The organism is Ramlibacter sp. AN1133 (assembly GCF_037890035.1).
Classification (GTDB): Bacteria; Pseudomonadota; Gammaproteobacteria; order Burkholderiales; family Burkholderiaceae_C; genus Ramlibacter.
Map to the genome: position 1 here is coordinate 393683 of NZ_JBBKTQ010000001.1, position 55566 is coordinate 449248.

Here is a 55566-nt window from a genome sequence, read left to right on the forward strand (position 1 = left end):
GTCCACGTACGCGAAGCTCACATCGCTGACGCTGTGTAGCTTCGCTGTGCCGGCAGGCCCGATTTTCCGGGCGCCCCCAACGCGGGCCCGCGCCGTGCGCCGGCCGTCGCGACGATGAGCAGTGTCTTCTTTGGCACGACGATGACGGTGCGGTGGCCGGCCGTCCGCGCTTCGCGCCCCCTGGGTTCGCGCCCGAGCGGGAACGACCGGCAGGAGCGGAGGTCCCCTGCAAGGCCCGACGTCGCGGCAGGCGGTGCGCGGTGCGGGACCGCGTTGGTGCTGCCCGAAAAATCGGGCCCGCCGCCGCAGGAGGCTACACAGCGTCAGCGATGTGAGCCTCCGTACGTTTCTGATTGGCGACTTCTGTTTGAACGGAGCGTTTGCCGCGCGCGGCAAACGCGCAGTGAGTTAAGGCGCCGCGGCGGCGGGCCCGATTTTTCGGGGAAGTCCGGCGCGCGAAGCCGCCGGACCTGCACCTTCGCGGTTCCGCACCGCGCACCACCTGCCGCGACGCACCCGGCAGTACTTAGAAGACGGCCCCCCCGGTCAGCGATCAGCGCAGCGACGTCCGCGCCAGCCGGCGCGCGTTCGCCGTCGCCTTCCGGTGCACCGGCGCCATGCCACGCGCCACCACATGGTGCACGTCCAGCAGGGGCACGCGGGCGCCCTGCAACATTGCCATCCAGGCCTTCTGCGTCGCCTCCACCATCGCCCACCCCATGGCGAACCACGATTGCCAGAAGGCATGCACCTTTTCCTGCGCCATGCCGGAGAACTCGCGCTGGTCGCGCGCATTGGGCCACGGGCCGGCGAGGGCCATGCGCGTGAGCCGGTGGGCGACCACCTGCGGCACGGCGACGGCGAGTTCGGTGGCCTGGCGGGCCAGGCGGGGAGAGGAGTGGCTTTTCATGGCCACAGTGTGTGCAAGGGCCATGCCGCACCGTGTCGGCGGAGTTCGTCAGCCGACCGGCGGGCCGGGCGGACCCTTCAGTTCCACGGTGTTGCCCTCGGGGTCGGTGAGGTACATCGAAGGACCCTGCCCTTCGGCACCGAAGCGCTGCGCCACCGGCCCGGGCTCCACGCCGTGCGCGCGCAGATGGGCACGGATCGCCTCGGCATCCCAGGGCTCGACGCGCAGGCAGAAGTGGTCCATGTTGCGGCCTTCTCGCCCCGGCGCCGCCCCGCCGGCGCGGCCGATCTCGCTGTCCACGGGGACCAGGTCGATCAGGCCGCGGCCCGCGCGCAATTGCACCAGCCGGATCTTCTCGTCGATGCGGTGCACCGGGCAGCCCAGCACCTCGCCGTAGAAACGGATCATGGCGTCCACGTCCTTCACGCGCAGGACGAGGTGGTCGATGTCGCGGATGCTGAGCATGGCAGCGGTCCTTTCAGAACAGCACGAGCTTCGCCGTCACGCGGCCCCGCTCCACGATCAGCTCACCCGCCGAGATCGGCAGCTTGAAGCGCCGCGGGCCCGCGCTGCCGGGATTGACGTACAGAACGCCATCACGTTCCTCCACGCGGGGCTTGTGCGAGTGTCCGGTGACCACGGTGGCGGCGCCGCCAGTATCCGGCGCGCGCCCCAGGTCCGCAATGTCGTGGACCACGAGGATGGTCGCGCCGCCGAACCGCAGCAGCTCTTGTTCGCGCAGGCGCTGCGCCCACGCGCCCCTGTCGTTGTTGCCGCGCACCGCGGTGAGCGGTGCAATGCGCGCCAGCTCCTGCAACACGGCCTCGCCGCAGACGTCCCCCGCGTGCACGATGTGGTCGCTGCCGCGCAGGTAGTCCAGCACTTCCGGCCGCAGCAGGTCGTGGGTGTCGGAGACGAGGCCGATGCGCAAGAAGCCTCAGGCGGCTGGCTGCACGGGGACGAGCAGGTTGGCGTCGCGTGCCAGCCGCCAGCGGCCCTGTTCCTTGCGCAGCACGGTCAGCGTGTGCCCCGCCCGCTCCATGGGCGCGCCGCCCGGCGGCGTCACCTTCACCGACAGCCGCGTCCACAGGAAGGCCCAGTCGCCCGCCACCTGCACTTCCTGGATCTCGGCGTCGCCTTCGATGCGCGGCGCCGCGGGAACGGCCTGGGAGCGTGACATGGCCGCGAATTCGTCCCTGCGCATGGGCGGACGCCCCGGCAGCAGGAAGACGACATCCTCCGTGACCAGGTCGAGCACGGTGTCGGTGTCCCCCGCTTTCGAGGCTTCCATCCACGTGCGGATCAGCTCGCGGATCTGCTGTTCGTCCTGGCTCATGGATCCTCCGGAAGGGTCGCGTCAGGCGGCGGCCGTATGCTGAGACCATGAGCACGGCCGTCCCTCGCCACATTCTGCCGGTGATCGTGCTGTCGCAGTTCGCCGCCACCTCGCTGTGGTTCGCCGTGAACGCGGTCATGCCCGACCTGCAGCACGACTGGGGGCTGCCGGCCTCGGCCCTGGGCACGCTCACCTCCGCGGTGCAACTCGGTTTCGTCGCCGGCACGCTGGCCTTCGCGCTGCTGATGCTGGCCGACCGCTTCGCGCCCGGCCGGGTGTTCCTCGCCTGCGCGCTGCTGGGCGCGCTGTGCAACGCCGGCATGCTGCTGGCCGACGGGCGGCTGGGCGTGCTGCTCGCGCTGCGCTTCGCGATCGGCTTCCTGCTGGCGGGCGTGTATCCGGTGGGCATGAAGATCGCCGCGAGCTGGTACCGCGAACGGCTGGGCGCCGTGATGGGCGTGCTGATCGGCGCGCTGGTGCTGGGCACCGCCTTGCCGCACGGGCTGCGCGCCCTGGCCGGGGACGACGGCGGGCTCGCGTTCACGCTGGGCGGGCTCGCGCCGTGGCAGCTGGTCGTCATCGCCGTGTCGGTGCTCGCGGCCGCGGGCGGGCTGGCGACCGCCCTGCTCGTGCCGCCGCATCCGCAGGTGCTGCGCGCCGCGCGCATCACGCCGCGCGCGCTGGGGCTGATCTGGTCCGACCGGCGGGTGCGTGCCTCCGTGTTCGGCTACTTCGGCCACATGTGGGAGCTGTATTCCTTCATCGTGCTGGTGCCCCTGATCCTGGCCACGCGGCTGGCCGGCCGCAGCGTGAGCGCGGGCGCGTTCTGGGCCATCGGCGCCGGCTTCGCCGGCTGCGTGGTCGGCGGATTGCTGGTGCGCCGCGTCGGCAGCGCACGCGTGGCGCAACTGCAGCTGGCGACCAGCGGGGCCTGCTGCCTCGCCGCGCCGGTGATGCTGGTGGCGCCGCTGCCGCTGTTCCTCGCCTGGATGCTGCTGTGGGGCGCGACGGTCTCCGGCGACTCGCCGCAGTTCTCCACGCTCACCGCGCAGAACGCGCCGCCGGCGGTGGTCGGCAGCGTGCTCACCTTCACCAACTGCATCGGCTTCGCGATCTCGGTGGTGAGCATCGAGCTGTTCGTGCGCGCGGCGCAGGCGTGGCCGCTGGCCGTGGTGCTGCCGGCCCTGGGCATCGGGCCGGCCGTGGGGCTCTGGATGCTGTCGCCGCTGATGCGCCGCTAGCCCGGGATTTCCGCCTCGATCAGCTGCTTGAGCAGCGCCAGCGACTCCTGCCATCCCAGGTAGCAGGCCTCGGTGGGGATCACCTCCGGGATGCCTTCCTGCACCACGTCCATCTCGGTGCCGCAGGACACTTCGCGCAGCGTGACGGTCGTGACCATCTGCCCGGGAAGGTGGGGGTCGTCGAAGGCGCTGGTGTAGCGCAGGCGCTCGTTCGGCACCAGCTCGAGGTACTGGCCGCCGAAGGAGTGGCTGTGGCCGGTCGAGAAGTTCGTGAACGACATGCGCCACTTGCCGTCGACGCGCGCATCCATCTGGTGGACCTTGCCCGTGAAGCCGTTGGGCGGCAGCCACTTGGCCATGGCATCGGGATCGAGGAAGGCGCGGTAGAGCCGCTCGGGGCGCGTACGCAGCACGCGGTGCAGTCGGACGGTGTTCGTCGCCATGGTGCCTCCATGTGTGGGGAAGGCATGCTAGCAGCGGGGCGGCGGATCAGCCACCCGCCAGGTTGCGGAACATGTAGCGCAGCAGGGCGGGCCAGAACTCGCCGCTGGCGCTGCCGCGGGCGATCGCCGTGACGTCCGAATAGCCCTTGTGCAGCAGCACGGCGAAGATGCCGATCAGGCCGAGGATCGCCAGCACCTGCAGCAGCCTCTGCCCCGCCGAGGCGAGGCGGTCCTTGGGCGGCGGGCTGCGCGTGCGCTTGCCGCTCATGGCTGCTGCGCCCGCTGGCCCAGCAGGCGCGCGCCCGCGGAGGAAACGACGATGGATGCGACGAGCAGCCACGCGGCCATGGCGCGGAAGCCGCCGAGGCGCATGGCGGTGAGCAAGGCGGCGAGGGTCAACAGCCCGACCACGACACCGAGCGCGGTGACGCGCCGCACGCTGATTCGATAGCGGCGCATCAGCGCGAAGCCCGCGAGCGCCCCGGCCGCGGTGAGGACGAAAGTGGCCCCGTGCAGCGCGCTGCGAAAGACGAAGAACTCCCTCGTGCGGCCGGGCGGCGGCCCCCCCTGGACTCCCAGCGAGACCAGAAGATCGACGGCCAGGCTCACGGCTGTCACCGTGAGCGCGAAGAGCAGCGAACGCAGGACGATGGCGCGGAAGGCGAAGAGCATGTGCGGCGCGCAGGGCTTGGGGGGGCAAGGCCGGACTGTAGCTTGCCACCCCCAACGAAAAAGGGGCACCGCCCTCGCGATGCCCCTTGCCTGCAGAGTTTTCCGCGAACGGAAGACGCTCAGTGCCCCGACGCCCCCGAGGCGCCCAGGCCGGTCTCCGAGCGCACCTGCTGCGCTTCGAACAGGCCACGCTCCTTGGCGGCCTGCGCGCTGCGGTCCAGGATGGAGAACAGCCAGATGCCGAAGAAGCCGATGGCCATCGAGAACAGCGCCGGCGAGGTGTACGGGAACCAGGCGCTGCCTTTCGGGTTGCCGAGCGTGACTTCCCACACCGACGGCGACACCACCGTGAGGCCCACCGAGGAGATCAGGCCCAGGAAGCCGCCGATCACCGCGCCCTTGGTCGTGCAATCCTTCCACAGCACCGACATGAACAGCACCGGGAAGTTGGCCGAGGCCGCGATGGCGAAGGCCAGCGACACCATGAAGGCGATGTTCTGCTTCTCGAACACGATGCCCAGCACCACCGCGACGATGCCCAGGCACACGGTCGTGATGCGCGAGACCTTCAGCTCGGAGGCGCTGTCGGCCTTGCCCTTCTTGAACACGGTGGCGTACAGGTCGTGCGACACCGCCGACGCGCCGGAGAGCGTCAGGCCGGCGACGACCGCCAGGATGGTCGCGAAGGCCACGGCGGAGATGAAGCCGTAGAACACGTCGCCGCCCACGCTCTTGGCCACCAGCACCGCCGCCATGTTGGCCGTGCCCGCGCCGCCCTTGATGATGCCCTTGGAGACATCGGCGAACTCGGGGTTGGTCAGCACCAGCGCGATGGCGCCGAAACCGATGATGAAGATCAGGACGTAGAAGTAGCCGATCCAGGTGGTGGCCCAGAACACGGACTTGCGCGCTTCCTTCGCATCCGGCACCGTGAAGAAGCGCATCAGGATGTGGGGCAGGCCCGCGGTGCCGAACATCAGCGCCATGCCGAAGCTGATGGCGGAGATCGGGTCCTTCACGAAGCCGCCGGGCCGCATGATGGAGCCGCCCACGTCGCCTGCTTCCGCGGCACTCTTGCCGGCCATCGCGGCGATCGCCGTCTTGACTTCCACGCCCTTGGCGAACAGCGCCTCGGGGGAGAAGCCGTACTGCGCCAGCACCATGAAGGCCATGAAGCTCACGCCGGCCAGCAGCAGGCAGGCCTTGATGATCTGCACCCAGGTGGTGGCCGTCATGCCGCCGAACAGCACGTACACCATCATCAGCCCGCCGACCAGCACCACCGCGATCCAGTAGTCGAGGCCGAACAGCAGCTTGATCAGCTGGCCCGCGCCGACCATCTGCGCGATCAGGTAGAACGCCACGACCACCAGCGTGCCGGAGGCCGCGAAGGCGCGGATCGGCGTCTGCTTGAAGCGGTAGCCGGCCACGTCGGCGAAGGTGAACTTGCCCAGGTTGCGCAGCCGCTCCGCCATCAGGAAGGTGATGACGGGCCAGCCCACGAGGAAGCCGATCGAGTAGATCAGGCCGTCGTAGCCGGTGGCCATCACGGCCGCGGAGATGCCGAGGAAGGACGCGGCGGACATGTAGTCGCCCGCGATCGCCAGCCCGTTCTGGAAGCCCGTGATGCCGCCGCCGGCGGTGTAGAAGTCGGCCGCCGAGCGCGTGCGCGCCGCAGCCCACTTGGTGATCCACAGCGTGGCCAGCACGAATGCGGCGAACATGCTGATGGCCGTCCAGTTGGTGGCCTGCTTGGCGGCCTGGCCGGGGCCGTCGCCCGCGGCGAGCGCGGCCAGCGGTGCGGCGAGCGCGGCCAGCGCCGCGAGGATGCGAACGGTGCGCGTCATTTCACTTCTTCCTCGAGGATGGCGCGCGTGAGCGCATCGAATTCGGAGTTGGCCCGGCGCACGTAGTAGCCGGTGATCAGCACGGTGAACACGATCACGCCCATGCCGATCGGAATGCCGAGGGTCGTGACGCCGGCGCCGATGGGCTGCGACAGGAAGGGCTTGTTCCACGCGATCAGCGCGATGTAGCCGTAGTACACGACCATCATCGCGAGCGTCAGCGTCCAGCCGAAGCCGTTGCGCTTGCGGCGCAGTTCCAGGTATTTGGGATTGGCCTTGATGCGCGCGGTCACGTCGTCGAGCCGCTGCTGCGCCTGGGCCGCGGTCGGGCGCCTGGCGCCCGCGCCGGCTGCCGCGCCGATTGCTGTCTCACTCACACTTGTCCCCTTTTGGTTGCGAACGCGCGGAGTGTGGTGAGCGACGCTGACCGCTATCTGACCGCATCCAACGTCTGACGCGAATCTGACGTCGGCCGCCGTTTGAGCCAGCGCAAACGCGAACCGCGGCGAGGCGCGATGATCGCGCTCCGTGGCCGCGTCCTTCGACTTCTCCGTTTCGCCCTTCGACTGTCTCTCCGGCGACGAACAGCGCCTGGTGCGCGACCACGTCGACATCGGCTACTGGCGCGAAGGCGCGACGCTGCTCGCGCCCGACGTGGAGCCCGCGCACCTGTTCGTGGTGATCAAGGGCCGCGTGCAGCAGTTCGACGGCGACGAGCTCGTGGCCACCTACGGCCCCGACGACTGCTTCGACGGCCGCGCCCTCGTCGCCGGCAAGGCGAGCAGCCGCTTCGTCGCGCAGGAGGAGGTGCTCGCGCACCTCATCGCGCGCCAGGCGGTGACCGAACTCATCTCGCGCAACGCCACCTTCGGCGCGCTGCTGTTCGCGGACCTCTCGCACAAGCTCAGCGCGCTGGGCGAGCGTGCCGGCGCGCAGGAGCGGCAGTCGCTCGCGCTCGGGCGCGTGGGCGAGGCCTACCTGCGGCCCGCGCACGTCGTAGACGCGGACGACGACGTGGTGTCCGTCGTGCGCGTCTTCCAGGCGCGCCACACGGGCACCGTGCTCGTGCGCGACACGCGCACCGATCCGCCGCGCACCGGCGTGTTCACCACCACGGGCCTGCAGCGCGCGGTGCTGCGCGGCGCCCCGCTCGCGCAGCTGCCCGTGCGCGAGTTCGCCACCTTCGCGCTCGTCACCGTGCGGCCGCAGGACTCGATGGTCGAGGCGCTCGCGCTGATGATCCGCCACCAGGTGCACCGGCTCGTGGTGATGGACGGCGAGCGCATCATCGGCTTCCTCGAACAGCTCGACCTGCTCAGTTTCCTGTCGAACCACTCGTACCTGATCTCGGTGCAGATCGTGCAGGCCGAGGACATCCCCGCCCTCGCGCGCGCGGCCGAACAGATCACGCGCCTGACCACGCTGCTGTGGCGCGGCGGCGCGAAGGTGGGCGCGATCGCGCGGCTGGTGGGCGAGCTCAATGCCAAGCTGTTCGAGCGCGCCTGGCAGCTCATCGCACCGCCCGACCTGTTCGCCAACAGCTGCCTGTTCGTGATGGGCAGCGAGGGCCGCGGCGAGCAGCTGCTCAAGACCGACCAGGACAACGGCCTGGTGCTGCGCGACGGCTACGAATGCCCGCACGACCTGGCCGCGATCTGCCAGCGCTTCTCGGAAGCCCTCACGGCCTTCGGCTACCCCGAGTGCCCGGGGCGGATCATGGTCAGCAACCCGCAGTGGTGCCAGCCCGCGCATGCCTTCGGCCAGACGGTGCGCCGCTGGCTGGTGATGCCCGACGCGGAAAGCCTGATGGCGCTGGCCATCTTCATCGACGCGCGCGCGGTCTGCGGCGACCCGCTCCTGCTCGCGCAGGTGCGCGCCGAGGTGGACCGGCTGCTCACCGACAGCGACGCGCTGATGGCACGCTTCGCCGCGGCGATCGACGCCTTCGAGCAGGAGAGCGGCTGGTGGAACCGCCTGTTCTTCATGGCCGACAGCAACACGATGGACCTGAAGAAGGCCGGCATCTTTCCGCTGGTGCACGGCGTGCGCAGCCTGGCGCTGGAAGCGCGGCTCGCGTGCACCAACACGGTGGAGCGCGTCGAGGCGCTGTGCGCCATGGGGCGGCTGCCGGCGAACGTCGGCGCGGAGCTGGTGGAAAGCCTCTACTTCCTCATGGGCCTGAAGCTGCAGGCCGGCCTCGACGCCGGCGACAGCGGCAACGGACGCATCATCCACGTGGAGTCGCTCTCGCCGCTGCAGCGCGACCTGCTCAAGGACGCCCTGGCCGCGGTCAAGCGCTTCAAGGCGATGCTGCGGCACCGCTACCGCCTGGACATGATGTGAGCGCATGACGACGCTGTCGCCCCTGCACTGGCTGCGCGCCCTCAAGCGCGAGTGGCTGCTCTACCACCTGGGCGACGAGCGCTTCCGCTTCATGTGGGATGCGCCGCCTCCCGGCGAATGGGTGGCGCTCGACTGCGAGACCACCGGCCTGAACGTGCACCGCGACGAGATCATCTCCGTGGGCGCCGTGCGCATCGTGGGCGACCGCATCCTCACCAGCGAGCGGCTGGAGCTGCTGGTGCGCCCGAGCAAGCGCCGCATCTCCGCCGACAGCGTGCGCGTGCACGGCCTGCGCGAGCGCGACGTGGTGGAGGGCATGGATCCGGACGAGGCGATGATGGCGCTGATGCGCTTCATCGGCAGCCGTCCGATCGTGGGCTACTACCTCGAGTTCGACCTGGCGATGATCCACCGCGCGATCTTCCCGCTGCTGGGCATGGGCCTGCCGCAGCCGAAGATCGAGGTGTCCGAGATGTTCTACGACTGGAAGCGGCGCCAGCTGCCGCCGTACTACGAACCGGCGCAGATCGACCTGCGCTTCGCCACCGTGATGCAGACGCTGGACCTGCCGATGGAGGCGGCGCACGATGCGCTCGCCGACGCGGTGATGGCGGCGCTGGCCTTCGTGAAGCTGCGGCACCTGCTGGGGGAGACCGCGTAGGCCGCGTAGGCTGGCGGTGAGCGAAAGCGGAACCCCAGCGCTGGGCGGCCGGTGACGCCGGGAAAGCTGGGGTTCGCGCTGCTCACCTTCCCCGGCCGACGGCCGGGCCAGCCTACCGGAGGCAACGACAACAGGGCTAGATCTCGCCCAGCTTGGCCGGATCCACCGGCTTGGTCCAGTGATCGTCGAAGCCCGCCGCGGCGGCGCGGGCCTTGTCCTCCTTCTGGCCCCAACCGGTCAGCGCCACCAGCCGCACCGCGTGCTCGGCGCGGCTGCGGATCCTGCGCGCCACTTCGTAGCCGTCCATGTCGGGCAGGCCGATATCGAGCAGCACCACCTCGGGCCTGAATTCCTCGAAGCGCGCCAGCGCCCCCATGCCGTCGTGCGCGGTGCGCGGGTCGTGGTCCATCAGCTCCAGCAGCTGCGACAGCGTTTCGGCCGCGTCCGCGTTGTCGTCGACGACCAGCACCCTCTTGGCGCTGCGGGCCTGCGCCGCTTCCTCGCCGGGGACGACCTCCACCACGACATCCTGCGCCGACGGCAGCGACACCGTGAAGCGGCTGCCCCGGCCGGCGCCCGCGCTCTGCGCGGTGATGCGGCCCTCGTGCATCTGCACCAGCCCCTTGACCAGGAACAGGCCGATGCCCAGGCCCTGCTGCTCCAGCGCGGCGGCGCGGGGCGCCTGCGTGAACAGCTCGAACATCCTCGGCAGCAGTTCCGGGGCGATGCCCGCCCCCGAGTCCGAGACGCTGACTTCGACGGTGCCTTCGCCGAGCTCCATGCGCACCTCGATGCGCCCCTTCTCCGGCGTGTACTTCGCCGCGTTGTTCAGGAGGTTGGCGAAGACCTGCGTCAGGCGCACGGCGTCGCCGCGCACGAGGGCGGGTTCGCCGGGCAGTTCCACCGTGAGCGAGTGCCGGCGCCGGTCGATCAGCGGCTGGCAGGTCTCCACGGCGGCGCGCAGCGCGTCGCGCAGGTCCAGCGGCTCGCGCTTGAGTTCGATTTTGCCGGAGTTGATGCGGGCCAGGTCCAGCAGGTCGTCCACCAGCCGCGTGAGATGCGTCGTCTGCCGGCGCAGGATGCTCAGGGCCTGCGGCAGCAGCTTCCGGGGCTCTTCGGCGCGCGCCAGCAGCTCGAGGCTGTTGACGATCGGCGCGAGCGGGTTGCGCAACTCGTGCGCCAGCGTGGCGAGGAACACGTCCTTGGCGGCGTCGGAGCTGCGCAAGGTGTCCAGCAGCTCCGCGTTCTGGATCGCGACGGCCGCCCGCGCGGCGAGGTCCGTGGCGTGCAGCAGGTCGCGCTCGGTGAACACGCGGCGCGAGTCGGAGGTGATGAACGACATCACGCCCAGGACCGTTCCGTGCGACAGCAGCGGAACGCCCATGTACGAGTGCAGCCCCAGCGAGCGGACGGCCTCCCGGTACGCGCCGTCGCCTATGCTCGCTTCCAGCATCTGCGGCGTGATCACCGGCACCAGCTCCGGGCGGCCGGTGCGCACGATGTTCCAGGCACCGCCCGGCGCGGCCGGGTCCGGCGGATAGCGCTCGTGCAGCTCGTGGGCGAGCCGCACCTTGGCCTCGTCGACGTGCGCGACGGCCACGCGCTCGAAGCGGTTGCCGCCTTCGAGCATGTCCACGGCACACCAGTCGGCGAAGTGGGGCACGGCGAGGCGCGCGATGCGCTGCATCGTGGCGGGGGAATCGGTCAGCGCCGCAAGCTCGGCGCTCGCCTGCGCCAGGAAGTGGAGGTCGGCCTCCTCGGCCTTGCGCTCGTCGATGTTCACGCACACGCCGGTCATCAGGTCGGGGTGGCCGGCCTCGTCGCAGAGCGTGGTTCCGTTGCCTTGCAGCCAGTGCACCGTGCCGTCGGGCCACACGACCCGGTACTGGACGGCATGGTCGCTGCACGACCGGACCGCCTCCTCGATCTGCCGGCGCAGCGGCTCGCGATCCTCCGGGTGGACCAGCGAAAGATATTCCTGCGGCAGGCCCTCCTCCGGGCGCAGTCCGTGCAGGCTGAACATTTCGGGAGACCACCAGCGCTGGCCGGCGCCCAGGTCCCATTCCCAGGCGGCCATGCGCCCTGCCCGCAGCGCCAGCTGCAGGCGCTTTTCGAGGCGGCGACGGTCGCGGCCGAGCAAACGGCTGAGGGAATCGAACATGGAGGCCCATTCTTCGCAGCCTCAGCCGGCCTGCCTTGTCCGACAGGGTCGACAAAATGCCGAGGCGTTCGGCGCAGAGCCAAGGGGCCTGCCCGGCCGTGCGCGACCCCGTGTGCGGCCGGCAGGCTCAGCCGCTGCGGCGCACTTCCATCAGCCCGTGCTGCGTCGCGTGCTCGTACACCTTCGCATCGCGCGTGGCCATGTGCAGCAGGATCTGCGGCGCCTGCCACATCAGCAGGCGGTGGAACACCACGCCGGTGGCGACCATCAGCCCGCCCGTCCAGCGGGCGCCGAGCAGCGCCAGGGCGATGCCGAGGCCGATCAGCGGCATCAGCAGCACGACCAGCAGCAGCCGCTGCGCGACGAAGCGGCGCGCCAGCTTGGGATCGACGATCACGCGCAGGCGCCCGGCGGGCAGGCCCGCGCGGAATTCCTCGAACGCCACGTATTCGGCGAAGTCCGTTGGGTCACCCGCGGCCAAGCTACATCCCCAAGGTTTCGGTGAAATTCTCGGCGTCGGCGCTCTGCTGCAGGGCCCACATGTCGGCATAGCGGCCGCCGAGGGCCAGCAGTTCCTGGTGGGTGCCGCGTTCGACGATGCGGCCGCCGTCCATCACCAGGATCTCGTGCGCATCGACCACCGTGGAGAGGCGGTGCGCGATCACCAGCGTGGTCTTGTTCTGCGCCGCGCTCCTGAGCTCCGCCTGGATCGCCCGTTCGTTGGCGCTGTCCAGCGCCGAGGTGGCTTCGTCGAAGATCAGGATCGGCGGGTCCTTCAGCAGCGTGCGGGCGATCGCCACGCGCTGCTTCTCCCCGCCCGAGAGCTTCAGGCCGCGCTCGCCCACCATGGTCTGGTAGCCCCTGGGCGTGGAGGCGATGAAGTCGTGGATGCGCGCGGCGCGCGCGGCCTCCTCCACCTCCGCGCGGCTGGCGCCGGGGCGGCCGTAGGCGATGTTGTATTCCACCGTGTCGTTGAACAGCACCGTGTCCTGCGGAACGATGCCGATCGCCTGCCGCACGCTGGCCTGCGTGACCTCGCGGATGTCGTGGCCGGCGATGGTGATGCGGCCCTGCTGCACGTCGTAGAAGCGGTACAGCAGGCGGGCCAGCGTCGACTTGCCGGCGCCCGACGGGCCGACCACCGCCACCGTCTTGCCGGCGGGGATCTCGAAGGAGACGTCGCGCAGGATGGGGCGGGCGGGGTCGTAGTGGAAGCCGACGTGCTCGAAGCGGACGGTCCATTGCGAGGCCGAAGCGCCCCCGCCCCAGCCCTCCCCCGCAGGGGGAGGGAGCAAGGCGGGGAGCGGCTGCGCGCCCGGCCGGTCGGCCACCTCGCGTTCGCGCTCCATCAGCACGAACATCTTGTCCAGGTCGGTCAGGCTCTGCTTGATCTCGCGGTACAGCACGCCCAGGAAGTTCAGCGGGATGTACAGCTGGATCATGAAGCCGTTGACCATGACCAGGTCGCCCAGCGTCATGCGGCCGTCGACCACGCCCAGCGTCGCGCGCCACAGCATCGCCACCAGGCCGACGCCGATGATCATCTGCTGGCCCGTGTTCAGCAGCGACAGCGTGGTCTGGCTCTTCAGCCGCGCGCGGCGCAGGCGCTCCAGGCTCTGGTCGTAGCGCTTCGCCTCGAAGTCCTCGTTGTTGAAGTACTTGACCGTCTCGTAGTTCAGCAGCGAGTCGACCGCCTTGGTGTGCGCGGCCGAATCGAACTCGTTGGCCTCGCGGCGGAACTGCGTGCGCCACTCGGTCACGGTCACGGTGAAGGCGATGTAGACGACCAGCGCCGTGGCCGTGATCCAGGCGAACCAGGCGTCGAACTTCACGGCGAGGATGCCCAGCACCAGCGCCACCTCGATCAGGGTGGGCACGATGCTGTAGAGGGAGTACGAGATCAGCGACTCGATGCCGCGCACGCCGCGCTCGATGTCGCGCGTCATCCCGCCGGTCTGGCGTTCCAGGTGGAAGCGCAGCGACAGGGCATGCAGGTGCCGGAAGGTCTCCAGCGCGATGCTGCGGGCCGCGCCCTGCGTGGCCTTGGCGAACACCAGTTCGCGCAGTTCGGTGAACAGCGAGGTGGACAGGCGCAGCAGCCCGTAGGTCACCAGCAGCCCCACCGGCACCACCAGCATCGCGCCGGCGCTGCCCGGCTTGACGTTCATGGCGTCCACCAGTTCCTTGAGCAGCATCGGCACGCCGACGTTGGCGACCTTGGCGCAGATCACGAAGGCCAGCGCCGCGAACACGCGCCACTTGTACTGCCACAGGTAGGGGAACAGGCGCCGCAGGGTGGCCCAGTCGGAGCGGCCCGGCCGCGGCGCATTGGCCGCGGCCGTGGGAGGGGGGAGGGAGGAAGACAATTCGCCGCCGCGGCGCATGGGGGACAATCCGTTCAAACGTATCCGACAGATTGTGCCCATGTCCGCAAAACCAAGTGACGCCCTGCCCCCGCACGGCCCGGCCACCCCCCCGAGCGACAAGGAACTGGTGCTCAAGGTGATCCCCATGCCGGCGGACACCAACGGCAACGGCGACATCTTCGGCGGCTGGGTCATGGCCCAGGTCGACCTCGCCGGCTCCATCCTGCCGGCGCGCATCATCCGCGGCCGCATGGCCACCGTCGCGGTCAAGGAATTCGTGTTCAAGCAGCCCGTGCGCGTGGGCGACATCCTGAGCCTGTATTCCTCGGTGACGCGCATCGGCCGCACCTCGGTGACGGTGGACGTCGAGGTCTTCGCCGAACGCTTCCAGCGCCAGGGCGCCTTCGTGAAGGTGACGGAAGCGCTGGTGACCTACGTGGCCATCGACGACAACGGCAAGCCCAAGCCGATCGTCCGCTAGGGTTCAGAACTTGCCGTGCCGCCCCTCGCCGGCGGCGAAGCGGGCGGCGCCCTCCAGGCCCTCCGCCATGCGTTCGCGGCTGCGCTCCCATTCGCAGCGCAGCGCCTCGGGCAAGGTCTTGCCCCATTGTTCGTACGCGTTCATGCGGTCGGCGCGCATCGTCTCCTGCGGAAACGCCGCCAGTTGCCGCGCCAGCGCGATCGCTTCCTCGCGCGCGGCACCCCGCGGCACCACGCGGTTCGCGAGCCCGATGCGCAGCGCCTCCGCGGCATCCACCTTGCGGCCGGTGAGGATCAGGTCCATGGCGTGCCCCATGCCGACCAGCCGCGGCAGCCGCACGGTGCCGCCGTCGATCAGCGGCACGCCGAAGCGGCGGCAATAGACGCCGAAATACGCGTCCTCCTCCATCACCCGCAGGTCGCACCACAGGGCGAGCTCCATGCCGCCGGCGACGGCGGCGCCGGCCACGGCGGCGATGACGGGCTTGGACAGCAGCAGGCGCGTGGGCCCCATGGGGCCGGCCTGGCGCGGCGCGGCGGGGTCGAAAGCGAGTTGCGCCACCAGTTCGCCGGCGCCACCCTGCTGCGCGGCGCGCGCTCCATGCTGCAGGTCCCAGCCGGCGCAGAAGTGCCCGTGGGCGCCATGGAACACGGCGACGCGCGCCGCGGGATCCTCCTCGAAGGCGAGGAAGGCCTCGTGCAGCCGGCGCGCGGTGTCGGCATCGACGGCATTGCGCACCTGCGGCCGCTCGAGCGTGACGACCGTGACGCGGTCGAGTGTCTCCACATGTACGGCAGGGACGTCCATGACATCCGATTAGACCGCAGCCACCGTGCGTCCGCCACCGGGCCTCCTTGGGGCGAACCCTGTGTGCCGCATCGGGGCCCGCCGCTATAAAACATTTCCGTCGCAACGCTTCGGCGGAAAGGAGCAGCGCAGGTGCAGTTCCTCCAGCTGGCCATCGGCGGCATCGCCCAGGGCTGCATCTATGGCCTGATCGCGCTCGGCTTCGTCCTGATCTACAAGGCGACGGAAACGGTCAGCTTCGCGCAGGGCGAGCTGATGATGCTCGGCGCCTTCCTCGGCCTGGCCGCCATGGGCAGCCTGGGCCTGCCGTTCTGGGCCGCGGTGCCGAGCGCCATCGCCGTGATGGCCCTGTTCGGCCTGCTGCTGGAGCTGGTGGTGATCCGGCCCATCCTCGGCCAGCCCGCGTTTTCCATCGTGATGCTCACGATCGGCATCGGCTACGTGGCGCGCGGCCTGGTCACGATGCTCCCCGGCATCGGCACCGAGACGCACACGATGCCCGTCCCCTACAAGGACCAGATCTGGAAGCTCGGCGGCCTGGTGCTGAACGTCGAACAGATGGTGGTGATCGCGGCCACCGCGGTTCTGTGCGCCCTGCTCTATGCCGTGTTCCGCTACAGCAAGGTCGGCATCGCGATGCAGGCCGCGTCGCAGAACCAGCTCGCCGCGTACTACATGGGCATTCCCGTGAAGCGGCTCAACACCCTCGCCTGGGCGCTGGCGGCGGGCGTGGCGGCCGTCGCGGGCCTGCTGCTCGCGCCCATCACCTTCGTGCACGCGAACATGGGCTTCATCGGCCTGAAGGCCTTCCCCGCCGCCGTGGTGGGCGGCTTCGGCAGCCTGCCCGGCGCGATCGCCGGCGGCCTGGTGATCGGCGTGGTGGAGTCGCTCTCGGGCTTCTACCTGCCGGAGGGCTTCAAGGACACGGCGCCCTACATCGTGGTGCTGGTGGTGCTGGTGGTGCTGCCGAACGGGCTGTTCGGCGAGAAGCTGCGAAAGAAGGTATGAAGGACTTGCGGGACAGGTCCGCAGCGATGCGCTGCACCGTCCCCGACGGACCATGAGATTCCTCTTCAAGACCGGCTACGAGCAGGACATCCGCCTGGCCAGGCATGGCGGCCACGTGTTCTGGTACGGGCTGCTGCTGGTGCTGCTCGCCGCCGCGCCGCTGCTGCTGCCCGAGTACCTGCTGGCGCAGCTCACCTTCATCCTGATCTACGGCATCGTGGGCCTGGGCCTCATGCTGCTGGCCGGCTTCACGGGGCTGTTCTCGATCGGCCACGCGGCCTTCTTCGGTGTCGGCGCCTATGCGCAGGCGGTGCTCACGGGCATGGGCTGGCCGTTCCCGCTGTCGCTGCTGGTGGGCGCGACGCTCTCGGCGGCGGTGGGCGTGGTGGTGGGCCTGCCCGCGCTGCGCGTCAAGGGGATCTACCTCGGGATCGCGACGCTGTCCTTCGGCTTCATCGTGCAGGAGGTGTTCGCCCGCTGGGAGAGCGTGACCGGCGGCAACGTCGGCAAGTCCGTGGGCGCGGTGAAGATGTTCGGCTGGACGGCCGACAGCGCGCCTTCCTTCTACTTCGTCTGCCTGGTGCTCGCGGTGGCGGCGACGCTGGCCTGCGCCAACCTGCTGCGCTCGCCCACCGGGCGCGCCTTCGTCGCCATCCGCGATTCGGAGATCTCGGCGCAGAGCATGGGCATCCATCTCGCCCGCTACAAGACCCTGAGCTTCGCCATCTCCGCCGCGCTTGCCGGCGTGGGCGGCGCGCTCTATGCGCACCAGATCCGCTTCCTCTCGCCGGACCAGTTCGACATCGTGCAGTCGATCGACCTGCTGCTCATGGTGGTGATCGGCGGCCTCGGTTCGCTGCACGGGGCCTTCCTCGGCGCGATGTTCCTCATCGGCCTGCCGCAGGCGATCAGCGCGGTGAAGGACATCCTGCCCGAGGCGGTGGGCCAGGCGCCGGGCCTCAAGGCCGTCGTGTACGGGGGCGTGCTGATCGCATTCGTTCTGTTCGAGCCGCTCGGCGTGTACGGCCGCTGGGTCAAGGTGCGCACCTACCTGCAGCTGTTCCCCTTCTACCGCCGGGGCATGTTCCGGCGCCAGAAGACCTTCCAGAAATCGGAGCGGCTGCGGTGATGGCCCACCCCCGAAGCGGCCTGCGGCCGCCTCCCCCTCAAGGGGGCGCCACCAGCGGCCCGGCAAAGCCGGTTCCGCGGTGGCACGCGAATCCGGGGTCGAAATGACGGACGTGCTGCTTTCCGCCCGCAACATCGGCGTGCGCTTCGGCGGCGTGCTGGCCGTCAACGACGTCAGCTTCGACGTGCAGCGCGGCGAGGTACTGACGCTGATCGGGCCGAACGGTGCCGGCAAGACGACGGTGTTCAACCTGATCAGCCGCATCCACGACCCGAGCACCGGCACCATCTCCTTCGAGGGCAAGCCGCTCACCCGGCAGCCGCCGCACCGCATCGCCGCACTCGGCATCGCCCGCACCTTCCAGAACATCGAGCTGTTCGAGCACGCCTCCGTGCTGCACAACCTGCTGGTGGGCCGCCACACGCACCGCCGCACCGGCGTGTTCCACGACCTGTTCTTCACGCCCGGCGCGCGCGCGGCGGAAATCGATGCGCGCGAGAAGGTGGAACGCGTGATCGACCTGCTGGAGCTGCAGCACCACCGCGACGCCATGGTGGCCGGCCTGCCCTACGGCGTGCGCAAGGTGGTGGAACTGGCGCGGGCGCTGTGCACCGAGCCCAAGCTGCTGCTGCTCGACGAACCCTCCTCCGGACTGAACGTGGAGGAGACGGAGGACATGGCCTTCTGGATCCAGGACATCCGCGCCGAACTGGGCGTCACGGTGCTGATGGTCGAACACGACATGACCCTCGTCTCGCGCGTGAGCGACCGCGTGGTCGCCATGAACCAGGGCGAGGTGGTGGCCATCGGCACGCCCGCGCAGGTGCAGCGCGATGCGCGCGTCGTCGAGGCCTATCTCGGTTCGACCGACGCCGTGGCCGACCTGCGCAGGGAGGGGGTGCGATGACCTCGAACCCGCCCGCGGTGAGCGACCTGCCGGTGCTGCGCCTGTCGAACGTGGAGAGCGCCTACGGACCGATCAAGGCCATCCGCGGGGTGAGCCTGCAGGTGCGCCGCGGCGAGATCGCCACCGTGCTCGGGGCCAACGGCGCCGGCAAGACGACGATCCTGAAGACGATCTCCGGCATCCTCGATCCGCGCAAGGGCAGCATCACCTTCAAGGGCGAGGACATCACCGCGCGCGACCCGGCGGCCATCGTGCAGGAGGGCCTGTGCCACGTGCCGGAGGGGCGCGAGGTGTTCCCGCTGCTGTCGGTGCGCGACAACCTGCTGATGGGCGCCTACACGCGCAAGGACAGGGACGGCGTGGCGCGCGACCTCGAAGGCGTCTACGGCTACTTCCCCGTGCTGAGGGACCGCGCCACGCAGCACGCCGGACTCCTTTCCGGCGGCCAGCAGCAGATGCTCGCGATCTCGCGCGCGCTGATGGCGGCGCCGCACCTGATCCTGCTGGACGAACCGAGCCTGGGGCTCTCGCCCAAGCTCACGAAGGAGATCTTCGAGATCGTGGTGCGCATCAACCGCGAGCGCGGCACCACCATCCTGCTGGTGGAGCAGAACGCCAACATGGCGCTGGGCACCGCCGACTACGGCTACGTGCTGGAGAACGGCCGCATCGTGATGGAAGACACCTGCGCGCGCCTGCGAGAGAAGGAGGACATCCGCGAGTTCTACCTCGGCCTGAAGGAAGCCGGCGTGCGCGGCGAGCGGCGCTGGAAGAAGAAGAAGAACTGGCGCTGACGATGAAGAAGCTCTGGGACCTCTCGGCGATCCGCCCCGTGGCCGCCAGCGTGCTGGACGGCGACACCATCCCGGCGCTGTTCTGGAACGCGGTGGCGCGGCGCGGACCCCAGGTGTGGATGCGCCAGAAGGAACTGGGCATCTGGCGCAGCTGGAGCTGGGAGCGCACGGGGCAAGCGGTGCGCGAGATCGCCGGCGGGCTCGTCGCGCTCGGCTTCCAGCCGCGCGACACGGCCTCCATCCTCTCCAACACCGTCGTCGAATGGGTGCTTGCCGACCTCGCGGTGCTTTCGTGCGGCGGCGTCGCCAACGGCATCTACCCCACCGACGCGCCGGCGCAGGTGCACTACCTGTGCGAGGACTCGGGCACCAGCATCCTGTTCGTGGAGGACGACGAGCAGCTGGACAAGGCCCTGGAGGTGCGCGAGCGCCTGCCGCGGCTGCGCCGCATCGTGGTGTTCGACATGGAGGGCCTGCGCGACCTGCACGACCCCATGGTGATCAGCCTGGACGAACTGCGCCACCTGGGGCGCGAGCACAACGCGCGCCATCCGGACGCGGTGGACGAGCGCCTGCGCGCGGTGCGCCCGCAAGACCTCGCCATCCTGGTCTACACCTCCGGCACCACCGGCAAGCCCAAGGGCGCGATGCACTCGCACGCCGGCCTGGTCTACACCGTGCGCGGCTACAACACGCTGATCGCCCGCACCGAAGCCGACGAGTGCATGTGCTTCCTGCCCCTGTGCCACATCGCCGAGCGGCTGGGCGGCGAGTACTTCTCGCTCTACACCGGCGCGAAGCTCAATTTCGTGGAGAACCCCGAGACGGTGCCGGAGAACGTGCGCGAGATCCAGCCCACCGTGCTCACGGCGGTGCCGCGCGTGTGGGAGAAGTTCTATTCCGGCGTGACGATCGCCCTGAAGGAAGCGGGGCGGCTGCAGCAGGCGGCCTATGCCTGGGCGATCGGCGTCGGGGCGCGCGTGGCGCAGAAGGTGCTGGCGGGCGAACGCGTAGCGCCGTGGCTGAAGCTGCGCTTCGCAGCGGCCGACCTGCTGGTGCTGGCCAACGTGCGCAAGATGATCGGCATCTCCCGGGCGCGCTTCCTCGTGACGGGCGCCGCCCCGATCTCGCCGGAACTGGTGCGCTGGTACCTCGCGCTGGGCGTGCCGATGCTGGAAGTCTGGGGCATGACGGAGACCTGCGGCGCGGCCACCGGCATTCCGCCCACGCGGATCAAGCCGGGCTCGATCGGCCCGGCGGCCTCGTACAACGAGGTGCGCATCGCTCCCGCCACGGGGGAGATCCAGGTCAAGGGACCGAACGTGTTCGTGGGCTACCTGAACCAGCCGGAGAAGACGGCGGAGACCTTCACCGAGGACGGCTGGCTGCGCACCGGCGACGTCGGCGCCGTCGACGCGGACGGGTTCTTCCGCATCACCGACCGCATGAAGGACATCATCATCACCGCCGGCGGCAAGAACGTCACGCCCAGCGAGTTCGAGAACGAGCTGAAGTTCTCGCCCTACATCACCGATGCGGTGGTGATCGGCGACCGCCGGCCCTATCTCACGGCGATCGTCATGATCGACCTGGAGAACGTCGAGAAGTACGCACAGGACCACGACGTGCCCTTCTCCAACTACGCCAGCCTCACCCGCGCGCCCGAGGTGCAGGCGCTGATCCAGTCCGAGATCGACCGCATCAACCGCAAGTTCGCGCGGGTGGAGCAGGTCAAGCGCTTCTTCCTGCTGGACACCCAGCTGTCCGCCGAGGACGAGGAGCTCACGCCCACCATGAAGCTCAAACGCAGGCTCGTGCAGCAGAAGTACGCGCCGCAGATCGAAGCCATGTACGCCTGAAGGAGAAGAGAGATGAAATTCGCATCCGCCCTGGCGCTCGCCGCCGCACTCACCTGCAGCGGGGCGCTCGCGCAGCAGCAGGGGGTCTCGAAGAACGAGATCCTGATCGGCACCATCCAGGACCTCTCGGGGCCGATCGCGGCCTTCGGCAAGCAGGCCCGCATGGGCATGCAGCTGCGCGTCGACGAGATCAACGAACAGGGCGGCATCCAGGGCCGCAAGCTCAAGCTCGCCGTGGAAGACTCGGCCTACGACCCGAAGAAGGCCGTGCTGGCGGCGCAGAAGCTGGTGAACCAGGACAAGGTGTTCCTGATCGCCGGCCACATCGGCACGGCGCAGAACATGGCGGCGATGCCGGTGCAGTTCGAGAAGAACATCGTCAACTTCATGCCGATCACCGCGGCGCGCGAGATGTACGAGCCGCTGCACAGGCTGAAGTACTCGTTCGCGGCCACCTACTACGACCAGATCCGCACCGCGCTGCCCAAGCTGGCGAAGGAGAAGAACGCCAAGAAGGTCTGCACGCTGTACCAGGACGACGACTTCGGCCTGGAGGTGCAGCGCGGCGCCGAGGCCGGACTGAAGTCCATCGGCATGGACGTCGCCGAAAAGACGACCTACAAGCGCGGCGCGACCGACTTCTCCTCGCAGGTGGCCAAGCTCAAGTCCTCGGGCTGCGAGGTCGTGGTGCTGGGCACCATCATCCGCGAGACCATCGGCGCGATCGCCGAGGCGCGCAAGACCGGGTACAACCCGACCTTCCTCGGCTCCAGCGCGGCCTACACGGACCTGATCCACAAGCTGGGGGGCAAGGCCGTGGACGGCTTCTACGCCACGATGACGGTGCAGCACCCCTACCTCGACGAAGCCTCGCAGCCGATCCGCTTCTGGGCCAACAAGTACAGGACGAAGTTCAACGAGGATCCGACCGTCTTTTCCGTCTACGGCTACATCATTATCGACCAGTTCGCCAAGGCGGCGCAGAAGGCCGGGCCCGGCCTCACGACCGACAGCTTCATCAAGGCGATGGACAGCATGACCTTCGAGCCGGACATCTTCGGCAGCCCGGTCTCCACCTACACGGCCACCAAGCGCCTGGGCAACCAGCTCTCGCGCCTGTCGCAGATCCAGGACGGCCGCTGGAAGGTCGTGTCCGACTACGTGCGGCCTTGATGCCTTAACCCTCTCCCCTCCGAGATGGGTTGATCTGCAAGCGGCAACCTGCTTGGTGAGCTGTGCCGGGTGCACATCGCGCCACTCGGGCCGGACCAGCCCGTGTCTGTGTCCGTCTCACCGACTGTCCCCCGGCGCCCTCGATTGTTGATAAGCTCGACTGGATGAGCGCGCCGAACCCACTGAAGAGCCCGGAACTGGAGTTCAAGTCGCTGCTGCTGCTCGTGCTCGTGGCGACGGTGCTGTTCCTGCTGATCATCTGGCCCTTCTTCGGCGCCGTGTGCTGGGCGGTCTTCATCTCGATCGTGTTCTGGCCGATGCAGCAGCGCTTCGTGCAGGGCAGCCACGGCCGCCGCAACATGGCGGCGCTCGGATCGCTGACGGTGACCCTGCTGATCGTGATCCTGCCGCTGGCGATGATCATCGCCTCGATCACGTCCGAAGCCTCGGTGCTGGTCGAGAAGATGCGCTCCGGCGAGATCCAGCTGGCGCAGTATTTCCAGCGCATGCTCGACGCCCTGCCCGACTGGGCGCGCTCCATGCTGCGGCGCTTCGGCATGGGCGATCTCGCGCCGCTGCAGCAGAAGCTGCTCGCCACGCTCAGCACCAGCGGCCAGGTCCTGACCAGCCGCGTGGTGGGCATCGGCCAGGTCACGCTGGACTTCATCGTGGCCTTCTTCGTCATGCTGTACATGCTGTTCTTCCTGTTCCGCGACGGCGAGCAGCTCACGCAGTCGATCGCGCGCGCGATCCCGCTGCACCCGCAGCACACGCGGCGCCTGCTGACGCAGTTCGCGACGGTGGTGCGCGCGACGGTGAAGGGCAACATCGTCGTGGCGCTCGTTCAAGGCGCGCTGGGCAGCCTCGCGTTCTGGGTGCTGGGGCTGCCCGGGGCGATGCTGTGGGGCGCCGTGATGGCGCTGCTGTCGCTGCTGCCCGCCGTCGGCGCCGCGATGGTGTGGGCGCCGATCGCGCTCTACTACATCTTCACCGGCGCGCTGTTCAAGGGCGTCGGCCTCGCGATCTGGGGCGCCTTCGTGATCGGCCTGGTCGACAACGTGCTGCGCCCCATCCTGGTGGGCAAGGACACGCGGATGCCGGATTACCTGGTGCTGGTGACCACGCTGGGCGGCATCGTGGTCTTCGGCCTGAACGGCTTCGTGATCGGCCCGGTGATCGCGGCGGTGTTCCTGGTGAGCTGGGAGATGCTGGCCTCGGCGCGCCAGCAGACGACGATCCCGCCGCAGTGAGGCGGCGACGCAGCGCCGGGGTTGCGCTGCGCTCCACCTACCGACGCGCCGGCGTGGGGGTTCAGGAGATGATGTACGCGCCGGCGCCGCTGGCGAGCAGCTTGCCGTCCGGGCCCAGGAATTCCATGCGCGTGCTGGCCACGCGGGAGCCGAGGCGCAGCACCTCGGCCTGCAGCACGAAGTGCTCGCCGATGGCGGGACGCAGGTAGTCGATCCGCAGGTCGATCGTGCCCAGCTTGCCGAAGCGCTGCAGCCGCACCGACGGCGGCTCGTCCATGTGGCGCGCGCCGACGGCGGCCATGACGGCCAGCCCGCCCATCGCGTCGAGCCCCGCGCTGATCACGCCGCCATGCACGCGGTTGAACAGGTAGTGCCCCACCAGCTCCGGCTTCATCGCGATGCGGCCCGTGACGCGGTCGGGCAGCATCGACACGACCTGCAAGCCGAGCACGCGGTTGAACACGATCTTCTCCTCGAAGATCGTGCGCAGGCCGGTGACGAAGTCCTCCTCGAACTCCAGCGGGGGAACGGCGGGCGGGTGGCGGGTCATGGGGCCCATTGTCGCGCAGCACGGGCGACGGGCGCGGCGGGGTCTTGCGGCTTCATGCCGCCTCGAAGGTGACCAGCACCTGCGCGGTCGCGACCTGCTGGCCCGGCTGCACGTGCAGGCTGCGCACCGTGCCGTCGCGCGCCGCGCCCAGCGCGTGTTCCAGCTTCATCGATTCGACGACGACCAGCGTCTCGCCCTTGCGCACGGCGCTGCCCGGCGTCGCGTGCACGGCGATCACCTTGCCGTTGAAGGGCACGCGCAGCTCGTTGACGGCAGCCGCAGCGGCGGCGCCCACCGGCGGGTCGTAGGAGGCGTCTTCCAGCACCAGGTCCACGGTGCCGGCCTGCACGTGCCAGCGGCCCGGCCCCAACGGCGCGAGCTGCGCCACGGGCGGCGTCGTACCCGCGGCCTCGCAGACCGGCAGGTCCAGCAGGTCGCCGTGGTGCCGCACGCGCGAGGGCCGCGGGAAGGGCGAAGCGAGCGCGCTCGCCGCACCCTGCGGCAGCAGCAGCGCGAGCGCCGCCTCGGGCACGGCGTGGAATTCCTCCGCCGCCAGTTCGCCGCGGATCGCGTCGCCATGCCGCGCGAGGAAGTCGACGTGCGCATGGCCCGCCGCGAACTCGGGATGCCGCAGGCAGGCCGCCAGCAGGCGCCGGTTGGTGGGCACGCCCAGCACCTTGAGCGCTTCCAGCGCGCTGAGCAGCCGCGCGATGGCCTGGGCGCGCGTCGCGCCGTGCGCGACCAGCTTGCCCAGCAGCGAGTCGTACCAGGGCGTGATTTCCACCCCCTCGAACAGCGCGTGGTCGAAGCGCAGGCGGGCACCGGCGCCGCGCGCCTCGCTGGCCGCGGGCGCCCGGAACAGCTGCACGCGGCCGGTCTGCGGCAGGAAGGCCTCGTCCTCGGCGCACAGGCGCACCTCGATCGCGTGCCCCTGCAGGTTCAGGTGTTCCTGCCGGTACGGCAGCCGCTCGCCGCTGGCGATGCGCAGCTGCCATTCGACCAGGTCGAGGCCGCTCACCATCTCGGTGACCGCATGCTCCACCTGCAGCCGCGTGTTCATCTCCATCAGCCAGAAGCGGCCGTGCTCGTCGACGAGGAACTCCACGGTGCCCACGCCGGTGTAGCCGGCCGCGCGCGCGAGTTCGACCGCGTGCGTTCCCATGCGTTCGCGCAGCGACGCATCGACCGCGGGGCTGGGCGCTTCCTCGATCAGCTTCTGGTGGCGGCGCTGCACCGAGCAGTCGCGCTCGCCCAGGTGCAGGCAACGGCCGTGCATGTCCGCGATCACCTGGATCTCCACGTGGCGCGGGCGCGGCAGCGCGCGCTCCAGCAGCAGTTCGCCGTTGCCGAAGGCCGATTGCGCCTCGGAGCGCGCGGCCTGCAAGGCGGCGGGGAGCTGCGCCATGTCGGTGACCAGCCGCATGCCGCGGCCGCCGCCGCCGGCGCTGGCCTTGACCATCACCGGAAAGCCGATGTCGCGCGCGGCGGCGAGCAGGCGCTCGTCGGACTGGTCTTCGCCGTGGTAGCCGGGCAGGCAGGGAATGCCGCGCGCGTAAGCCATTTCCTTCGCGCGGGCCTTGCTGCCCAGGGCGCGCATCGCGTCCGGGCCCGGCCCGATCCAGGTCAGGCCGGCATCGGCCACCGCCTGCGCGAAGTCGGCGTTCTCGCTCAGGAAGCCGTAGCCGGGGTGCACGGCGTCGGCACCGGAGGACCGTGCCGCGGCCAGCAGCTTGTCGATGCGCAGGTACGAATCCGCCGCGGTGCTGCCCCCGAGCGGGCGCGCCTCGGTGGCTTCGCGCACGTGCAGCGCATCGCGATCGGGGTCGGACCAGACGGCGACCGTCTCCAGCCCGAGCCGGTGCGCGGTGCGGAAGATGCGGCAGGCGATCGCACCGCGATTGGCAACGAGGATGCGGCGCAGCTTCATTCCGGTGCGGGGCGCCGCTTGGCAATGCCCATCAGCCTGGCCAGGATGCCCAGCATCACTTCGTCGGCACCGCCGCCGATGGAGGCCAGGCGCCCGTCGCGGTACATGCGCGAGACCTTGTTCTCCCACGTGTAGCCCATGCCGCCCCAGAACTGCAGGCAGGTGTCGGGCACCAGGCGGTTCAGTCGCCCGGCCTTGAGCTTCGCCATCGAGGCGAGCTCCAGCACGTCCTGGCCCTGCACGTACAGGTCGCAGGCCCGGTAGGTGAGCGCGCGCAGCGCCTCCACCTCGGTCTTGAGTTCCGCCAGCTTGAACTGCACCCACTGCTGGTCGGCCAGCGTGGCGCCGAACAGCTTGCGCTCCTGCGCCCATTCGATCGTCCACTGGATGCAGTTGGACAGCGACACCAGGCAGCTCGCCGCCGCCCACAGGCGCTCCTCCTGGAACTGCTGCATCTGGTAGATGAAGCCCTGCCCCTCCTCGCCGATGCGGTAACGCTGCGGCACGCGCACCTCGTCGAAGTAGATCAGGCCGGTGTCGCTGCTGTTCATGCCGATCTTGCGGATCTTGCGCGCCACCTCGATGCCGGGGCGCAGCTTGCCGCCTTCCCGCATCGGCACGATCACCAGGCTCTTGTTCCTGTGCACCGGCCCTTCGCCGGTGTTCACCAGCATGCACATCCAGTCGGCCTGCAGGCTGTTGGTGATCCACATCTTCTGGCCGGTGATCACATAGTCGTCGCCGTCCTTGCGCGCCCGGCTCTTGATGCCCGAGACGTCGCTGCCCGCGCCCGGCTCGCTCACGCCGATGCAGGCCACCATGTCGCCCGCGATGGCGGGCGCGAGGAACTCGCGCCGCAGTGCGTCGCTGCCGAAGCGCGCCAGCGCCGGCGTGGCCATGTCGGTCTGCACGCCGATGGCCATGGGCACGCCGCCGCATTCGACGTGGCCGAGGGCCTCGGCCATCGCCATCGAGTACGAATAGTCCAGGCCGGCGCCGCCGTAGTCCTCCGGCTTGGTCAGCCCCAGCAGCCCGAGTTGCCCCAGGCGCTTGAACACCTCGTGGGCCGGGAAGATCTCCGCCGCCTCCCATTCGTCGACGTGCGGGTTGATCTCCTCGGTGATGAAGCGCTTCAGGGTCTTCTGGATCTCGAGGTGTTCGTGGCTGTAGTGCATGGCGGCCTCCTCACATGCGGGCGACGCCGAACTGGATCGGCCGCAGCTGCCTCGCCTGCGCCTCGGCGATCGTGTCCAGGCAGAACGCCAGCACCGCGCGCGTGTCGCGCGGATCGATGATGCCGTCGTCCAGCAGCAGGCCCGAGGTGTGGAAGGCGTCCGCCTGCGCCTCGAACATCTCCACGATGCGGTCGTACTGGGCCTGGGCCTGCGCGCGGTCGGGCGTGGCGCCCTTGCGCGCGAGCGCTGCCTCGCCCACGATCTGCATGGTGCGCGCGGCCTGCTCGCCGCCCATCACCGCCGTGCGTGCGCTGGGCCAGCTGAAAAGGAAGCGCGGCTGGTACGCCCGGCCGCACATGCCGTAGTTGCCCGCGCCGACGGAGGCGCCGACCTGGAGGGTCAGCTGCGGCACCGTCGCATTCGTCACGGCCTGGATCATCTTGCTGCCATGCTTGATCATGCCGTCCTGCTCGCTCTGGCGGCCGACGATGTAGCCGGTGGTGTTCTGCAGGTAGACGATGGGGTGGCCGAGCTGGCACATCCACTGGATGAAGTGCGTGGCCTTGTTGGCGCCCGCCACGTCGATCGGGCCGTTGTTGCCGATGAAGCCCACGGCATGACCGGCGATGCTGCCCTGGGCGCAGACGGTGGCGGGGCCGTAGAGGGACTTGAATTCCAGCAGGCCGCCCTGGTCGACGAGACGGACCATGATTTCGCGCAGGTCGACGGGTTCGCGGAGGTTGGAGGGCATGAGGCAGAGGAGTTCCTCGCGGGCACCGGCACCCTCACCCCCGCCCTCCCGCGCAAGCGGGAGAGCGAGCGAACTCCTGGCTTCCTTGCTCTCCCGCTCGCGGGAGAGGCTCGGGGTGAGGGCCAGGTGTCCCAGCACCTCGCGCGCGATGCCCAGCGCATGCCGGTCGTCCTCCGCCAGGTACTCGCCGAGCCCCGACACCTGCGTGTGCATCTCCGCGCCCCCGAGTTCCTCCTCGGTGGCCTCCTCGCCGGTGGCGGCCTTCAGCAGCGGCGGACCCGCCAGGAAGGCGCGCGAGCGGCCGCGCACCATGATCACGATGTCCGACAGGCCCGGCATGTAGGCGCCGCCCGCCGTGCCCGAGCCGTGCTGCACGGTGATGACCGGGATGCCCGCGGCGGACAGCAGGGCGAGGTTGCGGAACAGCGCCCCGCCCTGCACGAAGGTCTCGACGCGGTAGCGCATCAGGTTGGCGCCCGCGCTTTCCACCAGGTGCACGAAGGGCAGCTTGTTCGCCAGCGCGATCTCCTGCACGCGCAGGATCTTCTCCAGGCCCATGGGCTGGATCGCGCCGGCGTCGATGCCCGAGTCGCTCGCCACCACCATGCAGCGCACGCCGGAGACGAAGCCGATGCCCGCGATCATCCCGCCGCCGGGCACCGACGCCGCGGGATCCTGCTGGTCCCGCAGGTAGCCCGCGAGGCTGCACAGGGGCAGGAAGGGCTGGCCCGGATCGAGCAGCAGGCCCACGCGCTCGCGCGGCAGCAACTGGCCGCGGCGGTCGAACACGGCGCGCGCTTCGGCCGACTTGTCGGCGGTGCGCTGCTCCAGGGCACGCCAGCGCGCGATGCGTTCCAGCATCGCCTCGCGCCGCTGCCGCGCCGGGGCCGATTGCGCATCCCAGGCGGAGCGGAAGCCAGCGCTCAATTCAGTGCCCCCACGCTTGTCACTTCGTGTACTGCGCTGCCCCCCGAGGGGGCTTTCGCGCCTTCGGGCGGCCGTGCGGCGCTCATTCCGCCCCTTCTTCCAGGTCCGGCTGCTGCGCGAACACGCGCGGCGGCTGGTAGCGATGGAAGCCGTCGAAGGGCCGCACGGCCTCGCGCTGCTGCACCTCGGCCGGCGCGGCGGCCTGGCCCCAGCCCATGCGCACCTGCGGCCGCGCGCCGTCGATGCGCAGCACCGTGCCGCTGATGAAGGACGCCGCCGGCGAGAGCAGGAACACGATGCCCGCCGCCGCTTCCGCCTCGGTGCCGAAGCGGCCCGCCGGCACCGTGGCGTGCATCGCGCGCAGCCGCGGCCCCTGGTCGGGCGGGTAATGGTCCATGCCGCTGGAGGCGATGTAGCCGGGCGCCACCGCATTCACGCGCACGCCGTACCGCGCCCATTCCAGCGCCGTGGTCTCGGTGAAGCTCACCATGCCGGCGCGCGCCGCGCCGCTGTGCGCCATGCCGGGCATCGAACCCCAGATGTCCGCGACCATGTTCACGATCGCGCCACCGTGCGCCTGCATGGACTGCACAAAGCACTCGCGCGCCATGAAGAAGCCGCCGGTGAGGTTGGTGGCCACCACCGCCTCCCAGCCCCTGGCGGTGATGCTCTCGGCCGGGCTGATGAACTGCCCGCCGGCGTTGTTGACGAGCCCGTGGATGCGGCCGTGGGCCACCACGATGGCCTGCACCACGTCCTGCACCTGCGTTTCCTCGCGGATGTCGCAGCGGTGGAAGGTGCAGCGGCCGCCGTCGGCGACGATCTCGCTGGCCACGTATTGCAGCTTCTCCAGCCTTCGGCCCAGCAGGACGACCTGCGCGCCGAGGGAGGCGAGTTCGTGCGCCGTGCAGCGCCCGATGCCCGAGCCGCCGCCGGTGACCACGACGACCTGGCCCGCGAACAGGCCCGGGCGGAAGACCGAGCGGTAGTGCGCCGTCATGGCGGGCGATGATGGCAGAGCGGCCGCGCCCGGGCAAGCACGAACATGTCAGCGGGCGTGGCGCGCACCAGGCTCAGCGCAGCTTCAGCTCGAAGCGCACCGTCGGCACGGACCAGTCCGAGAAGTCGGGCCCCAGGGCGATCTCCCCGCCATCGTGCAGCACGCACTCGTCGCGCCGCAGGGTCAGTGCCGTCGGCGCGCCCTGGAAGCGCACGCAGGTGCCGTTGCTGCTCAGGTCCACCAGCACGAAGCCGTGGTTGTGCCAGTCGATGCGCGCATGCAGGCGCGACACGCGGGGATCCGGCACCAGGAACTCCGCCTCGCGCGCCCGCCCGAGGTGCACCGGCAGCTGGTCGCCGGTGAAGATGCGCGCGTTGTCGTGGTACTCCAGCTCGATCGCGCCACCGGCGAAGCGCGGCCGCGCCGGCCGCGCCGGACTCTCGAACGCGGGGATCGTCATCATGTCGGTCGACGCGTCCTCTTCCCAGTCGATGCGGAACAGGGGGATCTCCTGCTCGCGCCCGCGGATCGGCACGATGCCCAGCGGATGGAAGCGGGTGCCGGGAGGCGGCGAACGCACCTGGTCCACGACCCCCTCGGTGGCGAGGATCTGGCGCGCTCCCGAGAGGTCCGACAGGCGCGCGGCCACGTTCACGGCGTCGCCGAAGCAGTCCCCGGCCACTTCGACCACCTCGCCGCAGGCCAGGCCCACCTGCAGCTGCAGGCGATGCACGGGGCCGTGGCGCGTGCTGCGGCGGGCGTGCTCGCGCTGCATCTGCACCCCGGCCTCGATCGCGTCCGCGCCGGCGGGGAAGATGGCCAGCACGCCGTCGCCGAGCGTCTTCACGACGCGGCCGCCGTGGGCCCGGCAGACCTCGCCGATCCAGTCGGTCAGCGCCGTGATGGTGCGGGTCGCCGCCTCGTTGCCGAACTTCTCGAACACCGCCGTGCTGCCGGTCAGGTCGGCGAACATGACGGTGGGGGTGGCGGCCATGAAAACAGTCTAACCGGGTGCCCTCCCCACGGAACGCAGGCACTGCGCCAGGTACGGCCCGGTGATGCTGGCGCGCGACTGTGCGACCGCCTCCGGCGTCCCGGCGGCCACCACCTGGCCGCCTTGCACGCCGGCGCCCGGCCCCATGTCGACCACCCAGTCGGCCTGGGCCACCACCCGCATCTCGTGTTCCACCACGACGACGGTGTTGCCCTCGTCGACCAGGCGCTGCAGCTGCAGCATCAGGCGGTCGACGTCGCAGGCATGCAGGCCGGTGGTGGGTTCGTCCAGCACGTAGAGGGTGTCGCCGCGGTGCGTGCGCTGCAGCTCGGTGGCCAGCTTGATGCGCTGCGCCTCGCCGCCCGAGAGCTCGGTCGCGGGCTGGCCCAGGCGCAGGTAGCCCAGGCCGATCTCCAGCAGCACCTGCAGGGGCCGCGCCACCTGCGCTTCGTCGGCGAAGAAGCCGGCGGCTTCTTCCACCGTCATCGCGAGCACTTCGGCGATGCTGCGGCCGTTCCAGCGGATTTCCAGCGTCTGCGCGTTGTAGCGGGCGCCGTGGCACTCCGGGCAGGGCGCGTACACGCTGGGCATGAACAGCAGTTCCACCGAGACGAAGCCCTCGCCCTCGCAGGTGGCGCAGCGGCCCTTGGGCAGGTTGAAGGAGAAGCGGCCCGGATCGTAGCGGCGCTTGCGGGCGGCCGGCGTGGCCGCGAACAGCTTGCGCACGGCGTCGAACAGGCCGGTGTAGGTGGCGAGGTTGGAGCGCGGCGTGCGGCCGATCGGCTTCTGGTCCACCTGCACCAGGCGCCGGATCGCGGCGATGTCGCCGGCCAGCCGCCCCGACCACGTGCCGTCGCGCGCCTCGGGCGCCATTTCGTCGTCGGCTTCCTCCTCCGCCGCGCCGAGGGAGCTGCCCAGGTGCTGCGCCACCAGGTCCAGCAGCGCGCGCGTGACCAGGGTGGACTTGCCGGAGCCGGACACGCCGGTCACGGCGGTGAGGCAGCCTAGCGGGATCTCCGCCTGCAGGTCCTGCAGGTTGTTGCGCGTCACGCCCTCCAGCCGCAGCCAGCCGCGCGGCGACCGCGCCGCGTTGCGCGGCAGCTTCACCTCGCCGAACAGGTGCGCCCGCGTCTGCGATTCCTCCACCCCCGCCAGCCCCTGTGGCGGTCCGCTGTAGAGGACGCGGCCGCCGCGTTCCCCCGCCGCGGGACCGACGTCCACCAGCCAGTCGGCGCGCCGCATCAGCGACAGGTCGTGCTCCACCACGTAGACCGAGTTGCCGCTGGCCTTCAGGCGCTGCAGGGCGCGCAGCAGGGCCTCGCCGTCGGCGGGATGCAGGCCCGCCGAGGGTTCGTCGAGCACGTAGATCACGCCGAACAGCTGCGAGGAAAGCTGGGTCGCCAGCCGCAGCCGCTGCAGCTCGCCGGGCGAGAGCGTCGGCGTGCTGCGCTCCAGCGACAGGTAGCCCAGCCCCAGCTCCTGCAGCACGCGCATGCGCCCCACCAGGTCCTGCGCCAGGCGTTCGGCGGCGATGCGCTTTTCCTCCGACACGCCCGAGGTCAGGCGCACGTCGGGCGCGCCGGCGTGCGCGGAGCCGCCGTGCGCGACGCGGGCTTGCGTGGCCCGGCGCGAAGCGGCGCGCGAGAGCCGGTCGCCTTCCGGCGTCACGTCCTGCAGCCGGCCCTCGGCGGCCGGCGCGAGGATGCGGGCGACGTCGTCTATCGTCAGCTGCGACAGCGCGCCGATGTCATGGCCGGCGAAAGTGACGGACAGCGCTTCGGGCTTGAGGCGCTTGCCCTCGCACACCGGGCAGGGCGTGCTCACCATGAACTGCATGACGCGCTTGCGCATCATCGCGCTCTGCGTGCTGGCGAAGGTGTGCAGCACGTAGCTGCGCGCGCTGGTGAAGGTTCCCATGTACGCGGGCTCCACCTTGCTGCGCAACGCAGCCCTGGTTTCCTTGGGCGTGAACCCCGGGTACACCGGCACCGTCGGCGTTTCGTCGGTGAACAGGATCCAGTCGCGCAGCTTGCGCGGCAGCTCGCGCCAGGGCTTGTCCACGTCGTGCCCCAGCGAGACGAGGATGTCGCGCAGGTTCTGGCCGTGCCAGGCGGGCGGCCAGGCGGCGATGGCGCGCTCGCGGATGGTGAGCGCATCGTCGGGCACCATCGAGGCTTCGGTCGCGTCGTAGACGCGGCCCTGGCCGTGGCAGTGCGGGCAGGCGCCCTGCGGCGTGTTGGGCGAGAAGTCCTCCGCGTAGAGCATGGGCTGCCCCGGCGGGTAGTGGCCGACGCGCGAATAGAGCATGCGCAGCACGCTGGAGAGCGTGGTCACGCTGCCGACGGAGGAGCGCGTGCTGGGCGTGCCGCGCTGCTGCTGCAGGGCGACGGCCGGCGGCAGGCCGTCGATCGAATCGACATCGGGCACGCCGGCCTGGTCGATCAGGCGCCGCGCGTACGGCGACACCGATTCCAGGTAGCGGCGCTGCGCCTCGGCATAGATGGTGCCGAACGCGAGCGAGGACTTGCCCGACCCCGAGACGCCGCTGAAGACCACCAGCGCATCGCGCGGCACGTCGACGTCCACGTCCTTCAGGTTGTGCTCGCGCGCGCCGCGCACCCGCACGAAGCCGCGCGGTGCGGCGGGCGATGCCTCGCGGGCGTCTTCGGCGGGCTCCGGGGTCTGTCGTTCTTTTCCCATCGAGCTGCCAAGGTAGGGGGTGCGCCGGGGACCTGCCGTGGGGAGGCGCCGGAAACTCCTGTAGGACCGGCCCCGGGCGACATTCCGCCACGAAGGTGGGGGGAAATGGCGCCCCAAGGTTGGGGATTCCCCCCCATTCCCCACCACCGGCAGGACGGTCGCTCGGCCGGTGTTTCCGGGTGTGACAGAGGCAACCGGCACCAAAGTGCCGAAGTGGCCCGCCCCTTGCTAAATCCCAGCTGCCATGGAACCCCTGCGCCGCCTCCAACGCCTGACCTGCCAGCTGCTGCTGGTGTGGTTCGCGCTGTCGGTCGGCGTCGCGGTGGCGTCCCCCGTGCTCCAGCCGCACAGCGTGGACGTGGTCTGCTCCGGCTCGGGCGCCCTGATGCCGATGCCGACGGACGACGGCAGCACGCCTTCCGCCGGCCACGACCACGACTGCCGCCTGTGCGTGGTGGTCGGCGCGCCGCCCGTTCCCCTGGTGATCGCCGCGCACGCAGCGCCGGTCGACACGCCCATCCTGCAACTGCCGGTCCCGGTTCCCAGCCAGGCACCGGTGCCCTTCCAGCAGCGCGGCCCTCCCCTTCTCTGACGCGATCAGGAACTTGAACCGCCGGCGGCGCCCCGTGCCCGCGGCGCCCATCGTCAGAGCAAGAGAGAACCGTTCATGCGCAAGAACCGCATGGCCCTGGCACTCGCCATGGCCTTCCCGATCCTCGCTGGCGCCCAGGAGGCGCCCAGCAAATCCCTCGGCGTGGTCACCATCACCGGTGGCCAGCCGACCTCGCTGCCCACGCAGATCCCCACCACCATGGAAGGGGTCACGCGCGAGCAGATCGAGCAGACCATCAATGCCACCGACAGCGAAGACGCGCTGAAGTACCTGCCCAGCCTGCTGGTGCGCAAGCGCTACATCGGTGACTACAACCACGCCATCCTCTCCAGCCGCGCCTCCGGCACCGGCAACAGCGCGCGTTCCGCGGTCTATGCCGACGGCATCCTGCTGTCCAACTACCTGGGCAACGGCGTCGGCGGCCTGAGCTTCCCGCCCCGCTGGGGCCTGGTGACGCCGGAGGAGATCGAGCGCGTCGACGTGATGTACGGCCCGTTCTCGGCCGCCTACCCCGGCAACTCCGTGGGTGCGGTGGTGGAGTACACGACCCGCATGCCGACCAGGTTCGAGGCCCATGGCAAGGCCGGCTTCCAGCTGCAGCCCTTCCAGCTTTACAACACCGACGAGACCTTCCGCTCCTGGGAGGCCAGCGCCTCCGCCGGCAACCGTGCCGGCGACTGGGCCTGGTGGTTCAACGTCAACCACACCGACAGCGAAAGCCAGCCGCTGACCTTCGCCACCCGCCTCGTGAGCCAGGGCACGCCCGGCGCCGCCGGCACGCCGGTGACGGGCGCCGTGCTCGATCGCAACAACGCCAACCAGCCCTGGTACGTGCTGGGCACGCAGACGCAGTACCACACGAAGCAGGACCACCTGAAGGCCAAGGTCGCGTACGACCTCACCGGCACGATCCGCGCGGCGTACACGCTGGGCGTGTGGCAGAACAAGTCCAGCGGCGACTCGCAGACCTACCTGCGCAATGGCGCCGGCCAGCCGGTGGCCAGCGGCGTGGTCAACATCGACGGCCGCAGCTTCCCCGCCCTCACCGGCGGCGACTTCCCGCTCACCCAGGAGAGCCTGACGCACTTCATGCACGGCCTCTCGGTCAAGAGCAACACGCAAGGCACCTTCGACTGGGAAATCGCCGCCAGCCTGTACGACTACGAAAAGGACACCAAGCGGCAGAACGGCGCGGCCAACGTGTCGCCCGGCGCGCGCACCGGCGGCGCGGGGACGATCGCCGACGGCAGCGGCACCGGCTGGAACACGCTGGGCGTGAAGGGCACGTGGCGGCCCTTCGGCCTCAAGGGCGCGCACATCGTCGATGCCGGACTGCAGCAGGACAGCTATCGGCTGGACTACGTCACCAACAGCACCACCAACTGGATCGATGCCCCGGCCGGCTCGCTGGTGAGCGACGTCGGCGGGCGGGCGCGCCTGCGCAGCGCGTGGGCCCAGGACGCGTGGGCCTTCGCCCCGGCGTGGAAGACCGTGCTGGGCGGCCGCTTCGAGCACTGGCAGGCCTTTGAGGGGCGCACCCGCATCCCCGGCGCCGGCGTCAACACCGACTGGCCCGGACGCTCCGAGAACCACTTCTCGCCCAAGGCGGCGCTGTCGTGGCAGTGGGACCGCGAGACGGTGCTCAAGGCCTCCGCCGGCCGCGCGATCCGCTTTCCCACCGTGCAGGAACTGTACGGCGCGACCTCCACCGCGAACGCCCGCTTCATCAACGACCCGAACCTGCGTCCCGAACGTTCGTGGACCATGGAACTGAGCGGCGAGCGCCCGTTCGGCGACGTGCTCGCGCGCCTGACCTTCTTCGCCGAGCGCACGCAGGACGCCCTGTTCTCGCAGACCATCTTCGATCCGGCGGCGAACCAGAACGTCACCCGCGTGCAGAACGTGGGCCGCATCGGCACCAAGGGGCTGGAGCTGGTGGCCAGCGGCAGCGACCTGTTCACGCCCGGCCTGGACCTGCAGGGCAGCGTGACCTACGCGCACTCCGTCATCCAGCAGAACGCGGGCTTCGTCGCCACGCCCGGCGACACGATCGGCAAGCGCCAGCCCAACATCCCGCGCTGGCGCGCCACCGCGCTCGCGGCCTACCACTGGAACCCGCAGCTGACCACCAGCATCGGCGCGCGCTACAGCGGCACGCAGTTCCGCACGCTGAACAACGCCGACGTCAACGGCAGCACCTACCAGGGCGTGAGCAAGTTCTTCGTGGTGGACCTGCGCGCGCAGTACCAGGTGACGAAGACGACCTCGGTGGCCTTCGGCATCGACAACGTCAACAACGACAAGTACTGGAACTTCCACCCGTACCCGCAGCGCACGTACACGGCGGAAGTGAAGGTCGACCTGTAAGGAGACGAGCGCCATGAGCACGCCCCACGTCACCCCCGCGCAGGCGGCGACCGTCGTCGCCCGCCGCCGCAGCCTGTTCCTGCGCGTCCACTTCTGGGCCGCGCTCATCGCCTCGCCGTTCGCGATCCTCGCCGCGCTGACCGGCCTGCTGTACGTGTTCACCCCGCAGGTGGAGGCGGTGCTGCACGGCCACCTCGACCGCGTGGTGCCGGCCGGCCAGGCGCGGCCGCTCGACGACATCGTGCGGGCCGCCGGGGCGGTGGCGCCGGCGGGGCAGCACCTGAAGAACGTGGTCGTGCCGGGTCGCGACGATGCCTCCGTGCAGGTGGTGTTCAGCCCGGCGCGCCACGCGCTGGCGGCGGCGGCCGGCGGCGAGCACGCCGGACACGGCGCACCGGCCGCGGCCGCCGTGGCAGCCCCGATGCCGGCCCGCGCCGGCCACGGGGACCACGCCGGACATGCGGGCCATGGGGCCCACGGCGTTTCCCCCGACAGCATCCCCGCGCCCGTCGCCAACGTCACCTCCACCGCCACCGCCGGCGACCGCCTGCCGCGCGGCACGATCGTCTACGTCGATCCCTACACGGCCAGGGTCCTCGGCAGCCAGGGCGAGATGGAGCGCTTTGGCATGTGGTCCAAGCGCCTGCACTCCTCGCTGCTGCAGGGCGACGGCTGGCGCTGGATGATCGAACTCTCCGCGAGCTGGCTGATGGTCATGCTGCTCACCGGCATCTGGCTGTGGTGGCCCCGGGGCCAGGCGCGCGCCCTGCCCGATGGCAGCGCCCGCGGCCGCAGCGCCTGGAAGCAGTGGCACGGCTTCCTCGGCGTGGCGCTCTCGGTGATGAGCCTCGCGATCCTGAGCACGGGCCTCACCTGGAGCAAGCATGCCGGCGACCAGATCCGCAGCTTCCGCGACGCGATCGGCCAGGCGCCGCCCGCGCCGCCCAAGGGCCTGCAGTCCGTCGCCACGGGCCAGGAGCCGCTCGCCTGGGACGCGATCCTGCAGGCCGCGCGGCGGACTGCGCCGGGCGTCACCCTGCTGCTGACCCCGCCGCGCAACGCGCAAGGCGTGTGGCGCATCGCCAGCTCCGAGCAGACCGAGCCGGGCAGGAAAGTCAACCTGGTGCTCGATGCCTACAGCGGCCGTGCCCTGTTCCAGGCCGGCTGGGAGCAGCAGACCGCCTTCGGCAAGGCCACGGCGATCGGCATTCCCTTCCATCGCGGCGAGTTCGGCGTGTGGAACCAGGTCTTGCTGTTCCTGTTCGGCGCCGGCGTGCTGTTCTCGCTGGCTTCGGGCTGGGTGATGTTCGTGCTGCGCCGCCGCCAGGGCAGCGCCGTGCTGCCGCGGCTGCTGCCCGGCGCCTGGACCTCGCTGCCGCTGGGCGGCTGGATCGCCGGTGCGGTGCTGCTGGCGGCCATGCCGCTGTTCGCGCTGTCGGCGGCCGGGATCGTCCTGCTGGAGATCGCGCTGGTGTGGCGCGAGCGCACGGCGCGCATGGTTCTTGCGCAGGGTTGAACACCATGAAGACGCAACGCAACCTCCTCGTCGCCGGCAGCGTGCTCGTGCTGCACGTCGGCGCCGTGTGGGCCCTGCAAAGCGGCCTGGTGCGGCGCGCGGTCGACAGCGTGGTGCCGGAGACGATCATGGCGGTGCTGATCGAGCCCGAGCCCCCGCAGGTGGTGACACCCCCCAAAGCGGTGGAGACGCCCCTGCCGCCCCCGGTGGCCCACAAGGTGGCGAAGCACGAGCCGCCGCCGCCCGCCCCGCTGCCCGCGCCGCAACCGGTGGCCAAGCCGACCCCGGCGCCGGCGCCGGAAGCGCCGCTGGCCGCCCCCACCCAGGTGGCGCTGGCGCCGATCACGCAGCCGGTCGCCGAGGCCGCGCCGCCGGCGCCGCCCGCACCCGTGGTGGTGGCCAAGGCCGCACCCGCCGCGCCCGTGCCCGTCGAACTGCCATCGACGGATGCCGAGTACCTGCAGAACCCCAAGCCGGCCTACCCCGCGATCAGCCGCAAGCTGCGCGAGCAGGGCAAGGTCGTCGTCGACGTCCTGATCGCCGCCGACGGCAGCGCGCAGCAGGCGAAGGTGCAGGCGTCCAGCGGCTTCGACCGCCTCGACGCCGCCGCCCTCGCGACCGTGCAGCGCTGGCGCTACGTGCCCGGCAAGAAGGGCGGCGTGGCGACGGCCATGTGGTTCAGCGTTCCCATCAATTTCGTTCTGGAGTGATCGCCATGCATCCCCATTTCGGCCTCGCCAACGTCTGGTCCCAGGGCGACCTCGTCACCCGGGGCGTGTTCCTGCTGCTCGGGGGCATGTCGCTCGCCTCGTGGGCGGTCATCGTCGTGAAGTCGCTCGACCAGCGCCGCTGCGCCAAGCAGGCGAAGGCCGTCGACAGCTTCTGGAGCGCGCCCGACTTCGCCACCGGCCTGGCGGACCTGGGCCCCGACGAGGACAACCCCTTCCGCACGCTGGCGCTGGAAGGCCGCGACGCCTCCGCGCACATCGTGCCCAAGGACGGCGGCCCGCGCCTGCAGGACGGCATGGACGCGAGCGACTGGGTCACGCGGTCCCTGCGCAACGCGATCGACGACTGCACCGCGCAACTGCAGGCGGGCCTGGCGATCCTCGCCTCGGTCGGCTCCACCGCGCCCTTCGTGGGCCTGTTCGGCACCGTCTGGGGCATCTACCACGCACTGATGTCGATCGGCGTGGCCGGCCAGGCGACCATCGACAAGGTCGCCGGCCCCATCGGCGAGGCGCTGATCATGACGGCGCTGGGCCTGGCGGTCGCGATCCCCGCGGTGCTGGGCTACAACGCCCTGGTGCGCGGCAACAAGCGCGTGCTGCACAAGCTCAATCGCTTCGCCCACGACCTGCATGCGTACTTCGTGACCGGCGCGCGCGTCGCCGCGAGCGAGCGCCGCGTCGTCCACCTGAAGAAGGCCTGAGGAGCACGCCATGTCCTTCGGCACCCAGGACGACACCTCCGAGGTGATGAACGAGATCAACATGACCCCGCTGGTGGACGTCATGCTGGTGCTGCTGATCGTCTTCATCATCACGGTGCCCGTCATGAAGCACGCGGTCGACATCGACCTGCCGCGCGCGCAGAACCACGCGCAGGAGACGAAGCCGCACACCGTGCGCCTGAGCGTCGATGCGCAGGGCACCTACTACTGGAAAGAGGCGAAGCTGGACGACTCGGAACTCGAGTCGGTGCTCGCCATCGAGGCCTCGAAGAATCCGCAGCCCGAGCTGCACATCCGCGGCGACAAGTCCGTGCGCTACGAGAAGGTCGCCCGGGCGATGGCGGCCGCGCAGCGCGCGGGACTGCGCAAGATTGGCTTCATTACCGAACCGGGAGCGACCCGATGAATCCCCTGACCCATCCCACCCGCCGGTCCGTGCTGCTGGGCGGCCTGGCCCTGCTGGCCGGCTGCGACCACCAGCCGCGCGCCAGCTTCAAGGGCGTCGACCTGAGCGACGCCACCTACAAGGGCGAGTTCCGCCTGAAGGACGCGCAGGGCCGCGAGCGCACCATCGCCGACTACCGCGGCCGCGTCGTGCTGCTGCACTTCGGCTTCACGCAGTGCCCGGACGCCTGCCCCACCGCGCTGGCCCGCGCGGCGCAGGTCCGCCACATCCTGGGCAAGGACGGCGACCTGCTGCAGGTGCTGTTCGTGACGCTGGACCCGGAGCGCGACACGCCGGAAATGCTCAAGGCCTACACCGCGGCCTTCGACCCCACCTTCGTCTCGCTGTCGGGCGATGCGCAGACCACCAAGGCGACGGCCGCCAACTTCAAGGTGTTCTTCCGCAAGGTGCCCACGGGCTCCTCGTACACGCTGGACCACTCGCTGCTGTCCTATGGCTTCGACCCCAACGGCCTGCTGCGCGTGGCGCTGCGCCACAACATGCCGGCGGAAGACTGCGCGCACGACGTGCGCCAGTTGCTCGGCTGAGGGAATGGCGATGCGAAAAACCCTTCTCGCGCTGGTCGGCCTCCTCGCGGCCGCTCCGTGCTTCGCGGATGTGACCGTGGAGGACGCGTGGATCCGCGCCACCGTGCCGGGCCAGAAGTCCAGCGGCGCCTTCATGCAGCTGACCTCCACGACCGACGTCACGCTGGTCGGTGCGCGCTCGCCCGCGGCCGGCGTGGTGGAGATCCACGAGATGGCCATGGACGAGAACATGACCATGCGGATGCGCGCGGTCAAGGGCATCGAGCTGCCCGCGGGCAAGGCCGTGGCGCTCAAGCCCGGTGGCTACCACGTGATGCTGCTGGACCTGAAGGACACCGTGCGGGTGGGGCAGAAGGTGCGCGTCACGCTGCTGCTGAAGGACCGCAAGGGCGAGCTCGACGACATCGACGTGGAGATTCCCGTCAAGCCGTTGAATGCCAGGCTCCAGTAGATCGGTGGCACGGGGCGGGAGCGCGGAGGGCAGGCCGGTGGTGAGCCGCGTCAGCGCGCGAACCCCAGCGCTTCGCGCATCGCTGGGGTTCGCAAGGCTCACCGCCAGCCTACGAGTCCGCTGCATCCAGCCGCCGCGCCCGCTCCTCCATCAGCTGTCGCTCCCGCGCATTCCCCGCGAGCGCGGCAGCCTCGCGGAACGCCACGCGCGCCTCTTCGTGACGCCCCAGCTTCTCCAGCAGATCGCCATGCACGCCCGGCAACCACTGGTAGCGCCGCAGCGCCGGATCGGCGCGCAGCCGCTCGACGATCGCCAGCGCCGCCGCCGGCCCCTCGGCCTGCGCGATGGCGACCGCGCGATTGAGCTCCACCACCGGCGAGGGCGCGACTTCGGCCAGCGTGCCGTAGAGGGCGGCGATGCGCGCCCAGTCGGTCTCGGCGCTGGAGGGCGCACGCGCGTGGCAGGCCGCGATCGCCGCCTGCAGCGCGTACACGCCGCGCGCGCCGCCCAGGCCTTCCGCGCGCTGCAGTGCCTCCAGCCCGCGCCGCACCAGCAGCGGATCCCAGCGGCGCCGGTCCTGGTCGGCCAGCAGGATCGGCCGGCCCTGCGCGTCGGTGCGCGCGGCCATGCGCGAGGCCTGCAGTTCCATGAGCGCCAGCAGGCCGTGCACCTCGGGCTCGCGCGCTGCGATGCCGGCCAGCATGCGGCCCAGGCGCAGCGCCTCCTGCGCGAGCTCGGGCCGCATCCAGTCGCTGCCGGCCGTCGCGGTGTAGCCCTCGTTGAAGACCAGGTACACCACTTCCAGCACCGAGGCCAGGCGCGGCGCCAGCTCCGCGCCGCGCGGCACTTCGTAGGGCACCTTCTCGCTGGCGAGCGTGCGCTTGGCGCGCACGATGCGCTGCGCGATGGTGGGCTCCGGCACCAGGTAGGCGCGCGCGATCTCGTGCGTGGTGAGCCCGCCCAGCAGGCGCAGCGTGAGCGCCACCCGCGCCTCCTGCGGCAGCACCGGGTGGCAGGCCGTGAAGATCAGCCGCAGCAGGTCGTCGCCGATGTCGTCCTGCCGCGCGGCATCGAGCGCGTCGACGAAGTCGGGCACGACCAGCGCCTCCTGCGCCTGCAGGTCCTGGCCGACTTCCTCCAGCTTCTCGCCCTGCATCTTCGCGCGGCGCAGGTGGTCGAGCGCGCGGCGCTTGGCGGTGGTCATCAGCCACGCCGCGGGATTGTCGGGAATGCCCTCGCGCGGCCAGTGCTCCAGGGCGGCGACCAGCGCGTCCTGCGCCAGTTCCTCGGCCACGCCGACGTCGCGCACCATGCGCGCGACGACGGCGGTGATGCGTGCCGCATCGAGCCGCCAGACCGCGGCGATCGCCTGGTGCGTGGCCGAGTGCATGCGAGCAGCCCGGACCCTAGGCCTGCGGCGGCGCCGCGTTCGGGTCCATCCACACCAGCTCCCACACGTGGCCGTCCGGGTCCTCGAAGCCATGGCCGTACATGAACCCGTGATCCTGCGGCGCGTTGGGCGCGGTGCCGCCGGCGGCGAGCGCCTTGCGCACCAGCGCGTCGACCTCGTCGCGGCTCGCGCACGACAGGCACACGATCACCTCGGTGGTCTCGCGCGCGTTGGCGACGGGCTTCTTGGTGAAGGTCTGGAAGAAGGGCTCCACCAGCAGCATCGCGTAGATCGTCTCGGAGACGACCATGCAGGCGCCCTGCTCGTTGGTGAACTGCGGGTTGAAGGAGAAGCCGAGCGCGGCGAAGAAGGCCTTGGAGCGCTCCATGTCGCGGATCGGCAGGTTGACGAAGATCTGGCGGGCGGCGGTCATGGCGGGGGCTCCGGTTCAGCGCATCCCGATGTCGCGGAAGCGCGCGGTGGTCTTCTCCTCGACGAGGCCCTCGAAGTCCGCCAGCTCGTACAGCTGCCGCACCTCGATGTGGCAGGGAATGCCTTCGCCCACCGGGTTGGGGAAGCGGCGCGACCACTCGATGGCCTCGTCGCGGGTGCGGGTCTGGACCAGCGTGTAGCCGGCGATCAGTTCCTTGGTCTCGGCGAACGGGCCGTCCACGATGCTGCGCCGGCCGCCGTCGTACTGCACGCGCCAGCCCTTGGCCGTGGGTTGCAGGCCCGAGGCGTCCAGCAGTGCGCCGGCGCGCGCGAGTTCCTCGTGGTAGCTCGCCATCGCCTGGAAGACCTTCTCGCTGTCTTCCGGAAAGCGCCCGGCTTCGCTGTCGGGGGTGGCCTTGACGATGAACATGAAACGCATGGCGGGTCTCCTGGTGGCAGGCCGGGGATCGGCCTTCATTTCCACGACGACGCAGGTTGTCGAATTTCGACATCCGCCGGTCGGGAAAAACCCGCAGCGGCCCCAAAGGCTCTCGCAACCTGCGCGTACAACAGTCACAATTTGCAACGAGGAGGGAGTTCCATCATGGTTTATGCACGCACGCTTGTTTTCACCGTCCTGGCCTGCTGCCTGAGCGCCGCATTCGCCCAGGGCACGACGAGCGCACCCGCGGCCAACGCCGCGTCCGCACCCGCACCCGCCGCCGCCGCGGCGCCGCGCCCCACCGAGAACACGGCGGAGCTCGACGAGGTGTCGCGCCTCATGCGCGCCGGCAAGCTGCAGGAAGCACTGGTGCTCGCGGACGCCGTCGTCCAATCCTACGAGGACCGCTATCGCCGCGGCAAGATCCAGGTGTTCGCCTCGCGCAGCCCCGCCGAGGCGCAGGCCTACCTGAACGAGATGGGCCGCAAGCCGACGCCGGGCAAGGAGGCCATGGAAGCCGGCGTGTATCCGTCCACCTGGGGCGACGCCTACTACCTCAAGAGTTTCATCCTGACCGAGATGAAGCGCTTCCCCGACGCCCGCAAGGCGATCGAGGCGGCGGTGGCGCTCGCGCCGCACAACGCGGCGTACCGCGCGGAACTCGGCCAGCTGGTGCTGAAGGAAAAGAACTTCGACCAGGCGGCCAAGGAGTTCAAGCGTGCCGAGACGGACGCGCGCGAGTTCTCGCCCACCAGCGTGCGCAATCGCGAACTGGCGCGGGCGCTGCGCGGGCAGGCCTTCGTGCTGGTGGAGAAGAAGGACCTGGACGGCGCGGAGAAGATCTACAACGAGTGCCTCAAGCTCGACGCCAACGACCCCGTCGCCAAGGCCGAACTGCGCTACATCGCGCAGAAGCGCGCGCAGCAGCAGTCCGGTGCCGGCAAGTGATGCTCGCGAGCCCGGGTTCCTACAGGTAGCAGGGCGCCGTCTCCCGCACTTCCACCGTCGCCCATTCGGCGGCGGGGCAGCGGCGGGCGATGGCGAGCGCCTCCTCGCGGGTGGCGCAATCGAGCAGGAAGAAGCCGCCGATCATTTCCTTGGCTTCGGCAAAGGGGCCGTCGAGCACCTGCGCCTGGCCGCCGCGCACCCGCACGCGCGCGGCCTTTTCCTGCGACGCGAGCGATTCCACGGCGAGCAGCTTGTCCTGGCGCCTGAGCGTCTCGGCGAAATCGACCATGCGCTGGAACACCGCCTCGCCTTCGGCGCGGGTGCGCGTGCCGCGCTGGGCGGGGTCTTCGAGGATCACGAGCATGTAGGCCATGCGCGGGATGATAGGCGGGGCGCCGGCGCGCGTCACGCGCGCTCGCGCGTGAGCAGGCGCCCCAGCACCCACAGCGCCGCGGCCACGTAGACCAGGCCCGCGGGCACCCACATCACCAGGCCACCGAGCTGCTGGTCCTGCGCCGGATCGAGGCCGAGCGCGAGCGTCGTCGCGACATACGGTGCGTACCAGGGCTGCGGAGCGAGGCTCAGCAAGGCGCCGAGCGCGCCGGTGTGCATCATCGTCGCGAAGAGCGACGCGGCCGAGTGCCCCGCGCCGTAGCGGCCGCGCGGGTCGTGCCCCAGCACCGACCACCAGAAGAAGAGCGCCGTGCCGAGGAAGGACGCATGCTGCGCGATATGCCAGCCTTCGTGCGCCAGCGCCGCGTCGAAGGCCGACGGCAGGTGCCAGGCCCACAGCGCGATCGCATGCAGCGCGAACGCAGCGAGCGGATCGGTGAGCGCCGACCACGCGCCCGACCAGCCGCGCGTGGCGAACAGCCGGCCGGCCGCGCGCCGCTGCGCCGGTGCCAGCGCCCAGGTCCAGGCCGCCAGCGGCCGGCCCAGCACCAGCAGGGGCGCGGCCAGCACCATCAGCAGCTCGTGCTGCACCATGTGCACGGAGAACAGCTGGCCGCCGAAGGCATCGATCGGCGAGACCAGCGCCGCGGCGAGCGTGATCCATCCGAGCGCGAAGCAGCCGGCCTCTTGCGCGCCGACGCCGCGCGCCCCGCCCGCATGGCGCCACAGCCGCCGCAGGCCGATGCCATAGGCGACGGCGGAGAGCGCCAGCAGCGCGAGCAGCCAGGGCGCGAAGTTCCAGCTCCACGGCGCTGCGCCCGCCGCGGCGGTCGTCGTGTGCGCAAGGGCCGCGAGCGGCAGCGCCGCCGCCAGCGCGATCAGGGCCCGCACGGCGTGAGCACCCACGTGGTGGACCACATCGCGAGGATCACCAGCGCCGCCAGCGCGCCGACCGCGGCCGCCATGTTGGCCAGGAAGCGGTGGCGGCCGTGATGTTCGTCGCTGTCCATCGAGGCCGGCTCGGGCCGGCGCAGCGAGGACTCGCCGAAGGCCAGCACCGCCAGCACCACCACCACCGCCAGGGCGACGGCGGCGAACAGGTGCAGCTGCAGCCGCGTCTGCGCGCTGCACGACGGCGTGACCATCGCGTACATGACGCTCTGCGTCCCCAGCGCCACCGACGGCGCGATGACGAGGGCGGCCCAGCTCCTGATGCTCATGACGCGCGGGCCCCCCAGTAAATGACGAAGTAGATCGGCAGCCAGGCCACGACCACGAAGTACCAGTAGAACGAGTTCTCGCTCACGTCCACGTAGCGCTTGCCGTCGAGCGGCCCGGTGAAGAACAGCACCGTGAGCACCGCCGTGTCCAGCAGGTCGGTGACGATGTGCGTCGTATGCAGGCCGAGCAGCAGCCACACGACCGAGCCGTACGCGCTGCTGTCCCAGCGCACGTTCAGCGTGGCGAACTCGAAGCCGCGGATGACGGTGAAGGCGATGCCGAACAGCGTGCTCACCACCAGCCACCGCCGCACGCCGCGCAGGTCCAGTTTCTCGGCCGCGCGCTTGGCCCGGTGCGCGGGGACGAAGCTGGCCAGCATCACGACGGTGTTGAGGGTGCCCCAGCGCAGGTCCGGCGGCAGTGCGCTCAGCGGCCAGGTCTCCTGGTGGCTGCGCAGGTAGAAGTAGGCCATGATCGAAAGCGCGAAGACCGTGCTCTCGATCGCCATCACGCCCAGCGTGCCCCACCACATCAGGCTGCGGTGGGAGAAGACGACGGTGGGCAGTTCCGCGACGTCCAGCGCCCGCCCCTTGGCCACGGCTTCGTTCATGCGTTCTCCGCGACGAGGGAGGGATCCAGTTTTTCCAGCGCCAGCTCCTCTTCCGCCTCGCGCCGGTTCGGCCAGAACCACCAGACCAGCGCGATCACCACCGGCACGGACCCCCACAGCACCGCCCAGGGCGTGAAGATGGAGCCGATGAAGAGCACCGTCGTCGCCAGCGCAGCGAGGAAGGGCGAGGCACTGGATTCGGGGTACATCATGCGGCTGTCCGGCTTCGCGTCGGCGACCGTGGTGCACAGCACTTCGCGCACGTCGGCGGCGAGGCCGCAGACGTGGTCCGGCTGCCCCTCGGGCACGCCCTGCCACACCGGATCGCGCCCGTACACCACGGGGGTGGCGACGAAGCTGCACACGCGCGGCGGCGACTCGGTCGCCCATTCCAGGGTGCCGCCGCCCCAAGGGTCGGGCCCGGCGGGCACGCCGTGGCGCGCGCTGCGCACGGCGTTCACCAGGGTGAGGAAGATCCCCAGCGCCAGCGTGACGGCGCCGAGCGTGGACAGCAGGTTCAGCGTGCCCCAGCCCATTTCCACCGGATAGGTGTACACGCGGCGCGGCATGCCGTTCATCCCGAGCAAGTGCATGGGAAAGAAGGCCACGTTGAAGCCGACGAACATCAGCCAGAAGCTCCAGCGCCCGAGCTGCTCGGACATCAGCCGCCCCGTGAACTTGGGATACCAGTAGTACAGCGCGCCGAACAGCGGGAACACCGCGCCTCCGAGCAGCACGTAGTGCAGGTGCGCGACGACGAAGTACGAGTCGTGCACCTGCGAGTCGAGCGACACCGAGGCGAGCATCAGGCCCGTCATGCCGCCGATCACCAGGATCACGAAGAAGGACAGCACGTAGTACAGGGGCACCTTGAAGTTCAGCCGGCCAGTCCACAGCGTGGCGATCCAGCAGTAGATCTGCACCGCCGTCGGGATGGCGATCAGCATGCTGGCCGCGGTGAAGAAGGTCTTGCCCAGCTCCGGCACGTTGGTGGCGAACATGTGGTGCACCCACAGGCCGAAGGAGAGGAAGCCGGTGGCGATGACCGACAGCACCATCGCCGTGTAGCCGAACATCGGCCGGCGCGCGAAGGTCGGGATCATCGCGGACATGAAGCCCAGCCCCGGGATGAAGATCATGTAGACCTCGGGGTGGCCGAAGAACCAGAACAGGTGCTGCCACAGCAGCACGTCGCCGCCCTCGCCCGGGTTGTAGAAGTGGGTGGCGACCAGCCGGTCCAGGATCAGCAGCGTGCTGGCCAGCGCCACCGCCGGCATCGCGAACAGGATCATGAAGGCCACCACCAGCATCGCCCACACGTAGAGCGGGATGCGGTTCAAGGTCATGCCCGGCGCCCGCAGCTTGAACACGGTGCAGATGATGATGATCGCGTCCAGCAGCGCCGACACCTCCGTGAAGGTGATCATCTGGGCCCAGATGTCGTTGCGCTTGCCGGCGCCGTATTCGGGCCCGGCCAGCGGCACGTAGGAGAACCAGCCCGCATCCGGCCCCGAGTTGACGAGGAACGCCGCGTACAGCATCACGCCGCCGAACAGGAAGATCCAGTACGAGTACGCGGTCATGCGCGGGAACGCCGTCGCGCGCGCGCCGATCATCAGCGGCACGAGGTAGATCGCCACCGCCTGCATCACCGGCACGGCGAACAGGAACATCATGGTGGACCCGTGCATGGTGAAGACCTGGTTGTACAGGTCGGGGCCCAGCAGGGTGTTGCCGGGGCGCGCGAGCTGCAGCCGCATCGCCGCCGCCAGCAGGCCGCCCAGCGCGAAGAACACCAGGCAGGTGACCAGGAAGCGCTTGCCGATGGTCTTGTGGTTGATGGCGCAGAACCAGCCGAAGAAGCCCGGCGGGTCCTGCCAGGTCTCGTCCAGCACGCGCGCCACCACCTCGCCGCCGGCCAGGCCGTCCTTGGTCCTGCCCTTGTGCGGATGCGGCTTCTCGCCGAGCGGTCCCTGCCTCATTGCAATGTTCCGAGATAGCTGACGATGGCGGCGAGGTCCTCGCCGGACATGGGGTTGGCCGGCATGTTCACGCCGGGCTTGTGCCGCTGCGGATCGGCGATCCAGCTCGCCAGGTTGCCGGGGTCGTTGGGCAGCGTCCCCGCCGCCAGGGTGCGGCGGCTGGCCAGGTGCGTGAGGTCCGGGGCCTTCCGGCCCTGTGCCAGCGTGCCCTGGATGGCGTGGCACATGGCGCAGCTGACCGACTGGAACAGCTGCTTGCCGCGCTGCGCCTGGGCCTGCATGGGTTCGGGCGCGGGCGCGAGCTGCTGCCTGCGCCAGCGCTCGTAGTCCTCGGGCGCCTGCGCGTGCACCTCGAAGGCCATGAACGCATGCTGGAAGCCGCAGAACTCGGCGCACTGGCCGCGATAGATGCCGGGCTGGTCGGCGCGGAAGGCGAGCGTGGCGGTGCGCCCGGGGACCAGGTCGCGCTTGCCCGTGAGGCTGGGGATCCACAGGCTGTGGATCACGTCGCTCGCATTGAGCTGCACCACGACCGGCCGGCCCACCGGCACGTGGATCTCGTTGGCCGTCTCGAAGGTCTCCGACACCGGGCCGTCGATGTACTTCACCGACCACCACCACTGGTGCCCCGTCACCTGGATGTGGACGGCGTCCTGCAGCGGCAGGCGCGCCAGCGCGCGGTCGGTGAAGACGCTCGCGGCCAGCAGGACGAACAGCCCGAGGATGGTGATCGCGACCGCGGTCGTCACGGCGCGGCCCAGCCGCGGCTCGGGCACGTTGACGGTGCCCAGGTCCGGCGCCTGGGGCGCTTCGATCCGCGGTGCGCGCCGCAGCGCCAGGAACAGGGCCGCCAGGAGCGCGGCGAAGACGATGCCGCAGATCGCCAGGAAGATGTTCCACAGCCAGGCCACGTGCGCGGCCTGCGGCCCCCACGCGCTCAGCATGTCATGCACGCCGGGATTCATTGGTCAACCTCCCCCAGGCTTGTCCGCTGCGCGGCCTTCGCCTCCCCCCTCCGCAAGCGGAGGGGGCCCGCGCCTTCGGGCGGCCGTGCGGCGCTCATCTCGGCTCCAGCGCCTGTTCGGCTTCGGACGTGCCCTTCTGGATCGCGGGCTGCGGCGAGCGGAAGTTCTCCGGCTTGCCGGAATAGAGCGAGTCGGTGCGCGAGGGCGCCACGTCCGACCGCACGCCGCCGCCCATGGAGCGCACGTAGGCCACGATCTTCCACACCTGGTCCTCGGGGATGTGGCCGCCGAAGGAGGGCATGCCGTTGGGCCGGCCCTGCACGATGCTGGCGAAGATGCTCTGCGGGTCGCTGCCGTAGACCCACTGGCTGTCCATCAGCGCGGGGCCGATGTTGCCCCCGCCGTTGGCGTGGCACGCGGAGCAGTTGTACCAGCGGTACAGGCGCTTGCCCTCGTTGAGCGCGAAGGCGTTGTCGTCGTACATGCTGATGTTGCGCTCCGCCAGCTTCACCATGCCGCCGAGCGCCATCCCGGGCTGGTTGCTGCTGCGCCGCACCGCCGTCTCGCCGCCGGTGGCGTTGCGGACTTCGGCGCGGAAGTGGCGCTCCTCGCGTTCGCAGGCCGCGAGCGCGGTTGCGGCCAGCAGCAGGCAGGCCAGTCGGGCCTTCATGGCGCGGCCTCCGGCAGGCGCGGCACGCCGTAGTCGGCCAGGATGCGGTCGATCTCCGGCTGCCGGCGCGCGATGAAGTCGTCGAGCCGGTCGCGCAGCGCGCGGTCGCCGCGGCGCACGCCCATCGCGATGGCGAACACGAAGGGTTGGTCCTTGAGCGCCTCGGGGGGCGGCACGTAGTGCATGCGCAGCGGCACGGGCGCGTGCTGCGCGTAGTAGCCCGCCTGCGGGCCCCACACGAAGGCGGCGTCGAGCTCGCCGCGCGAGAGCGCCTGCACGATGCGCGCGGCGGCGGGCTGCTCGCCGGGGACGGGATAGCCGACGATGTTGTCCACGGCGCCCGAGAGCGCGAGCGCGTGGCCCGGCGGCGTGGTGGCGAGATCTTCTCCGACCAGCTGCACGCCCACGCGCCACGCGCGCAGGCGCGGATCGGCGAAGGTGGTGGGCGAGACCAGGTGCGTCTCGGGCTCGACCAGCACGTAGCTGGAACGGTAGTAGGGCCGCGTGTTGAGCGTGCGCCCGAAGTCCGCGGGCACGCCCACGATCAGGTCGCACAGGCCGGCGCCCATCGTCTTGCGCACGAAGCCGCGCCGGTCTGGCAACCACGCGTAGGCGAGTGGCACGCCGAAGTCGCTGGCCACCAGTTGTGCGATGCGGTTCTCGAAACCGCTGCCGTCCCGGTGCGAGTACGGCAGGTTGTCGGGGTCGGCGCACACCCGCAGCGCTTGCCGCTGCGGCTCCTGCGTCGGCAGCGCTTGCCGCTGCGGCTCCTGCGTCGGCAAGCCCTGGCGCGGCGATTCCTGCGCGGCGGCGGTGGCCGCGACGAGCACCAGCGCCATTGCAGGGGCGCGTCTCACTTGCCGCCTCCCGCGAGCGAGAACACGTACAGGTGCCCGCCCTTGCGCGTGACCGCCGGCAGGTCGCGCATGGCGTTGGCGAAGCCGCCGGCCGCCGTCGCGTCGCGGGCGTCGAGGCCGGCCGACACGATGGCACCGGGCCAGCCGCCCACGCCCGCCAGGACGGCCACGTACTCCTGCCCGTCCCCGCCGCGGAAGGCGATCGGCTGGCCGATGATCCCCGACTCGGTCTGGTATTGCCACAGCAGCTTGCCGCTGCGCGCATCGACCGCCTTGAACCAGCCGTCCATGGTGCCGTAGAAGGCGACGTCGCCGGCAGTCACCAGCGCACCGCCCCACACCGGAAACTTCTCGCGGATCTCCCAGGCCTTGCGCCGGGCCACGGGGTCCCAGGCGGTGAACACGCCGCGGTGGCCGCCGGGCCCGGCGTAGATCCTGGCTTCGACGCCGACGAAGGGCGTGCCGGCGATGTAGCTCACCTCGGACGTGATCGCGTCCTGGCACAGGTTCTGGTGCGGGATGTACAGCAGCCTGGTGCGCGGCGACCAGGCCGTAGGCTGCCAGTCCTTGCCGCCGGGTGCGCCGGGGCAGATGCTGCGCACCGTCTCGCCGGCGCGCGGATCCTTGGCCGGGTTGTACTTCAGCGCGCCGGTCTGCAGGTCCACGCCGGTGGACGTGGTGGTGTGCACGAAGGGCGTGGCCGAGAGCACCTGCCCGCTCGCGCGGTCGATCACGTACAGGTAGCCGTTGCGGTCGGCGCGCAGCAGCACCTTGCGCGTGGCGCCGCCGATGGCCAGGTCGACCAGCACGCTCTCGTTCACGCCGTCGTAGTCGTGCAGGTCGTGCGGGCTGCTCTGGTAGTACCAGACGGCCTCGCCGGTGTCGGGGCGGCGCGCGAACAGGCCGGCGGTCCACTTGTTGTCGCCGGGGCGCTGCCCGGGATTCCAGGGGCCGGGGTTGGCCGTGCCGTGGTAGATCAGGTCCAGTTGCGGGTCGTAGGAAATGAAGCCCCAGACCGTGCCGCCGCCGATCTTCCACGCCTCGCCGGGCCAGGTCTTCACGCCGAGGTCCTGGCCCTGGTCCGACGGGTACCAGGGCTTGAAGGCGGGGCCGATCAGCACGTCCTTGTCGGGGCCGGTGCTGTAGGCGCGCCAGGCAATCCTGCCGGTGGCGGCATCGAGCGCCGTGATCCAGCCGCGCACGCCGAACTCGCCGCCGCTGTTGCCCACGAACACCTTGCCCTTGGCGACCATGGGCGCGCCGGTCATGCTTTCGCCGAGCTTGATCTCGCCGAGCCTGGTGCGCCACAGCTCCCTGCCCGTCTTCACGTCGAGCGCGATGGTCTGGTTGTCCAGCGTGTTGAAGAAGAAGCGTCCGTCGGCGTAGGCACCGCCGCGGTTGACGGTGTCGCAGCAGGCGACCCCCTGCGCGCTCGGGTCCGGCCTGGGGTCGAAGGTCCACTTCGCGGTGAACGGTGCCTTCGAAATGTCGAAGGCGAAGACGGTGTTGGGGAACGGCCCCACCACGATCAGCGTGTTCTCGGCCACGATGGGCGCCGCCTCGTGCCCGCGGTCGAGATTGGTGGGGAAATGGAAGGCCAGCTTCAGCTGCGCGGCGTTCGCCGTGGTGACCTGGGCCAGGCCGCTGTAGCGGTTGAGCCCCGGGTCCTTGCCGGCGACGCGCCATTCACCGTCGTCGCGCTCCTGCGCGAGGGCCGCGGATGCGAACACGACGGCCACGAAAGCCCACAAGGTACGCCGCAACTTCATCTCCACGCATGAAGGAAGCCCCTTGTTCCTGCCGCGCCGCGCGCGCACTCCCGCTGCTGTTATCGGCCACGCATGGCCCTGCTTTTCTGCGGCGCAGTTTACACAGCGCGCACCGTTTTGGGGGCGCTGGCCCAGCTATGTCCGAAAACGTACAGAGCGTCAGTCGACGAAGAAGTCGGGCACGAACTTCGTGGTGCCGGGCGTCACGGAATAACGGTCGAGGTCGGCCTGCCCGTGCGCGGCCAGCAGTTCGTCGTCGATGTGGAAGTTGCCGCTGTTGCGCGCCTCGCGCGCGTCGGAGGTGAGCACCAGGTACGCGGCGTCCGCGAGGATCTCGGGCTTGCGGCAGGCGCCGATGTCGACGCCGGGGATCATCTGCAGCGCGGCGGTCGCGATGGCCGTGCGCGGCCACAGGCTGTTGACCGCGATCCCGTACTTGCGGAACTCGCCCGCATGGCCGAGCGTGCACATGCTCATGCCGTACTTGGCCATCGTGTAGGCGGTGTGCGGCGCGAACCAGTGCGTCTTCATGGACAGCGGCGGCGACATCGTGAGCACGTGCGCGTTGCGGCCCGCGGCGGCCGACTTCTTCAGTTCCGGCAGGCAGGCCTGCGTGCACAGGAAGGTGCCGCGCGCGTTGATCCCGTTCATGAGGTCGTAGCGCTTGATGGGCGTGTGCTCGGTGTCGGTGAGGCTGATCGCGCTGGCGTTGTTGACCAGGATGTCGATGCCGCCGAAGGCGGCTACCGCGCGTTGCACGGCTTCGAGCACCTGCGCTTCCTCGCGGATATCGACCGGCAGCGGCAGCGGGTGGCCGCCGGCGGCGCGGATCTCCTCCGCGGCGCTGTGGATCGTGCCGGGAAGCTTCGGGTTCGGCTCCGTGGTCTTGGCGGCGATCACGATGTTGGCGCCGTCGGCCGCCGCGCGCTTCGCGATGGCCAGGCCGATGCCGCGCGAGGCACCAGTGATGAAGAGGGTCTTGCCTTCGAGGTTCATACGCACTCCGTGGGTTGGCGCGGCTGCCCCGTTGGATCAGAGCCCGGAGAAATCCGGTTTGCGCTTTTCCATGAACGCCGTGAAGGCCTCCCTGGCCGCCGGCGCCACCAGCATGCGGCGGAAGCTCTCGCCTTCGTCGGCCATCTGCTGCACCACCGCCGGCTGCTGGCCCTTCTTCATCAGGCGCTTGGTTTCCACCAGCGACGCCAGCGGCTTGGCCGCGAGCTTGCGCGCCTGCGCCTGCGCATAGCCGTTGGCCTCCGTGGGCGGCAGCACGCGGTTCACGAGGCCGACCTCCAGCGCCGCTTCGGCCATGAAGGGTTCACCCAGCAACAGCGCCTCGGCGGCGCGGTGGTAGCCGAGGAGCTGCGGCGCCAGCAGGCTGGACGCCGCCTCCGGGCACAGGCCGAGGTTCACGAAGGGCATCGAGAACGCCGCGTTGTCGCCCGCGTAGACCAGGTCGCAGTGGAACAGCATCGTGGTGCCCACGCCCACGGCCGGGCCGCACACCGCCGCCAGCAGGGGCTTGGGGAAGGTGGCGATGCCGTGCAGGAAGCGGAACACGGGCGACTCCGCCCCAGCGGGCGGCTGGTTCAGGAAGTCGCCGATGTCGTTGCCGGCGCAAAAGACGGTCTCGTATCCCTGCACCAGCACCACGCGCACCGCCGCGTCCTCCCTGGCGCGCGCGATCGCCTCCGCGAGCGCAGCGTACATCGCGCCCGTGAGCGAGTTCTTGCGCGCCAGCCGGTTGAGCGTGAGCGTCATCACGCCGCCCTCGGCGTGCACCAGCACTTCGTCGTCGTTCGTCGTCATTGCAATGCTTCTTTCACGAAATCGAGCCGGTCCTGGCCCCAGAACATCTCGCCGCCGACGAAGAAGGTGGGCGCGCCGAACACGCCGCGCGCCACGGCCTCCTGCGTGGCCGCCTTCAGGTCGTCCTTGACGGCCGGGTCGCCGGCCAGCGCCAGCATCTGCTCCGGCTCGAAGCCGGCGCGCTGCAGCACGCTCGTGACCACGGCCGGATCGTTCATGTCCTGGCCATCGACCCACATGGCGCGATAGACCGCATCGACGAAGGGCACCATGCGCTGCGGCTGGCGCAGCTGCAGGCCCAGCACCATGCGCATCAGCGCCAGCGTGTTGATCGGGAAGTGCGGGTTGTGGCGGAACGGCACGCCGTAGCGGCGGGCGAAGCGCTGCAGGTCGTCCTGCATGTACTGGCCCTTGGCCGGCACCTCCATCGGCGAGCGGTTGCCGGTGGCCTGGAACACGCCGCCCAGCAGCATGGGCCGGTATTCGATCTCGCTGTGCGCCTCCTGCACGATCTGCGGCAGCTGCGTCCAGGCCAGGTACGCCGCGGGGCTGCCGACATCGAAGTAGAACTCGACGGCTTTCGTCATGGCAGGTCTCCTTCTCAGAATTTCTCGATCCACGGCCGCAGGTCGAGCTCGTGGGTCCAGGCGTCGCGCGGCTGCAGGTGCAGCATCCAGTAGTTCTCCGCGATGTGCTCGGGGTTCAGGATGCCGTCCTGGTCCTTCAGCGCGTAGCGCTCGGGGAAGTTCTCGCGGATGAACTCGGTGTCGATCGCGCCGTCGATCACGACGTGCGCGACGTGGATGCCGCGCGGGCCGAGCTCGCGCGCCATGCTCTGCGCCAGCGCGCGCAGCGCGTGCTTGGCGCCGGCGAAGGCGGCGAAGTTGGCGGAGCCGCGCAGCGAGGCCGTGGCGCCGGTGAACAGGATCGTGCCCTTGCCGCGCGGCGCCATGCAGCGCGCCGCCTTGCGCGCGTTGAGGAAGCCGGCGAAGCAGGCCATCTCCCAGATCTTGAAGTACTTGCGCGCCGTCTCCTCCAGGATGCTGGAGGGAACGTTGGCGCCGATGTTGAAGACCATCGCCTCGATCGGGCCGATGCGCGCCTCGATGTCGTCGTACAGCGCCGCGACCTCGTCCTCGTTGCGCGCGTCGCAGGCGAAGCCGTGCGCCTCGCCGCCCTCGGCGCGGATCTGCTCGAGCAGCGGCTGCAGCTTGTCCACGCTGCGGCGGGTGGCACAGACGGTGCAGCCGCCGCGCGCGAAACGGCGCGCGAT

At 70.3% G+C, this 55566-nt stretch carries 56 protein-coding genes (1 of these 56 running past the window's edge); 20 read left to right on the top strand and 36 right to left on the bottom strand.

The window, feature by feature from the left end:
* Positions 1-553: 553 nt before the first annotated feature.
* From WG923_RS01820 to WG923_RS01835, 4 genes are read right to left on the bottom strand one after another with little or no spacing between them, the layout of a single operon-like run.
* Positions 554-910: a polyhydroxyalkanoate granule-associated phasin gene (locus WG923_RS01820; RefSeq protein WP_340349197.1), complete on the bottom strand. Its 357-nt coding sequence runs from the start codon at positions 908-910 to the stop codon at positions 554-556.
* Positions 911-958: 48 nt separating this feature from the next.
* Complete coding sequence (locus WG923_RS01825; protein ID WP_340349198.1) at positions 959-1375, bottom strand: VOC family protein; 417 nt, start codon at positions 1373-1375, stop codon at positions 959-961.
* A 13-nt stretch (positions 1376-1388) separates the two neighbouring features.
* Complete coding sequence (locus tag WG923_RS01830; RefSeq protein WP_340349199.1) at positions 1389-1841, bottom strand: metallophosphoesterase family protein; 453 nt, start codon at positions 1839-1841, stop codon at positions 1389-1391.
* A gap of 6 nt (positions 1842-1847) precedes the next feature.
* Positions 1848-2246 (bottom strand): YybH family protein, encoded by a 399-nt coding sequence (locus WG923_RS01835; RefSeq protein WP_340349200.1) that lies wholly within the window; start codon positions 2244-2246, stop codon positions 1848-1850.
* A 47-nt stretch (positions 2247-2293) separates the two neighbouring features.
* Between WG923_RS01835 and WG923_RS01840 the strand changes: the two genes are divergently transcribed.
* Positions 2294-3487 (top strand): MFS transporter, encoded by a 1194-nt coding sequence (locus WG923_RS01840; RefSeq protein ID WP_340349201.1) that lies wholly within the window; start codon positions 2294-2296, stop codon positions 3485-3487.
* On the opposite strand, the gene WG923_RS01845 is transcribed toward WG923_RS01840, so the two are convergent.
* The 5 genes from WG923_RS01845 to WG923_RS01865 all read right to left on the bottom strand — a co-directional run bounded on the left by WG923_RS01845 (position 3484) and on the right by WG923_RS01865 (position 6742).
* Positions 3484-3930 carry an SRPBCC family protein gene (locus WG923_RS01845; protein WP_340349202.1) on the bottom strand — a complete coding sequence of 149 codons (447 nt, stop codon included), beginning with the start codon at positions 3928-3930 and terminating at the stop codon, positions 3484-3486. The genes WG923_RS01840 and WG923_RS01845 overlap by 4 nt on opposite strands.
* Positions 3931-3976: 46 nt before the next feature.
* Positions 3977-4198, bottom strand: a complete 222-nt coding sequence (locus WG923_RS01850; RefSeq protein WP_340349203.1) for a hypothetical protein — start codon at positions 4196-4198, stop codon at positions 3977-3979.
* Positions 4195-4602: a hypothetical protein gene (locus tag WG923_RS01855; protein WP_340349204.1), complete on the bottom strand. Its 408-nt coding sequence runs from the start codon at positions 4600-4602 to the stop codon at positions 4195-4197. Before WG923_RS01855 ends, WG923_RS01850 begins: the two co-directional genes overlap by 4 nt.
* A gap of 119 nt (positions 4603-4721) precedes the next feature.
* Positions 4722-6449 carry a cation acetate symporter gene (locus tag WG923_RS01860; RefSeq protein WP_340349205.1) on the bottom strand — a complete coding sequence of 576 codons (1728 nt, stop codon included), beginning with the start codon at positions 6447-6449 and terminating at the stop codon, positions 4722-4724.
* Positions 6446-6742: a DUF485 domain-containing protein gene (locus WG923_RS01865; RefSeq protein WP_340349336.1), complete on the bottom strand. Its 297-nt coding sequence runs from the start codon at positions 6740-6742 to the stop codon at positions 6446-6448. Before WG923_RS01865 ends, WG923_RS01860 begins: the two co-directional genes overlap by 4 nt.
* A 235-nt stretch (positions 6743-6977) precedes the next feature.
* Between WG923_RS01865 and WG923_RS01870 the strand changes: the two genes are divergently transcribed.
* Both WG923_RS01870 and WG923_RS01875 read left to right on the top strand, forming a co-directional pair.
* Positions 6978-8792, top strand: a complete 1815-nt coding sequence (locus WG923_RS01870) for a DUF294 nucleotidyltransferase-like domain-containing protein (protein WP_340349206.1) — start codon at positions 6978-6980, stop codon at positions 8790-8792.
* A gap of 4 nt (positions 8793-8796) precedes the next feature.
* Positions 8797-9453 (top strand): 3'-5' exonuclease, encoded by a 657-nt coding sequence (locus tag WG923_RS01875; RefSeq protein WP_340349207.1) that lies wholly within the window; start codon positions 8797-8799, stop codon positions 9451-9453.
* A gap of 136 nt (positions 9454-9589) precedes the next feature.
* Here the strand turns inward: WG923_RS01875 and WG923_RS01880 are convergent, their stop codons facing one another.
* The 3 genes from WG923_RS01880 to WG923_RS01890 all read right to left on the bottom strand — a co-directional run bounded on the left by WG923_RS01880 (position 9590) and on the right by WG923_RS01890 (position 13998).
* Complete coding sequence (locus tag WG923_RS01880) at positions 9590-11614, bottom strand: ATP-binding protein (RefSeq protein ID WP_340349208.1); 2025 nt, start codon at positions 11612-11614, stop codon at positions 9590-9592.
* Between the two features lie 127 nt (positions 11615-11741).
* Positions 11742-12095: a hypothetical protein gene (locus WG923_RS01885; protein WP_340349209.1), complete on the bottom strand. Its 354-nt coding sequence runs from the start codon at positions 12093-12095 to the stop codon at positions 11742-11744.
* A gap of 1 nt (position 12096) precedes the next feature.
* On the bottom strand, positions 12097-13998 hold the full coding sequence (locus WG923_RS01890) for an ABCB family ABC transporter ATP-binding protein/permease (RefSeq protein ID WP_340349210.1): 1902 nt from the start codon (positions 13996-13998) through the stop codon (positions 12097-12099).
* Positions 13999-14038: 40 nt separating this feature from the next.
* On the opposite strand from WG923_RS01890, the gene WG923_RS01895 reads away from it, so the two are divergent.
* On the top strand, positions 14039-14461 hold the full coding sequence (locus WG923_RS01895) for an acyl-CoA thioesterase (RefSeq protein WP_340349211.1): 423 nt from the start codon (positions 14039-14041) through the stop codon (positions 14459-14461).
* 3 nt (positions 14462-14464) lie between these two features.
* Here WG923_RS01895 and WG923_RS01900 read toward each other — a convergent pair whose 3' ends face one another.
* A complete protein-coding gene (locus tag WG923_RS01900; RefSeq protein WP_340349212.1) occupies positions 14465-15268 on the bottom strand; it encodes a crotonase/enoyl-CoA hydratase family protein in 804 nt (267 codons plus the stop codon).
* 132 nt (positions 15269-15400) lie between these two features.
* On the opposite strand from WG923_RS01900, the gene WG923_RS01905 reads away from it, so the two are divergent.
* The 7 genes from WG923_RS01905 (at position 15401) to WG923_RS01935 (ending at position 23388) form a co-directional block, all read left to right on the top strand.
* Entirely contained in the window at positions 15401-16276 is an 876-nt protein-coding gene (locus WG923_RS01905) for a branched-chain amino acid ABC transporter permease (RefSeq protein ID WP_340349213.1), read from the top strand.
* Positions 16277-16328: 52 nt separating this feature from the next.
* Positions 16329-17405, top strand: a complete 1077-nt coding sequence (locus tag WG923_RS01910) for a branched-chain amino acid ABC transporter permease (RefSeq protein WP_340349214.1) — start codon at positions 16329-16331, stop codon at positions 17403-17405.
* A 103-nt stretch (positions 17406-17508) separates the two neighbouring features.
* Complete coding sequence (locus WG923_RS01915) at positions 17509-18312, top strand: ABC transporter ATP-binding protein (protein WP_340349215.1); 804 nt, start codon at positions 17509-17511, stop codon at positions 18310-18312.
* Entirely contained in the window at positions 18309-19106 is a 798-nt protein-coding gene (locus WG923_RS01920; RefSeq protein ID WP_340349216.1) for an ABC transporter ATP-binding protein, read from the top strand. The genes WG923_RS01915 and WG923_RS01920 overlap by 4 nt, the downstream gene beginning before the upstream one ends.
* 2 nt (positions 19107-19108) lie before the next feature.
* Entirely contained in the window at positions 19109-20965 is a 1857-nt protein-coding gene (locus WG923_RS01925) for an AMP-dependent synthetase/ligase (RefSeq protein ID WP_340349217.1), read from the top strand.
* A 12-nt stretch (positions 20966-20977) separates the two neighbouring features.
* Complete coding sequence (locus WG923_RS01930) at positions 20978-22138, top strand: ABC transporter substrate-binding protein (protein ID WP_340349218.1); 1161 nt, start codon at positions 20978-20980, stop codon at positions 22136-22138.
* A gap of 164 nt (positions 22139-22302) precedes the next feature.
* Positions 22303-23388 (top strand): AI-2E family transporter, encoded by a 1086-nt coding sequence (locus tag WG923_RS01935; protein WP_340349219.1) that lies wholly within the window; start codon positions 22303-22305, stop codon positions 23386-23388.
* Between the two features lie 61 nt (positions 23389-23449).
* Here the strand turns inward: WG923_RS01935 and WG923_RS01940 are convergent, their stop codons facing one another.
* The 7 genes from WG923_RS01940 to WG923_RS01970 form a co-directional block, all read right to left on the bottom strand.
* Entirely contained in the window at positions 23450-23938 is a 489-nt protein-coding gene (locus WG923_RS01940; RefSeq protein WP_340349220.1) for a thioesterase family protein, read from the bottom strand.
* A 52-nt stretch (positions 23939-23990) separates the two neighbouring features.
* Positions 23991-25859: an ATP-binding protein gene (locus WG923_RS01945; RefSeq protein WP_340349337.1), complete on the bottom strand. Its 1869-nt coding sequence runs from the start codon at positions 25857-25859 to the stop codon at positions 23991-23993.
* Positions 25860-25861: 2 nt separating this feature from the next.
* The gene (locus WG923_RS01950) at positions 25862-27040 is read right to left on the bottom strand and encodes an acyl-CoA dehydrogenase family protein (RefSeq protein WP_340349221.1); all 1179 of its coding nucleotides are present in this window, start codon (positions 27038-27040) and stop codon (positions 25862-25864) included.
* A gap of 10 nt (positions 27041-27050) precedes the next feature.
* A complete protein-coding gene (locus WG923_RS01955) occupies positions 27051-28652 on the bottom strand; it encodes an acyl-CoA carboxylase subunit beta (protein ID WP_340349338.1) in 1602 nt (533 codons plus the stop codon).
* A gap of 148 nt (positions 28653-28800) precedes the next feature.
* Positions 28801-29718, bottom strand: coding sequence for an SDR family oxidoreductase (locus WG923_RS01960; RefSeq protein WP_340349222.1), 918 nt, complete (start codon positions 29716-29718; stop codon positions 28801-28803).
* Between the two features lie 73 nt (positions 29719-29791).
* Positions 29792-30712 carry an adenylate/guanylate cyclase domain-containing protein gene (locus WG923_RS01965; RefSeq protein WP_340349223.1) on the bottom strand — a complete coding sequence of 307 codons (921 nt, stop codon included), beginning with the start codon at positions 30710-30712 and terminating at the stop codon, positions 29792-29794.
* 9 nt (positions 30713-30721) lie between these two features.
* Complete coding sequence (locus WG923_RS01970) at positions 30722-33412, bottom strand: excinuclease ABC subunit UvrA (protein WP_340349224.1); 2691 nt, start codon at positions 33410-33412, stop codon at positions 30722-30724.
* Positions 33413-33656: 244 nt separating this feature from the next.
* On the opposite strand from WG923_RS01970, the gene WG923_RS01975 reads away from it, so the two are divergent.
* From WG923_RS01975 to WG923_RS02010, 8 genes are all read left to right on the top strand, one after another.
* Positions 33657-34004, top strand: coding sequence for a DUF2946 family protein (locus WG923_RS01975; protein ID WP_340349225.1), 348 nt, complete (start codon positions 33657-33659; stop codon positions 34002-34004).
* Positions 34005-34079: 75 nt separating this feature from the next.
* Positions 34080-36392, top strand: a complete 2313-nt coding sequence (locus tag WG923_RS01980) for a TonB-dependent receptor (RefSeq protein WP_340349226.1) — start codon at positions 34080-34082, stop codon at positions 36390-36392.
* A 13-nt stretch (positions 36393-36405) separates the two neighbouring features.
* Positions 36406-37908, top strand: a complete 1503-nt coding sequence (locus tag WG923_RS01985; RefSeq protein WP_340349227.1) for a PepSY-associated TM helix domain-containing protein — start codon at positions 36406-36408, stop codon at positions 37906-37908.
* 5 nt (positions 37909-37913) lie between these two features.
* Positions 37914-38618 carry an energy transducer TonB gene (locus WG923_RS01990; protein ID WP_340349228.1) on the top strand — a complete coding sequence of 235 codons (705 nt, stop codon included), beginning with the start codon at positions 37914-37916 and terminating at the stop codon, positions 38616-38618.
* 5 nt (positions 38619-38623) lie between these two features.
* Positions 38624-39340, top strand: a complete 717-nt coding sequence (locus WG923_RS01995) for a MotA/TolQ/ExbB proton channel family protein (RefSeq protein WP_340349229.1) — start codon at positions 38624-38626, stop codon at positions 39338-39340.
* Between the two features lie 10 nt (positions 39341-39350).
* Positions 39351-39767 (top strand): ExbD/TolR family protein, encoded by a 417-nt coding sequence (locus WG923_RS02000; protein ID WP_340349230.1) that lies wholly within the window; start codon positions 39351-39353, stop codon positions 39765-39767.
* The gene (locus tag WG923_RS02005; protein ID WP_340349231.1) at positions 39764-40354 is read left to right on the top strand and encodes an SCO family protein; all 591 of its coding nucleotides are present in this window, start codon (positions 39764-39766) and stop codon (positions 40352-40354) included. Before WG923_RS02000 ends, WG923_RS02005 begins: the two co-directional genes overlap by 4 nt.
* A gap of 10 nt (positions 40355-40364) precedes the next feature.
* On the top strand, positions 40365-40805 hold the full coding sequence (locus tag WG923_RS02010) for a copper chaperone PCu(A)C (protein WP_340349232.1): 441 nt from the start codon (positions 40365-40367) through the stop codon (positions 40803-40805).
* A gap of 109 nt (positions 40806-40914) precedes the next feature.
* Here the strand turns inward: WG923_RS02010 and WG923_RS02015 are convergent, their stop codons facing one another.
* The 3 genes from WG923_RS02015 to WG923_RS02025 are packed head-to-tail and all read right to left on the bottom strand — an operon-like array spanning position 40915 to position 43066.
* Positions 40915-42195 carry an RNA polymerase sigma factor gene (locus WG923_RS02015; protein WP_340349233.1) on the bottom strand — a complete coding sequence of 427 codons (1281 nt, stop codon included), beginning with the start codon at positions 42193-42195 and terminating at the stop codon, positions 40915-40917.
* Between the two features lie 16 nt (positions 42196-42211).
* Positions 42212-42628, bottom strand: coding sequence for a VOC family protein (locus tag WG923_RS02020; protein WP_340349234.1), 417 nt, complete (start codon positions 42626-42628; stop codon positions 42212-42214).
* A 15-nt stretch (positions 42629-42643) separates the two neighbouring features.
* Positions 42644-43066, bottom strand: a complete 423-nt coding sequence (locus tag WG923_RS02025; protein ID WP_340349235.1) for a YciI family protein — start codon at positions 43064-43066, stop codon at positions 42644-42646.
* 165 nt (positions 43067-43231) lie between these two features.
* Here WG923_RS02025 and WG923_RS02030 point away from each other — a divergent pair, with 165 nt between their 5' ends.
* Positions 43232-44017: a tetratricopeptide repeat protein gene (locus tag WG923_RS02030; protein ID WP_340349236.1), complete on the top strand. Its 786-nt coding sequence runs from the start codon at positions 43232-43234 to the stop codon at positions 44015-44017.
* Between the two features lie 19 nt (positions 44018-44036).
* Here WG923_RS02030 and WG923_RS02035 read toward each other — a convergent pair whose 3' ends face one another.
* The 13 genes from WG923_RS02035 to WG923_RS02095 form a co-directional block, all read right to left on the bottom strand.
* Positions 44037-44390: a YciI family protein gene (locus WG923_RS02035; RefSeq protein ID WP_340349237.1), complete on the bottom strand. Its 354-nt coding sequence runs from the start codon at positions 44388-44390 to the stop codon at positions 44037-44039.
* Between the two features lie 32 nt (positions 44391-44422).
* Complete coding sequence (locus WG923_RS02040; protein WP_340349238.1) at positions 44423-45316, bottom strand: cytochrome c oxidase assembly protein; 894 nt, start codon at positions 45314-45316, stop codon at positions 44423-44425.
* The gene (locus WG923_RS02045) at positions 45289-45630 is read right to left on the bottom strand and encodes a hypothetical protein (protein ID WP_340349239.1); all 342 of its coding nucleotides are present in this window, start codon (positions 45628-45630) and stop codon (positions 45289-45291) included. The genes WG923_RS02040 and WG923_RS02045 overlap by 28 nt, the downstream gene beginning before the upstream one ends.
* Complete coding sequence (locus WG923_RS02050) at positions 45627-46241, bottom strand: cytochrome c oxidase subunit 3 (RefSeq protein ID WP_340349240.1); 615 nt, start codon at positions 46239-46241, stop codon at positions 45627-45629. The genes WG923_RS02045 and WG923_RS02050 overlap by 4 nt, the downstream gene beginning before the upstream one ends.
* Complete coding sequence (gene ctaD / locus WG923_RS02055) at positions 46238-48223, bottom strand: cytochrome c oxidase subunit I (RefSeq protein WP_340349241.1); 1986 nt, start codon at positions 48221-48223, stop codon at positions 46238-46240. Before ctaD ends, WG923_RS02050 begins: the two co-directional genes overlap by 4 nt.
* The gene (gene coxB, locus WG923_RS02060; RefSeq protein WP_340349339.1) at positions 48220-49167 is read right to left on the bottom strand and encodes a cytochrome c oxidase subunit II; all 948 of its coding nucleotides are present in this window, start codon (positions 49165-49167) and stop codon (positions 48220-48222) included. The genes ctaD and coxB overlap by 4 nt, the downstream gene beginning before the upstream one ends.
* A 115-nt stretch (positions 49168-49282) precedes the next feature.
* On the bottom strand, positions 49283-49858 hold the full coding sequence (locus WG923_RS02065) for a c-type cytochrome (protein ID WP_340349242.1): 576 nt from the start codon (positions 49856-49858) through the stop codon (positions 49283-49285).
* Positions 49855-50715 (bottom strand): quinoprotein dehydrogenase-associated putative ABC transporter substrate-binding protein, encoded by an 861-nt coding sequence (locus WG923_RS02070; RefSeq protein ID WP_340349243.1) that lies wholly within the window; start codon positions 50713-50715, stop codon positions 49855-49857. The genes WG923_RS02065 and WG923_RS02070 overlap by 4 nt, the downstream gene beginning before the upstream one ends.
* On the bottom strand, positions 50712-52484 hold the full coding sequence (locus tag WG923_RS02075) for a PQQ-dependent dehydrogenase, methanol/ethanol family (protein ID WP_340349244.1): 1773 nt from the start codon (positions 52482-52484) through the stop codon (positions 50712-50714). Before WG923_RS02075 ends, WG923_RS02070 begins: the two co-directional genes overlap by 4 nt.
* A gap of 159 nt (positions 52485-52643) precedes the next feature.
* Positions 52644-53480, bottom strand: a complete 837-nt coding sequence (locus tag WG923_RS02080; protein WP_340349245.1) for an SDR family oxidoreductase — start codon at positions 53478-53480, stop codon at positions 52644-52646.
* Positions 53481-53516: 36 nt separating this feature from the next.
* Positions 53517-54293 (bottom strand): enoyl-CoA hydratase, encoded by a 777-nt coding sequence (locus WG923_RS02085; RefSeq protein WP_340349246.1) that lies wholly within the window; start codon positions 54291-54293, stop codon positions 53517-53519.
* On the bottom strand, positions 54290-54880 hold the full coding sequence (locus WG923_RS02090; protein ID WP_340349247.1) for a 2-hydroxychromene-2-carboxylate isomerase: 591 nt from the start codon (positions 54878-54880) through the stop codon (positions 54290-54292). The genes WG923_RS02085 and WG923_RS02090 overlap by 4 nt, the downstream gene beginning before the upstream one ends.
* 14 nt (positions 54881-54894) lie before the next feature.
* On the bottom strand, positions 54895-55566 hold the 3' portion of the coding sequence (locus WG923_RS02095; protein WP_340349248.1) for an SDR family oxidoreductase. The gene runs 66 nt beyond the window's last position; 672 of the gene's 738 nt are visible here — the last part of the coding sequence; its start codon lies beyond the right edge, outside the window — the gene reads right to left on this strand; it ends in the stop codon at positions 54895-54897.

Coding starts and splice junctions, on each gene's coding strand:
- WG923_RS01845 (WP_340349202.1), bottom strand. CDS start 3,930: ATGGCGACGAACACCGTCCGACTGCACCGCGTGCTGCGTACGCGCCCC.
- WG923_RS02065 (WP_340349242.1), bottom strand. CDS start 49,858: ATGAAGGCCCGACTGGCCTGCCTGCTGCTGGCCGCAACCGCGCTCGCG.
- WG923_RS02085 (WP_340349246.1), bottom strand. CDS start 54,293: ATGACGACGAACGACGACGAAGTGCTGGTGCACGCCGAGGGCGGCGTG.
- WG923_RS02080 (WP_340349245.1), bottom strand. CDS start 53,480: ATGAACCTCGAAGGCAAGACCCTCTTCATCACTGGTGCCTCGCGCGGC.
- WG923_RS01955 (WP_340349338.1), bottom strand. CDS start 28,652: ATGCTGGAACGCATCGCGCGCTGGCGTGCCCTGGAGCAGCGCACCGCC.
- WG923_RS01935 (WP_340349219.1), top strand. CDS start 22,303: ATGAGCGCGCCGAACCCACTGAAGAGCCCGGAACTGGAGTTCAAGTCG.
- WG923_RS02010 (WP_340349232.1), top strand. CDS start 40,365: ATGCGAAAAACCCTTCTCGCGCTGGTCGGCCTCCTCGCGGCCGCTCCG.
- WG923_RS01835 (WP_340349200.1), bottom strand. CDS start 2,246: ATGAGCCAGGACGAACAGCAGATCCGCGAGCTGATCCGCACGTGGATG.
- WG923_RS01930 (WP_340349218.1), top strand. CDS start 20,978: ATGAAATTCGCATCCGCCCTGGCGCTCGCCGCCGCACTCACCTGCAGC.
- WG923_RS02005 (WP_340349231.1), top strand. CDS start 39,764: ATGAATCCCCTGACCCATCCCACCCGCCGGTCCGTGCTGCTGGGCGGC.
- WG923_RS01925 (WP_340349217.1), top strand. CDS start 19,109: ATGAAGAAGCTCTGGGACCTCTCGGCGATCCGCCCCGTGGCCGCCAGC.
- WG923_RS02075 (WP_340349244.1), bottom strand. CDS start 52,484: ATGAAGTTGCGGCGTACCTTGTGGGCTTTCGTGGCCGTCGTGTTCGCA.
- coxB (WP_340349339.1), bottom strand. CDS start 49,167: ATGCTGAGCGCGTGGGGGCCGCAGGCCGCGCACGTGGCCTGGCTGTGG.
- WG923_RS02030 (WP_340349236.1), top strand. CDS start 43,232: ATGGTTTATGCACGCACGCTTGTTTTCACCGTCCTGGCCTGCTGCCTG.
- WG923_RS01940 (WP_340349220.1), bottom strand. CDS start 23,938: ATGACCCGCCACCCGCCCGCCGTTCCCCCGCTGGAGTTCGAGGAGGAC.
- WG923_RS01825 (WP_340349198.1), bottom strand. CDS start 1,375: ATGCTCAGCATCCGCGACATCGACCACCTCGTCCTGCGCGTGAAGGAC.
- WG923_RS01950 (WP_340349221.1), bottom strand. CDS start 27,040: ATGCACTACAGCCACGAACACCTCGAGATCCAGAAGACCCTGAAGCGC.
- WG923_RS01875 (WP_340349207.1), top strand. CDS start 8,797: ATGACGACGCTGTCGCCCCTGCACTGGCTGCGCGCCCTCAAGCGCGAG.
- WG923_RS01920 (WP_340349216.1), top strand. CDS start 18,309: ATGACCTCGAACCCGCCCGCGGTGAGCGACCTGCCGGTGCTGCGCCTG.
- WG923_RS01895 (WP_340349211.1), top strand. CDS start 14,039: ATGTCCGCAAAACCAAGTGACGCCCTGCCCCCGCACGGCCCGGCCACC.
- WG923_RS01980 (WP_340349226.1), top strand. CDS start 34,080: ATGCGCAAGAACCGCATGGCCCTGGCACTCGCCATGGCCTTCCCGATC.
- WG923_RS01995 (WP_340349229.1), top strand. CDS start 38,624: ATGCATCCCCATTTCGGCCTCGCCAACGTCTGGTCCCAGGGCGACCTC.
- WG923_RS01820 (WP_340349197.1), bottom strand. CDS start 910: ATGAAAAGCCACTCCTCTCCCCGCCTGGCCCGCCAGGCCACCGAACTC.
- WG923_RS01975 (WP_340349225.1), top strand. CDS start 33,657: ATGGAACCCCTGCGCCGCCTCCAACGCCTGACCTGCCAGCTGCTGCTG.
- WG923_RS01855 (WP_340349204.1), bottom strand. CDS start 4,602: ATGCTCTTCGCCTTCCGCGCCATCGTCCTGCGTTCGCTGCTCTTCGCG.
- WG923_RS01965 (WP_340349223.1), bottom strand. CDS start 30,712: ATGGCCGCCACCCCCACCGTCATGTTCGCCGACCTGACCGGCAGCACG.
- WG923_RS02025 (WP_340349235.1), bottom strand. CDS start 43,066: ATGCGTTTCATGTTCATCGTCAAGGCCACCCCCGACAGCGAAGCCGGG.
- ctaD (WP_340349241.1), bottom strand. CDS start 48,223: ATGAGGCAGGGACCGCTCGGCGAGAAGCCGCATCCGCACAAGGGCAGG.
- WG923_RS01880 (WP_340349208.1), bottom strand. CDS start 11,614: ATGTTCGATTCCCTCAGCCGTTTGCTCGGCCGCGACCGTCGCCGCCTC.
- WG923_RS01860 (WP_340349205.1), bottom strand. CDS start 6,449: ATGACGCGCACCGTTCGCATCCTCGCGGCGCTGGCCGCGCTCGCCGCA.
- WG923_RS01915 (WP_340349215.1), top strand. CDS start 17,509: ATGACGGACGTGCTGCTTTCCGCCCGCAACATCGGCGTGCGCTTCGGC.
- WG923_RS02035 (WP_340349237.1), bottom strand. CDS start 44,390: ATGGCCTACATGCTCGTGATCCTCGAAGACCCCGCCCAGCGCGGCACG.
- WG923_RS01850 (WP_340349203.1), bottom strand. CDS start 4,198: ATGAGCGGCAAGCGCACGCGCAGCCCGCCGCCCAAGGACCGCCTCGCC.
- WG923_RS01890 (WP_340349210.1), bottom strand. CDS start 13,998: ATGCGCCGCGGCGGCGAATTGTCTTCCTCCCTCCCCCCTCCCACGGCC.
- WG923_RS02015 (WP_340349233.1), bottom strand. CDS start 42,195: ATGCACTCGGCCACGCACCAGGCGATCGCCGCGGTCTGGCGGCTCGAT.
- WG923_RS01990 (WP_340349228.1), top strand. CDS start 37,914: ATGAAGACGCAACGCAACCTCCTCGTCGCCGGCAGCGTGCTCGTGCTG.
- WG923_RS01960 (WP_340349222.1), bottom strand. CDS start 29,718: ATGACGGCGCACTACCGCTCGGTCTTCCGCCCGGGCCTGTTCGCGGGC.
- WG923_RS02045 (WP_340349239.1), bottom strand. CDS start 45,630: ATGAGCATCAGGAGCTGGGCCGCCCTCGTCATCGCGCCGTCGGTGGCG.
- WG923_RS01985 (WP_340349227.1), top strand. CDS start 36,406: ATGAGCACGCCCCACGTCACCCCCGCGCAGGCGGCGACCGTCGTCGCC.
- WG923_RS02090 (WP_340349247.1), bottom strand. CDS start 54,880: ATGACGAAAGCCGTCGAGTTCTACTTCGATGTCGGCAGCCCCGCGGCG.
- WG923_RS01910 (WP_340349214.1), top strand. CDS start 16,329: ATGAGATTCCTCTTCAAGACCGGCTACGAGCAGGACATCCGCCTGGCC.
- WG923_RS02000 (WP_340349230.1), top strand. CDS start 39,351: ATGTCCTTCGGCACCCAGGACGACACCTCCGAGGTGATGAACGAGATC.
- WG923_RS01900 (WP_340349212.1), bottom strand. CDS start 15,268: ATGGACGTCCCTGCCGTACATGTGGAGACACTCGACCGCGTCACGGTC.
- WG923_RS01840 (WP_340349201.1), top strand. CDS start 2,294: ATGAGCACGGCCGTCCCTCGCCACATTCTGCCGGTGATCGTGCTGTCG.
- WG923_RS01970 (WP_340349224.1), bottom strand. CDS start 33,412: ATGGGAAAAGAACGACAGACCCCGGAGCCCGCCGAAGACGCCCGCGAG.
- WG923_RS02020 (WP_340349234.1), bottom strand. CDS start 42,628: ATGACCGCCGCCCGCCAGATCTTCGTCAACCTGCCGATCCGCGACATG.
- WG923_RS02050 (WP_340349240.1), bottom strand. CDS start 46,241: ATGAACGAAGCCGTGGCCAAGGGGCGGGCGCTGGACGTCGCGGAACTG.